The organism is Enterococcus silesiacus (genome assembly GCF_001886225.1).
Classification (GTDB): domain Bacteria; phylum Bacillota; class Bacilli; order Lactobacillales; family Enterococcaceae; genus Enterococcus_L; species Enterococcus_L silesiacus.
Genome location: NZ_JXLC01000024.1, coordinates 1 through 57,671 on the forward strand (window position 1 = coordinate 1; position 57,671 = coordinate 57,671).

General features: G+C 37.5%; 53 protein-coding genes (1 of these 53 running past the window's edge). 34 read left to right on the top strand and 19 right to left on the bottom strand.

The window, feature by feature from the left end:
- A partial coding sequence (locus RV15_RS14230) for an antirestriction protein ArdA (protein ID WP_245791387.1) occupies nt 1-338 on the top strand: 338 nt, incomplete at its 5' end.
- 174 nt (nt 339-512) lie between these two features.
- On the opposite strand, the gene RV15_RS14235 is transcribed toward RV15_RS14230, so the two are convergent.
- Both RV15_RS14235 and RV15_RS14240 read right to left on the bottom strand, forming a co-directional pair.
- Nucleotides 513-1,376: a helix-turn-helix domain-containing protein gene (locus RV15_RS14235; RefSeq protein WP_071878684.1), complete on the bottom strand. Its 864-nt coding sequence runs from the start codon at nt 1,374-1,376 to the stop codon at nt 513-515.
- 111 nt (nt 1,377-1,487) lie between these two features.
- The gene (locus tag RV15_RS14240) at nt 1,488-1,736 is read right to left on the bottom strand and encodes a helix-turn-helix domain-containing protein (RefSeq protein WP_083429197.1); all 249 of its coding nucleotides are present in this window, start codon (nt 1,734-1,736) and stop codon (nt 1,488-1,490) included.
- Between the two features lie 356 nt (nt 1,737-2,092).
- Between RV15_RS14240 and RV15_RS14245 the strand changes: the two genes are divergently transcribed.
- The 4 genes from RV15_RS14245 to RV15_RS14260 are packed head-to-tail and all read left to right on the top strand — an operon-like array spanning nt 2,093 to nt 4,657.
- A complete protein-coding gene (locus tag RV15_RS14245) occupies nt 2,093-2,482 on the top strand; it encodes a TIGR04197 family type VII secretion effector (RefSeq protein WP_071878685.1) in 390 nt (129 codons plus the stop codon).
- Complete coding sequence (locus tag RV15_RS14250; RefSeq protein ID WP_071878686.1) at nt 2,482-2,853, top strand: hypothetical protein; 372 nt, start codon at nt 2,482-2,484, stop codon at nt 2,851-2,853. Before RV15_RS14245 ends, RV15_RS14250 begins: the two co-directional genes overlap by 1 nt.
- Entirely contained in the window at nt 2,843-4,294 is a 1,452-nt protein-coding gene (locus RV15_RS14255; protein WP_071878687.1) for a T7SS effector LXG polymorphic toxin, read from the top strand. The genes RV15_RS14250 and RV15_RS14255 overlap by 11 nt, the downstream gene beginning before the upstream one ends.
- 15 nt (nt 4,295-4,309) lie before the next feature.
- A complete protein-coding gene (locus tag RV15_RS14260; RefSeq protein ID WP_071878688.1) occupies nt 4,310-4,657 on the top strand; it encodes a dihydroorotate dehydrogenase (quinone) in 348 nt (115 codons plus the stop codon).
- Between the two features lie 366 nt (nt 4,658-5,023).
- Here the strand turns inward: RV15_RS14260 and RV15_RS14265 are convergent, their stop codons facing one another.
- From RV15_RS14265 to RV15_RS14275, 3 genes are all read right to left on the bottom strand, one after another.
- Nucleotides 5,024-5,728, bottom strand: coding sequence for a hypothetical protein (locus RV15_RS14265; RefSeq protein ID WP_071878689.1), 705 nt, complete (start codon nt 5,726-5,728; stop codon nt 5,024-5,026).
- A gap of 62 nt (nt 5,729-5,790) precedes the next feature.
- Nucleotides 5,791-6,057: a hypothetical protein gene (locus RV15_RS14270; RefSeq protein ID WP_071878690.1), complete on the bottom strand. Its 267-nt coding sequence runs from the start codon at nt 6,055-6,057 to the stop codon at nt 5,791-5,793.
- 58 nt (nt 6,058-6,115) lie between these two features.
- Nucleotides 6,116-6,856 (bottom strand): hypothetical protein, encoded by a 741-nt coding sequence (locus RV15_RS14275; protein ID WP_071878691.1) that lies wholly within the window; start codon nt 6,854-6,856, stop codon nt 6,116-6,118.
- A gap of 154 nt (nt 6,857-7,010) precedes the next feature.
- On the opposite strand from RV15_RS14275, the gene RV15_RS14280 reads away from it, so the two are divergent.
- The 3 genes from RV15_RS14280 to RV15_RS14290 all read left to right on the top strand — a co-directional run bounded on the left by RV15_RS14280 (nt 7,011) and on the right by RV15_RS14290 (nt 9,628).
- Nucleotides 7,011-7,715, top strand: coding sequence for a hypothetical protein (locus tag RV15_RS14280; RefSeq protein WP_071878692.1), 705 nt, complete (start codon nt 7,011-7,013; stop codon nt 7,713-7,715).
- Nucleotides 7,716-8,177: 462 nt separating this feature from the next.
- The gene (locus tag RV15_RS14285; protein ID WP_071878693.1) at nt 8,178-8,408 is read left to right on the top strand and encodes a DUF3173 family protein; all 231 of its coding nucleotides are present in this window, start codon (nt 8,178-8,180) and stop codon (nt 8,406-8,408) included.
- Between the two features lie 5 nt (nt 8,409-8,413).
- A complete protein-coding gene (locus RV15_RS14290) occupies nt 8,414-9,628 on the top strand; it encodes a site-specific integrase (protein WP_071878694.1) in 1,215 nt (404 codons plus the stop codon).
- Between the two features lie 56 nt (nt 9,629-9,684).
- Here the strand turns inward: RV15_RS14290 and guaA are convergent, their stop codons facing one another.
- The 3 genes from guaA to RV15_RS14305 all read right to left on the bottom strand — a co-directional run bounded on the left by guaA (nt 9,685) and on the right by RV15_RS14305 (nt 13,592).
- Entirely contained in the window at nt 9,685-11,241 is a 1,557-nt protein-coding gene (guaA, locus tag RV15_RS14295; protein WP_071878695.1) for a glutamine-hydrolyzing GMP synthase, read from the bottom strand.
- Between the two features lie 235 nt (nt 11,242-11,476).
- Nucleotides 11,477-12,400, bottom strand: a complete 924-nt coding sequence (gene coaA, locus RV15_RS14300; RefSeq protein WP_071878696.1) for a type I pantothenate kinase — start codon at nt 12,398-12,400, stop codon at nt 11,477-11,479.
- A gap of 106 nt (nt 12,401-12,506) precedes the next feature.
- On the bottom strand, nt 12,507-13,592 hold the full coding sequence (locus RV15_RS14305) for a hypothetical protein (RefSeq protein ID WP_071878697.1): 1,086 nt from the start codon (nt 13,590-13,592) through the stop codon (nt 12,507-12,509).
- Between the two features lie 238 nt (nt 13,593-13,830).
- On the opposite strand from RV15_RS14305, the gene RV15_RS14310 reads away from it, so the two are divergent.
- Both RV15_RS14310 and RV15_RS14315 read left to right on the top strand, forming a co-directional pair.
- The gene (locus RV15_RS14310) at nt 13,831-14,421 is read left to right on the top strand and encodes a GDSL-type esterase/lipase family protein (protein ID WP_071878698.1); all 591 of its coding nucleotides are present in this window, start codon (nt 13,831-13,833) and stop codon (nt 14,419-14,421) included.
- A gap of 10 nt (nt 14,422-14,431) precedes the next feature.
- On the top strand, nt 14,432-15,034 hold the full coding sequence (locus RV15_RS14315; protein ID WP_071878699.1) for a class I SAM-dependent methyltransferase: 603 nt from the start codon (nt 14,432-14,434) through the stop codon (nt 15,032-15,034).
- A 63-nt stretch (nt 15,035-15,097) separates the two neighbouring features.
- Here the strand turns inward: RV15_RS14315 and RV15_RS14320 are convergent, their stop codons facing one another.
- From RV15_RS14320 to RV15_RS14355, 8 genes are read right to left on the bottom strand one after another with little or no spacing between them, the layout of a single operon-like run.
- Entirely contained in the window at nt 15,098-16,492 is a 1,395-nt protein-coding gene (locus RV15_RS14320; RefSeq protein WP_071878700.1) for a YfcC family protein, read from the bottom strand.
- 13 nt (nt 16,493-16,505) lie between these two features.
- Nucleotides 16,506-17,456, bottom strand: a complete 951-nt coding sequence (locus tag RV15_RS14325; protein ID WP_071878701.1) for a nucleoside hydrolase — start codon at nt 17,454-17,456, stop codon at nt 16,506-16,508.
- The gene (locus RV15_RS14330) at nt 17,453-18,502 is read right to left on the bottom strand and encodes a LacI family DNA-binding transcriptional regulator (RefSeq protein WP_071878702.1); all 1,050 of its coding nucleotides are present in this window, start codon (nt 18,500-18,502) and stop codon (nt 17,453-17,455) included. Before RV15_RS14330 ends, RV15_RS14325 begins: the two co-directional genes overlap by 4 nt.
- Nucleotides 18,487-19,428: a ribokinase gene (locus RV15_RS14335; protein ID WP_071878703.1), complete on the bottom strand. Its 942-nt coding sequence runs from the start codon at nt 19,426-19,428 to the stop codon at nt 18,487-18,489. The genes RV15_RS14330 and RV15_RS14335 overlap by 16 nt, the downstream gene beginning before the upstream one ends.
- Nucleotides 19,425-20,231 carry an energy-coupling factor ABC transporter ATP-binding protein gene (locus tag RV15_RS14340; RefSeq protein ID WP_071878704.1) on the bottom strand — a complete coding sequence of 269 codons (807 nt, stop codon included), beginning with the start codon at nt 20,229-20,231 and terminating at the stop codon, nt 19,425-19,427. The genes RV15_RS14335 and RV15_RS14340 overlap by 4 nt, the downstream gene beginning before the upstream one ends.
- A complete protein-coding gene (locus RV15_RS14345; RefSeq protein WP_071878705.1) occupies nt 20,191-21,084 on the bottom strand; it encodes an energy-coupling factor ABC transporter ATP-binding protein in 894 nt (297 codons plus the stop codon). Before RV15_RS14345 ends, RV15_RS14340 begins: the two co-directional genes overlap by 41 nt.
- The gene (locus tag RV15_RS14350; RefSeq protein ID WP_071878706.1) at nt 21,077-21,820 is read right to left on the bottom strand and encodes an energy-coupling factor transporter transmembrane component T; all 744 of its coding nucleotides are present in this window, start codon (nt 21,818-21,820) and stop codon (nt 21,077-21,079) included. Before RV15_RS14350 ends, RV15_RS14345 begins: the two co-directional genes overlap by 8 nt.
- The gene (locus tag RV15_RS14355; RefSeq protein WP_071878707.1) at nt 21,810-22,400 is read right to left on the bottom strand and encodes an ECF transporter S component; all 591 of its coding nucleotides are present in this window, start codon (nt 22,398-22,400) and stop codon (nt 21,810-21,812) included. The genes RV15_RS14350 and RV15_RS14355 overlap by 11 nt, the downstream gene beginning before the upstream one ends.
- Before the next feature lie 495 nt (nt 22,401-22,895).
- On the opposite strand from RV15_RS14355, the gene RV15_RS14360 reads away from it, so the two are divergent.
- From RV15_RS14360 to RV15_RS14385, 6 genes are all read left to right on the top strand, one after another.
- A complete protein-coding gene (locus RV15_RS14360; protein WP_071878708.1) occupies nt 22,896-23,843 on the top strand; it encodes an ABC transporter permease in 948 nt (315 codons plus the stop codon).
- Between the two features lie 15 nt (nt 23,844-23,858).
- A complete protein-coding gene (locus tag RV15_RS14365) occupies nt 23,859-24,779 on the top strand; it encodes a carbohydrate ABC transporter permease (RefSeq protein WP_071878709.1) in 921 nt (306 codons plus the stop codon).
- A gap of 26 nt (nt 24,780-24,805) precedes the next feature.
- On the top strand, nt 24,806-26,272 hold the full coding sequence (locus tag RV15_RS14370) for an ABC transporter substrate-binding protein (RefSeq protein ID WP_071878710.1): 1,467 nt from the start codon (nt 24,806-24,808) through the stop codon (nt 26,270-26,272).
- Nucleotides 26,273-26,446: 174 nt separating this feature from the next.
- Nucleotides 26,447-27,061, top strand: a complete 615-nt coding sequence (locus RV15_RS14375; RefSeq protein ID WP_071878711.1) for a YesL family protein — start codon at nt 26,447-26,449, stop codon at nt 27,059-27,061.
- 43 nt (nt 27,062-27,104) lie between these two features.
- Nucleotides 27,105-28,778 (top strand): sensor histidine kinase, encoded by a 1,674-nt coding sequence (locus RV15_RS14380; protein ID WP_245791388.1) that lies wholly within the window; start codon nt 27,105-27,107, stop codon nt 28,776-28,778.
- Nucleotides 28,779-28,886: 108 nt separating this feature from the next.
- The gene (locus tag RV15_RS14385; RefSeq protein ID WP_071878713.1) at nt 28,887-30,383 is read left to right on the top strand and encodes a response regulator transcription factor; all 1,497 of its coding nucleotides are present in this window, start codon (nt 28,887-28,889) and stop codon (nt 30,381-30,383) included.
- Between the two features lie 149 nt (nt 30,384-30,532).
- Here RV15_RS14385 and RV15_RS14390 read toward each other — a convergent pair whose 3' ends face one another.
- Both RV15_RS14390 and RV15_RS14395 read right to left on the bottom strand, forming a co-directional pair.
- Nucleotides 30,533-32,674 carry a GH92 family glycosyl hydrolase gene (locus tag RV15_RS14390; protein WP_071878714.1) on the bottom strand — a complete coding sequence of 714 codons (2,142 nt, stop codon included), beginning with the start codon at nt 32,672-32,674 and terminating at the stop codon, nt 30,533-30,535.
- Nucleotides 32,675-32,677: 3 nt separating this feature from the next.
- The gene (locus RV15_RS14395; protein ID WP_071878715.1) at nt 32,678-33,712 is read right to left on the bottom strand and encodes a GntR family transcriptional regulator; all 1,035 of its coding nucleotides are present in this window, start codon (nt 33,710-33,712) and stop codon (nt 32,678-32,680) included.
- Between the two features lie 160 nt (nt 33,713-33,872).
- Between RV15_RS14395 and RV15_RS14400 the strand changes: the two genes are divergently transcribed.
- From RV15_RS14400 to RV15_RS14420, 5 genes are all read left to right on the top strand, one after another.
- Nucleotides 33,873-35,162 (top strand): glycoside hydrolase family 125 protein, encoded by a 1,290-nt coding sequence (locus RV15_RS14400; RefSeq protein WP_071878716.1) that lies wholly within the window; start codon nt 33,873-33,875, stop codon nt 35,160-35,162.
- 25 nt (nt 35,163-35,187) lie between these two features.
- Nucleotides 35,188-37,878, top strand: a complete 2,691-nt coding sequence (locus RV15_RS14405; protein ID WP_071878717.1) for an alpha-mannosidase — start codon at nt 35,188-35,190, stop codon at nt 37,876-37,878.
- 18 nt (nt 37,879-37,896) lie between these two features.
- Nucleotides 37,897-38,766 carry an ROK family protein gene (locus RV15_RS14410; protein ID WP_071878718.1) on the top strand — a complete coding sequence of 290 codons (870 nt, stop codon included), beginning with the start codon at nt 37,897-37,899 and terminating at the stop codon, nt 38,764-38,766.
- Complete coding sequence (locus RV15_RS14415) at nt 38,763-40,061, top strand: family 20 glycosylhydrolase (protein ID WP_071878719.1); 1,299 nt, start codon at nt 38,763-38,765, stop codon at nt 40,059-40,061. The genes RV15_RS14410 and RV15_RS14415 overlap by 4 nt, the downstream gene beginning before the upstream one ends.
- Nucleotides 40,062-40,256: 195 nt before the next feature.
- Nucleotides 40,257-43,004, top strand: a complete 2,748-nt coding sequence (locus RV15_RS14420; RefSeq protein ID WP_071878720.1) for an endo-beta-N-acetylglucosaminidase — start codon at nt 40,257-40,259, stop codon at nt 43,002-43,004.
- 94 nt (nt 43,005-43,098) lie between these two features.
- Here the strand turns inward: RV15_RS14420 and add are convergent, their stop codons facing one another.
- The gene (add, locus tag RV15_RS14425) at nt 43,099-44,112 is read right to left on the bottom strand and encodes an adenosine deaminase (RefSeq protein ID WP_083429199.1); all 1,014 of its coding nucleotides are present in this window, start codon (nt 44,110-44,112) and stop codon (nt 43,099-43,101) included.
- Between the two features lie 191 nt (nt 44,113-44,303).
- Between add and RV15_RS14430 the strand changes: the two genes are divergently transcribed.
- The 13 genes from RV15_RS14430 to RV15_RS14490 form a co-directional block, all read left to right on the top strand.
- Nucleotides 44,304-44,789, top strand: a complete 486-nt coding sequence (locus tag RV15_RS14430) for an AmiS/UreI family transporter (protein ID WP_071878722.1) — start codon at nt 44,304-44,306, stop codon at nt 44,787-44,789.
- Between the two features lie 169 nt (nt 44,790-44,958).
- On the top strand, nt 44,959-45,987 hold the full coding sequence (locus RV15_RS14435) for a LacI family DNA-binding transcriptional regulator (protein WP_071878723.1): 1,029 nt from the start codon (nt 44,959-44,961) through the stop codon (nt 45,985-45,987).
- 123 nt (nt 45,988-46,110) lie between these two features.
- Entirely contained in the window at nt 46,111-47,412 is a 1,302-nt protein-coding gene (locus RV15_RS14440; RefSeq protein WP_071878724.1) for a pyrimidine-nucleoside phosphorylase, read from the top strand.
- 18 nt (nt 47,413-47,430) lie between these two features.
- Entirely contained in the window at nt 47,431-48,093 is a 663-nt protein-coding gene (deoC, locus tag RV15_RS14445) for a deoxyribose-phosphate aldolase (RefSeq protein ID WP_071878725.1), read from the top strand.
- 24 nt (nt 48,094-48,117) lie between these two features.
- Nucleotides 48,118-48,513, top strand: coding sequence for a cytidine deaminase (locus tag RV15_RS14450; RefSeq protein ID WP_071878726.1), 396 nt, complete (start codon nt 48,118-48,120; stop codon nt 48,511-48,513).
- 182 nt (nt 48,514-48,695) lie between these two features.
- A complete protein-coding gene (locus RV15_RS14455; RefSeq protein ID WP_071878727.1) occupies nt 48,696-49,793 on the top strand; it encodes a BMP family lipoprotein in 1,098 nt (365 codons plus the stop codon).
- Nucleotides 49,794-49,978: 185 nt separating this feature from the next.
- On the top strand, nt 49,979-51,544 hold the full coding sequence (locus RV15_RS14460) for an ABC transporter ATP-binding protein (protein WP_071878728.1): 1,566 nt from the start codon (nt 49,979-49,981) through the stop codon (nt 51,542-51,544).
- Nucleotides 51,537-52,670, top strand: coding sequence for an ABC transporter permease (locus RV15_RS14465; RefSeq protein WP_071878729.1), 1,134 nt, complete (start codon nt 51,537-51,539; stop codon nt 52,668-52,670). Before RV15_RS14460 ends, RV15_RS14465 begins: the two co-directional genes overlap by 8 nt.
- Entirely contained in the window at nt 52,670-53,632 is a 963-nt protein-coding gene (locus RV15_RS14470; protein ID WP_071878730.1) for an ABC transporter permease, read from the top strand. Before RV15_RS14465 ends, RV15_RS14470 begins: the two co-directional genes overlap by 1 nt.
- Nucleotides 53,633-53,726: 94 nt before the next feature.
- On the top strand, nt 53,727-54,893 hold the full coding sequence (deoB, locus tag RV15_RS14475; protein ID WP_071878731.1) for a phosphopentomutase: 1,167 nt from the start codon (nt 53,727-53,729) through the stop codon (nt 54,891-54,893).
- Between the two features lie 10 nt (nt 54,894-54,903).
- Complete coding sequence (locus RV15_RS14480; protein WP_071878732.1) at nt 54,904-55,722, top strand: purine-nucleoside phosphorylase; 819 nt, start codon at nt 54,904-54,906, stop codon at nt 55,720-55,722.
- Between the two features lie 26 nt (nt 55,723-55,748).
- On the top strand, nt 55,749-56,456 hold the full coding sequence (gene deoD, locus RV15_RS14485) for a purine-nucleoside phosphorylase (RefSeq protein WP_010766242.1): 708 nt from the start codon (nt 55,749-55,751) through the stop codon (nt 56,454-56,456).
- Between the two features lie 170 nt (nt 56,457-56,626).
- Nucleotides 56,627-57,671: the 5' portion of an iron-containing alcohol dehydrogenase gene (locus RV15_RS14490; RefSeq protein WP_071878733.1), read on the top strand. Its footprint extends 146 nt past the window's final position; 1,045 of the gene's 1,191 nt are visible here — the first part of the coding sequence; it begins with the start codon at nt 56,627-56,629; its stop codon lies off the right edge, out of view.

Here is a 57,671-nt window from a genome sequence, read left to right on the forward strand (position 1 = left end):
TAGTAAAAGTAACGGAAGAAATGATGATGGAACAAGACGGAAAAAGAGTTGGCGGAGATAGCGATCATTGGATATATCTCACTAATTTGAAAGCTTATAATGAAGGATTTTTGTTAGGTGTGTATTTACACTTTCCATTTGATGAGGAAGACTTGGCACAAGCGTATCAAACGATTTGTGTGGGAAATGAGTTTGTGGATGAATTTGGTTATTCGTATGAAGAGTATTTTATTACTGATTATGATGTGCCATTTTCTGTAGGAGAGTATGATTTTCCTCAATCTTTAGCAGAAAGGTTTATTAAAGCAGTCTATAAATTTGATTTAAACAGAAAATAAACTGAACCCCAAAATTCAAAGTAATCATCTTGAATTCTGGGGTTCAGCTTTAAGAGTTGATCTAATCATGAGTGTGAATATATTATACATTATCATTTTTACGTACAAATCTATGATAAGCTATTTGCATATCAACTTAGAGGTGAACATAGTATGAGTAAAAAAAAGATTAATTTAGGAATATGGCTGTTTGTAAAGATCTAAATAATCCTCATATTCTTTCTTGTAAAGAGTATAAAAATTATTATGCAATTTTTTGAAAATCAACAGAGCTTCTTCTACTAATTCTTTTCCTGAAAAATTTTTTGTTTGAATTTTATTTATGCCTTGATGATATTTTAAAACTGTTAAACTGAAAAAGTCTGTACTATTCTTGATTTGATTTTCAGCAAGCTCAATAAAACGATAAGCTAGATCAGTTTCAGCTCTGGTGTGGAAAACATTTATTAAATTTAACAGAAAAAATACATAGTCTTTATTCGTTTCCTCAAATGCTTCAAACTTTAAGAATTTTTCTAAGATGTTGTTAGATAGTATTACCAAGATATCTGAATCAAAAAGATAGGCAAAATTTGTAAACATCTTTATTTCATATAATCCATAATTATCCACTTTGAAAAAATAGTTTATAAGTATGTCTATCTCTTGCTTCGTTAGTTGTAGATTATTTGTCATGGTTGAGATCAAAATAGAATGGTGTTGGTAATACACATCATCTGTTTTTTTAAATAACTCGATGCATTTTTCTTGGAGTTCTTGCAACTCTTCTTGTGTGTTTTGACCAGAATAATATAAGTTGATTGCAGTATCACCTACTAATTTTTTTGAATTATTTTTATAATCATTTGCGATAAATAAGAACTCGTCGAAGGTTACATTTAACCTTGAAAGAATTTTAATGCACTTATCAACAGAAAGATTGTTCTCATTTTTTTCAACCTTGTAATAGTGATTAACAGACATAATTCCTTTGACTAAATTTTGACGTGTGATATTTTTCCCAGTTCGTAGATTTTTTAGAGTAGTACCAATTTTCATTAATGTTCTCCTTATGTTAATTCATTTGGAAAGGGGGGTTGTATATGTATACTTGGATTGAGTTATTTGTGCATCATTTTATCAAAGTTTAAAAGTTGTCAGCCTTGTATTTTATGCAAGGCATTTTTTGTATAGTGAATCAAGATCACATTTTAACACCTGAGCTATAACTGGAAGATGAATAGCATTTAATGTGCTATCTCCATTTTCCAATTTGTAGTAAGAACTTGAATTTTGATACCCTAAATAACTAGCTAAATCAACTTGAGTTAAACCTAATTCCATCCTTCTTTCTCGTATAAAAGACAAATCAACTTCGTATCTTTCAATTTGTATACTGTAAATATTAATATTTTCCATTGTTGTCACTCCTTCTAAGTTAGTAGTTTCATTTTAGATGCTAAGTATTTAAAAGAGTGAAAACTCTTCAAAAATGATTAGTTTTTTTGTTTGATGCATACTGCAGCTAGTAGCAAAGTATCCCCTTCTTCTCTATTATATTTTATTATCCTTCTCTTAAAGCTGAATGTGTAATATATTCACTGCTGTTACTTTAAAAAAATTATACTTTTTTGATGCTGAACGAAAAATACGGATATAAATTCAGATAAAGACATGCTTATTTTTCGATTTTTATCAATTGGTTCGAAAAAAATATTGAATTGTCATGTTTTTGTGTAGTAAGATTATATGTATAGAATAATGGAGGTGTTTATTTGGAAAATGAAATTAAGATTAATATACCAGAGGCAAAAAAATACGCTCACAAACTAAACGAAAATCATCAACTATTATCTTTTGACGTTCCTTTAAGCCTAACCAGTGCTTATTCAGATTTAGGTTCTACTAGCCAGATGAAGCAGGTTGTGAGTCAATTGGAAGGTGTTATTTCAGATATGAAAGACGCTTTGTCTAAGGAATGTGTTTCTTTTACAAGCACAACAGAAGAATTCGAGACATTGGATCAAGTGTTGGGTAGGCTTTTAGGAATTGATAAATTTATTGCATCAACCGTAAATGATCCGTTAGCAAAAACTGAAAGTTCACTTTTAGATGGACTTAATCTTAAAGATCCAATGCAAGTGAAAAGTGCAGGGAGAAATTAATGGATAATTATAAATTCGATCAAGAAGTTTATCAAACTAAACAGCGAATTGAAAGACTTGAACAAGATCATGATGAATTAGCTAAAATACAAAGAAAAATCGAAAACGGTGCTATTATTATGGAAGAAATGACACCATTAAAACGAGAAATTGAATCTTTAATTTCAGATGGTTGGCATGGAAATGAAGCTAATCAGTTCATTGGAAATATGACAGAGGATTGGCGACATGAAGAACGGAATTTCTTTAAACAATACGAAGAATCTTCTGATTCAATTAAAAGGGAAAAGGCTAATATTCAGGAACAAATAACCGAAACAGAACGGGTTTTGAAAAAACTATACAGCAAGGAGAATAATGATGAAAGTTGACTCTGCCGAAATAAAATCAATCGCTGTTCTGTTTGGAAATAAAGTACCTGAAACTACTGGGCAACTGGAAAGTATAGCAAATGTTTTTAAAGAAATAATTATTGACCCAGAAATGGAAGGAAAAGCTTTAAAGACTGCTAAAAAGTATTATGAACAAGTGTATATTCCTGTCATTGAAAATTTATCTTGTGTAATTGAGGATGCAAATCAAGAGATGATTCGGTATCAGTTGGATTTCTCTGAGCAGGTAACAAGCAGTGTTGGCGAACAAATTGACACAGATCAGTTGGAGACCGCAGAAAATAGAATTGAGCAAGAGATACAGCGCTACATAGAAATAATTGATGAATTTAAGAAGGCACCACTAGCAGATATGCAACAAATGACTAATACAGTTAGAGGTGCTGAATCTAGAAAAAATGAATTGAAGGCTAAGAGAGAAAAAGTAGAATCATTTGAAGGTGCACATTCTAATCACTTTTCTAATATTATCACTGAAATACAACACATTCAAACAATGATTAATAGTTTTAAAAATGGTATTCCTTTCAATTCAGATGGTAGTGCTTATGTGCTGACTAGCGGTCAAAAAGCTAGTATGAACTATCTTTCAGAATGTACTGAACAACGAAAAGAGAAGGAAAATGAGTCAGCACCACCAGATATAGGTGATCGAGTTTGGATGGAAATTAATGAAGGTAGTTATAGAGAGTGGGTGCTAGTCGAAAAAGGTACTTATTATGCAACCCAAGCTGATTTAATAGTTACTAAAAAGTATAAGGAATGGGCGCTTAAATATGGTAAAGTAGAGGTAATGAAAGAATATAGCACAGCCGAATTTGATTACCATTTGGCAATCATTAATACTGGAATTGATCCAAATACAGGGTTTCCAGTAGAAGATTGGGAGAAATGGCGAAGTTGGGGATTTGTGTTAAGTACCGTTTCCACTGTTGCTATTAGTGTTTATGGCACTTATAAGATGTATAAAGGCGCTGTTACAGCCCCCTCTTCTTCTAAGAAAGCCAGTGGGTCTGAAGTTCCAAAACTCTCTACTTTAACTGAGGCAGAGCGATTAAGGTTAGCCAATCAATATAAGAAAAAATCTCCAATAAATATTCCAGAAGATGCAAATATAAAAGCTCAATCTAAAAATGGATATGAACAAATATCTTATAAGTGGAAAGAAAATGGAGAGACAATTGAAGTGCGTTGGCATACTAGAACACCAGGAGCACCAGAAGGACAAGGAAATACATTTGTTGTTGAGAAAACTATTCCAGGAACAGCCGATGGTCAACGACGTTCACAACAAATATTAGTAGGAAAAGATAAATGGGTTAGTAAAAATGATTGGCAAAAAGCGATAACAGATAGAAAAAATGGTGTTAGTACACCTGAACAAGATAAAATGTTAACAGAAGGTCACTGGAAAGAATAGAAAGGAATGTCATGTATGGATAATTATTATGAAGGATTTGAGGGAAACCCTGAAATTGATATTTATATTTTTTTAGAAAATGAAAAAGTGGGTATCAAAATGTGGGATGGATATTTTGATGAAATAATGAGAGCGATACAACCAGTAAATGGCGAGTGGAAGTCTTTAGCATATTATTATAATTTGTATGAAGGTTGGTATGATGAAAGCCCTTGGGAAATTCCTAATAATCAAGAAGCATTAAAACAATTTGAGTCAATTGATAAATTAACTTTAGGCAAAGTCTCTCAAGAGATATTGATAAAAATAATAGAATTATTAAAAAATAATTCAAGTAACAGTATTTTTATAGAATACACATAAAATAAAAAGGGCACTTTACTATCAGATTGGAGTCGGATAGTAAAGCCTTGATTAGTAAGCTGACAATCGCTAAATTAGAAGATTATGAAAATGATTCTATTAATTTTTATTTTAAGGACTTAGAAATTACCTCTATAACTTAAATAAAAATGAACTTGATTACAAGGATAGTAATCAAGTTAAAGGGAAACAAGATAAGCACATTAAGTAGATTCATAGTAGCTAGTGCTCCACTTGTTTTATTATTTTAAGAAAACACGTATGCATGCTTAAAATTTCAAATAGTGATTTTATGAGACTTATTAAATATAAGTCTAAAGAAAAGTAGTGAGGGATTAAGATTCCCCACTACTTTTTTGAGTATTTTTACAGAGTATCATCTAATACTCCCGTATTAAGATATGATTTACTAAATAAGTTGCCATCAGGTAGATTGGGTTCTAGGTTTCTGTAAATTGACATAATATGGCAATCAAAAATAAAAGTATAAAACATTTCATCAAAAATTGAAGAGAAAATAGCTTGATTAAGCATTGGATCATTCGTCCTTAATAGTATCACAGGAATTTTTTCATGCGTTTTAACCCATTCTGTCACTCTGTGGTTGCCATCAATTACTAAATACGTATGGAACCCTGATTTAAATGGAACCGCAAGAATAGGACTCTCGCTTAATGGAAAGATTGAATCTTCTGTTTTAGTCCATAAAAATTGTGCATTATCATCAGAAAAATCTGATACCTCATAACTATGAACTGTAGCTTGCGAATAATTAATTTCATTAGCTATCAATTCAGCGTTGAAATGAATTTTTATTTTTTGTCCGTCGTAGTTGATATCTTGATGAAATATTCTAAACGTTTCGACAATTTGGTAGTGTTGTGTATTGGTTAAAATTTGTTCAATTGAAAGACTCTCACATTCCTGTAATAACTTAATCCATGAGTCTAAATAAGTTTCAAGATTATGATCAAAGTGAAATATGTTTTCTTTTGCCTGATCTATGAGAGTCTTTTTTATTTTAGAATAATCAATTTTATATTCTTTTCCTTCTGTAAATGCATATGCCATATCCCTATCCTCCATTTTTTATTTTAGTGTAAATATTGAGTCAAAATTCGAGTGGCTAAACGTTAATTATGATGACTCTGAACCCAACGTTTACTAATTTCTTTTGAATCAAAATCCATACTGAACATTTTTCTGAACAATTCAAAGTTGAATGGATTTGAATTTATCCACTCTTGTACTTCCTTTGGCGCTATTGGCAACATGTGATATGTAATCAACGAAAGAGGAACTTCTTTTTTCTTCTGGTCAGCACACCAAACTATTACACTGGTTGGAACTAAATATTTTGAACCTTTTATTGTTACTGTGCTTTCATTAAAATGTTCCAATTAAATATTCCCTTTTCCCTTCTGGATAAAATCCTTCTCTGATCCTTATTGAGAGCAACTAGACATTAAATCCAATATATCTGTCGGAAACAATGGTAGGCATTCCTACATAAAGTCCCTTTGGTACACCATCAATAAAATTCATTATTTGATTAACTTTTATTATTTCTAATGAACTAACATTAAATAAAATAATATACTCTATTTTTTCCTTATAATTATATAACCACTCCAATAATTCTTTATCCGTATTCATTCTGTAGGAATCATAAACCTCAGAAATTTGATTACCTATGATCTCAGCTGTTTCCATTGCAAAAGTATCTGCGTACTCTATCAAAAAAATCCCGTGCTCTTTAATACCTTCATATTTTTCTAAACTATCAACATGTTTGTTCCAATTCTTTTTAATTGAATTTACGATATTTTCATGTGAGTGACCAGCATACGTCTTATTAGAAAAATGTTTGACAGTTTCACCTTTTTCTTTCTCATTAATTGCTTTGGAAAATTTGTCAAAATTCCCTTTCTCAAATCTAGTCATTTCAGCTTTATGTTTTGAACCTTTTCTATTTTCAGAAGAAGATGTAACAGCAAAATGTTCTATAAAACCTCCTTCAAATATGAAGTCTGGAAAAGCATTGCTGTTTTCGTTAGGTACAGCACTTCCCAACCATATTTTTAATTGTTCGTATTCATTATCAGACACACCAAAACACATTTCTTTTGTTAAAGAATTTCTGACAGCATTTAGACAGAGTTGTTCTATCTTATTTTGCTCATTTAAATTATCACTCATGACTAACACCTTTCTTTCTGGTCATTTTTTGTTTACAGATAATTTGATTATACATTAAAACTACGAATGAAAGATATTTATCTTCTTAAAAGATGAAAATATCTTCCATTAATGATTTTATTCGATATAATATGTTAAAGAAGGAGAGTGATTTATGAGTGCATATTATGAAGAGGTAAAAAAATTAATTTTAGCAAAATATGGTTTTTTTGGTTGGGGAGAGCGATTCTTCTACTATTTGGCTTGGTTCTTTTGTTTAGCCATTTTTTGGAATTTTTATAAGCTGACTACTAAAGATTTAATACTGGATTGGGGATCAGTTATTTTATTGTTTTTAGGCATCGGGTGCTTCGCTTATACAAAATGGCAAAAAAATAGAATGCTATACATTAGGAAAGAAGCATGTGGAAAAATGATATCTGACGGTCGTATTGTAGAGACCAGTGTAAACAGTCTAATCTCAGAAATTAAGTATTCCTTGAACAATATTCGTGTCTTCTCTCAATGGACAGTTGGTATTCTAACAACTTTGATTGTTTTGACTGCTACAATTTTCGGCAACACTTTTTTTAAAGTTATTGATTTTGTTATTAAGGCATTGACAGAGGAAGAAATGAAAGAATTGAACTCTTTAATGATGTCCTCCTTCAACTCTAGTCAGAAAGATATTGTTAGTTTGATATATGAAAATGCATTTGGCGTACTATTGCTTCTTGCGTTCCCTTTAATATTAACTTATTCACTTCAAGCTATGTACACTTTTAATAGAAGGCAGGTTCTTTCTATCCTTATTGACTGTAAATACCTTTTTGAATTAGATGAAAATAATCGTGATTCAAAATCTTCTGAAACTGAATAAAAACGTGTAGTGATAGAGATAAAATTCTATTGCTACTTTTTTTGTTCTAGTAATTTTGAACGAATGGTTTCATATTTTTGTTAAAAAGCTTATTTATATAGTGAGAAGTAAAATGATCTTTGAAAATTGAATATCAAATACTAAGTACGTTTTTTACACAAGAAGCCTGTGAGATTGAGTGCGCCATAATATAAGCGATAACCATTCAATTTCACATTAAATCAAAGTTAGGTTTAAGTGCCATGACTTGTGTGAATGATAATGATACTTCCCGTTAAGGCTCGCTCATACATGGAGGGAGAAGCTGAAATGCTTATGTGATTGTGAACTGCAATCAGCTTAGTATTAAAGAGAACTTTTGCACAAAAAAATCCCCGAAAAGCCAATAAAACCAACGTTTTTATGGTATAATTATAGGTAACTAAGTCATGATTGAGTAGTTAATCTATAGAGAGGAGGCTTATGCTTACACTAACAAAAAAAGACCTTATTGAGTTAGGGTATGGACCAACTCACTCAGCCAAAATCATTAAGGAAGCAAAAAACTTAATGATTGCTAAAGGACATACTTATTATCTATCAAGAAAGTTAGATAGAGTTCCCTGTGAGGCTGTTGAGAAAGTTTTGGGTATAAAGCTTAACAATCAAAATACCATGTCTAATATGCACTCTAGCGTAAATCGCAAGGAGTAGATATTATGACAAAAAATAAAAATGAAATAAAAAAAGCCAAAGATGGTACCTATTATTTTAGAGTTTTCTTGGGTAAGAACTCTTTGACTGGAAAAAGAATACAAAAATATCGTAGTGGCTTTAAAACTCAAAAAGAAGCGAAGGAAGCTCTTTCTGCATTAAGAGTTGAAAAAAGCTCGTTTCTTGAATCTTCTATTGATGAAGAAAAAGAATTGAAGATAATGTTTTCCGATTTTATCGAAGATATCTTCTTACCATACTACAAAACAAGGGTCAAACTTAGAACCTATGAAAACAGAGCCCAAACTATTAGAAAACATTTTCAATATTTCTATCATCTTGCTGTATCAGATATTGAGCCTTTACATGTTCAAGCTTGGCAAATTGAGCTATCTAAAAATTTAAGTCGTTCCTATATAAGGAATGTACAAGGAATATTCTCAGTGGCTATGGATAGAGCAGTGGTGTTGAATTTGACAGAAAAAAATCCTTCTAAAATTGTTGGTAATGTTAAAAAACAAAAAACTAAAGTTGAATTTTGGACAAAAGAAGAGTTTGAGAGAGTGATCTCATTCATATATACAGAAGACTATTATCAGCATTTTCTTTTTGTTTCTCTTTGGCTTTTGTTTATGACAGGAATGCGTTCTGGTGAAGCAACTGCATTGTATTGGAAGGATATTGATTTTGAGACAGGAACTTTAAACATTACTAAAACGTTGTTTTACAAGAATCAGCGTGAATACTACCCAGTAGAACCAAAAACTAGGGCAAGTATTCGTCAGATTGTTTTAGATGATGTCACACTAGAGTTTCTAAAGAAATGGAAGCAAGTACAAAAGGAAGTCATAACTACAGACTTTGTACTATCCTATAATGGAATTCCGACTCAAAAACATACTCTTGCTCGTGCAATCGAACGTTTTTCAAAGCTTGCAGGTGTTCATAGAATCAAACTTCATGCTTTACGACATTCTCATGCCTCTCTTTTAATTAGTATGGGAGAGAATGCGATCCTTATTAAGGATCGCTTAGGACATGAAGATATTGAAACGACTCTTGGAACTTACGGTCATTTGTATCCCAATAGTAACTTTGGAGTAGCCACTAGGTTAAGTGGTATAGTTAATTACCAACCAAGTCAAACGAATAATGACATGTCCCCATCAAATGGATTTACAGTTAAGTATAGAGAAAAAGTTGCAATGGAGTTGCAATGACAGCAACAAAAAAGCCTCAACCCCTTGGTATACAAGGGGTTGAGACTCGCCGGTAACTATTCCCACTCAACAGTAGCAGGTGGCTTACTCGTAATATCATAAACAATCCGATTCACATGATCCACTTCATTCACTATCCTCACAGAAATCTTCTGCAACACATCCCAAGGAATTCTCGCAAAATCAGCCGTCATTCCATCAATCGAAGTCACTGCACGAATGCCCACAGTATAATCATACGTACGACCATCACCCATAACACCCACACTACGGATGCCAGGTAACACAGTAAAGTACTGCCAAATATCACGATCTAAACCAGCATTGGCAATCTCTTCACGTAAAATCGCATCAGAATCACGCACGATTTCTAATTTTTCTTCAGTAATTTCACCAAGCACACGAATCCCTAAACCAGGACCAGGGAATGGTTGGCGCCAAACTAGTGCTTCGGGCATGCCTAATTCGATTCCTAAAGCACGAACTTCATCTTTAAATAAAGTATTCAACGGTTCAATCAATTCAAATTGCATATCTTCCGGCAATCCGCCCACGTTATGGTGAGATTTGATCGTTTGCGCTGTTTCAGTTCCACTTTCTACGATATCTGTATAAAGGGTACCTTGTGCTAGGAAGTCGATGCCATCAAGTTTTGTCGCTTCATCATCGAAAAGATAAACGAATTCATTCCCAATGATTTTACGTTTTTTCTCTGGATCAGAAACGCCAGCTAATTTATCTAAGAAACGTTCTTTCGCATCTACTTTAATAATGTTTAAGCCAAATTTTCCGCCTAAACTATCCATAACTTGTTCTGCTTCACCTTTGCGCAATAAACCATGATCTACAAAGATACAAGTCAATTGATCGCCGATGGCTTTTTGTAAAAGCACACCAACAACGCTTGAATCCACGCCGCCTGAAAGGCCAAGAAGGACTTTTTTATCGCCGACTTGTTCGCGGATTTTGTTGATTTCCATTTCGATGAAGTTGCCCATTGTCCAGTCGCCTTCGCAATGACAAATATCAAACGTAAAGTGACGTAATAAGTCGTTACCATATTCAGAATGACGTACTTCTGGATGGAATTGCACACCGTAAAGGTTGCGGTCTGTATTTTGAACTGCTGCAAACGGACAATCTGCACTAGTTGCCACCGTTTCAAAGCTATCAGGGATGGCAGCGACAAGGTCACCATGACTCATCCAAGCGATTTGTTTTTCAGGTGTTCCTTTAAAAATAGGTGAATCAGGAATCAAAAGTGATAGCTCTGACTTACCATATTCACGGTTGCCAGCAGGTTCAACTTTTCCACCTAAATTATGCATCATTAGTTGCATACCGTAACAAATCCCTAGAATTGGAATGCCTAATTCATAAATTTCAGGATCGATACTAAACGCATTTTCATCATAAACACTATTTGGGCCACCAGAGAAAATAATTCCCTTTGGTGCCATGGCACGGATTTCATCCGCTGTGATTCGGTGGCTCAATAACTCTGAGAACACGCCAAATTCACGAATACGTCGAGTAATCAATTGGTTATATTGACTACCAAAGTCTAAAACAATAATTTTTTCGACAGTTGTCAAATCGGCAACATTGGTCACATTTATTACCCCTATCCATTTAGATTTATCTAAAAAGAGGTTGTAAAAAAAGCGTTTAGGTTCGAGCAGAAAAGGAACAACACGCAAAGGTTGCGTCTTGTACTTTTCAACATCAAATCGCTAAGCTCTTTGTGTTTCAAAGCAAAGAACCTGCTTTTTTTACACCGTTTATGGAGAATTTTCCGTTAGGAAAATTCTGACCCCTTTAGAATCAAGTTAAGTGTTACATGTTTCTTTAGTATTTCCGCATAAATATCTCATCAATTATATGATTTTCAGTCTTATGAAGTATAATATCCGCTCTGCCTCGAGTTGGCAAGATATATTCCTCTAAGTTTTTCAAATTCACTGTTTTCCAAACTTCTTTAGCCATCGCAAAGGCATCTTCACGATTGCCGATCGCATATTGATAATAGTAATTATCTGGATCAAGAAAGGCCGTATCGAGTAAGGCGCCAAATCGTTCAAGGTACCATTTTTCGATCAGCTTCGGTTCTGCATCTACAAAGACCGAAAAGTCAAAGAAGTCGCTGACGTAAATTTGCTGATTGGCAGGCAATTGGAGTGTGTTGATTCCTTCAACGATCAGAATATCTGGTTGTTGGATCACTTCATATTCGCCTTCGATAATATCATATACACTATGAGAATAAAGTGGTGCTTTGATTTCTTCTTGGCTATTTTTGACTTGGTTTAAAAAGTCGATCAACTTTTCCATGTCATAGCTCTCTGGAAATCCTTTCCGATCCATAATGCCCTTTTTTTCCAATACTTTATTTGGATACAAAAAGCCGTCCGTCGTAATCAGTTGGACATTGCGGCGTTTAAAGGTTCTGGATAAAATCAGCTGCAGTAAACGAGCGGTGGTACTTTTTCCAACAGCTACACTACCAGCAATCCCGATGATGAAAGGCGGAACAGGTACATATTCATGCAAAAATAGCCCTTTGCTAACAGTTAAAGACTCAAATTCTTTCATATATAAATGAATCAGATGGGTCAGTGGCACGTAAATGTCCTGCACATCCTGCAATGAAATTTGATCATTGAAGCCTTTGATATCTTCTAATTCTTCTTCTGTCAGCGGCGCTTTGCCGTTATGATAGAAGCCCTGCCATTCCTTCCGTGAAATGGGGTAATAATTCATTTTATCGTCCATCGGTTCCTCCACCAAAGCCAACATTTATTTCTGTGCTTATTATAGCATCTTTCATAAAACAACAAAACCCTACTGAGTGGTTAAAGTAGAGTTTTATTGTGTATTCTTATTTATTCATAATCAAAGCACTTGTATCTTCAAAGTCATAGGCTGACAAGTCTAGTTTGATCGGTGTATTTGTTTTAGGATCATATTTGGTGAGTTGATCATCGAACATAAAATAGTAATAACCACTATCCTGAGTGAAAAATGGAGGATTTATATGTTTTTCTTGTTCCAACTTTTCGTATTCAGGGAAATGAATGAACGATTCTGATTGGTCTTTCAAGTTGTAAACGGACCATGTATAGCTTTTTACATAGAGCTCATAGTGACGAATGATTAGGTTTTCGTTTGGCTCGTCTACATATATTTCCATCGGATAAGGATAAGTCAAAGTGAGATACGCTTTATTTTTTGTTGCTAGGTCATATACAAGTACACGATTTGCTTCTCCTGGTTCACCAGTTGCACTCATGCCAGTATTGGCTTCTGTAATATAAAGTTTATTTTGAAAATGAACCATTCTCATGTATGCACTTGTTTCATCACCTAAATTTGTTTCTTCGATCACTTCAAATTCCTTTGTCATTTTCACTAACATATTTTTGCTTGATCCGTCATCAGGGTTAGTGTAGCCACATAAAACGTAGAGATACTCTCCTAGAGGGATCAATTGATTGGTTAGGATACTTTCTTTTTTGCGGAGTTCCTTTTTCAACTGTAGTTTCAAGTTCTTATCATATTTATAAAATTCTGTTCGATCACTAAAACAGGCGGTAGTATAAAAAAATTCCCCGTCTACATTTGAAGTATAGGCATCATTTCCTTCTGCTTTGACAAGATCAATGGCTAAGTCACGACCAATTTTTGCTAAGGAAACTTCAAGTTTGGGATTTTCAGAGGTTTTTGTGTAGTAATGATTATCCATTGTCCAAAAATTATTGCGCCAAAAATTTAGATTTCCATCTGTTCGTTTAAGTTGTTCCACTTTTTCTAGTTTATCGTCTTTTTCAAGAAAGGTTGTGATGTTTTTTGAATCAATAATAGCTAGATCGTACTCTTCTGTTTTTAGTGCAGTTGTCTTTTGGCATCCGCCAAGCGTAATTAAAAATAATAACGAGGCTAGGCCGAGTATTCTTCTTTTATTCATACATTTGTTTTCCTATCTTATTTTGTTTAACTTTATTGTATAATGGAAGAATTACTGTTTCAATATGATTATGACAATTAGTCAATTTTTAAGGATATTAGTTAAATTTAAATCCTATGATTGGATAGGAGGAGGGGCGGTTTTATTTTTACTGCTAAAATAATTCTTTGCCTCGGCAAAACAGCCTTTTCAATGGTATGATAAATAAAGAAAACAAGTTGAGAAAGGAAAATACCTAATGAAAAAAATTGTTTTATTTGGAGATAGTATCACAGCTGGATATGGCGAAGAAGCTATCACGCCGATTTTACAAAATCTGATCACAGAAGATCTGGCGGCTCAACATTATGAAGAAGTGATGATCGTAAATGCTGGGATGCCAGGAGATACCACGCAAGACGCAATGAAACGTTTAGAAAAAGAAGTCTTAGTAGAAAAAGCTGATATCGTAACGATCTTTTTTGGTGCCAATGATACGAATAGTGACAACCTAGTTCCTTTAGAAAAATACGCAGAAAATATCGAAACAATGATCACTAAAATCGGCAAAGAAAAAGTCGTGTTACTCACACCGCCATACGTAGATTGCGCTAGAAAACCAACACGTGCTGATGATCGGATTCGTGAATATGTCGAACGAGTAAAAGTGATTGGTGCTAAATATGAGATTCCTGTCATCGATTTATACAAAGCAATGGTGGTTTACCCTGGCACAGATGAATTTTTACAAGCAGACGGACTCCATTTTTCTAAAACAGGTTATGACTTACTCGCTGCCTTGATTGTTCGCGAAATAAAAGGTAGACTGGTGACAAAAGAAAATAGTTAGGAAGAAGAAAATGAATAATCATTATTATACAGAGAATCCGGATCTAGCTCATGATTTAGAGCAGTGGTCGTTTGAATTAAGAGGAAAGAAATTCCAGTTTTTAACAGATAGTGGTGTGTTTTCTCGTAATACAGTGGACTTTGGTTCCCGCGTGTTGATCGATGCTTTTGAGTGGGAAGAGTTGCCAGAAGGAAAGCTTCTTGATGTCGGCTGTGGCTATGGTCCAATTGGCTTAACGCTTGCAACACTTAGTGGTAGAACGGTGGAAATGATCGATGTTAATCAGCGTGCGGTGGCTTTAGCGCAAGAGAATGCGAAGAAAAACCATGTGGAAAATGTCGATATCCACACCTCAAATATCTACGCGGAGACTCATGAACAACAATATGCTGCAATCATCAGTAATCCACCGATCCGAGCGGGGAAAAGAGTAGTTCATGAAATTTTAAGTGAAGCACATCCCAGACTTTTAGTTGGTGGAACGTTGACCATCGTGATTCAGAAGAAACAAGGCGCACCGAGTGCTGAGAAAAAAATGGAAGCAGTCTTTGGAAATGTAGAAATTGTTACAAAAGATAAAGGTTATTATATTTTGAGAAGTATCAAAGAATAGAAAATGAATCTAAATTACAGCCGAGAAAAACTTGATTTGTTTTTCTCGGCTGTTTAATTATGTTTAATAACCTGTCAATACAGCAATAATGATGAAAATCCAACAAACAATGACTACAGGAACTGCCATTTTCCAGCCTTCTTTTAACCATTTACCATAAGGAACACGAGCCATTCCAGCCATGGCCATCGTTGAGCCTAATGTCGGGATGATCATATTTAAAACAGAGCCACCGACTTGGAAGGCTAAAACGGTAGCTTGTAAAGAAAGTCCAGCCATCACGCCTAATGGTGCAATAATCGGCATCATTGCCACAGATAAGCCACTACCAGAGGTGATAAAAATGTGGACAAAGCCAACCACGATTGAAATGAAAATTCCCGCTACGATCGGATTTAAACTAGACAATGGTCCAGATAATGATTGAATAATCGTATCCAAAATATTGCCGTTAGTCAAAATAATTTGAATTGCTCGGGCAATCCCAATTAAAAGTGCTGTACCTGCAACTGATGCACCACCTTCAACGAATCCGCTGATGATTTCTTTGACTGGCAAACGATAGATCAATCCGGCAATCACGCCGCCGACAAGGAAGATTCCACCGATTTCGTTTAAATACCACCCAAATTTTAATGAGCCAACAACAGTAAAGACAAACATCAAAACAAATGTAATCAAAACGCCAATTTGTCTTGGATTAAGTGAGTAAGAAGAAATTTCTTTTGATAAAGACAAGCCTTGTGTATCCACATCACTAACCGCACTTTTCTCGGGATTTTTCTTGACTTTATTCCCATAAATCGTGAACATGATCGCAATCACGCAAGTATTCACGAACCACATCGCCACACGTAAGCCCATTCCTGAGAAAATCGGTAATCCGATGATTGATTGTGGTGTACCAACAACAGCCGCATTGATCGGCGACATGGCAAAACCGATTCCGCTACCAGCTAAAACTAAAGCGAGTCCTAAAATTAAATCATAACCAAGACCTAGAGAAATGGAGACCGCAACCATCGTAAATGGAATCAACGCATCAGGTCCACTGACAAATCCTAGAATCGAAAATAGGAAGGTCAAAAGCCAAATAACGACAGAAGAGGGGACGTGTGCTTTTTGAATTTTTTGAATCATCACACCGATACCGCCTTCGATAGCACCTGTTTTATTAAAGACGACAAATGCACCAGCAGATAAAAAGACTAGAAAAATAATAGCAGATGATTCGCCCATTCCTTGAGAAATGGAGCCGAGTAGCAGTCCAAGTGTTACAGGCGTACTGTCGATTCGTTTATAGGTTCCAGGAACAACAACTGGGTTTGCGATGCCCTCCACTGTTTCACGATCAAATGAACCAGCAGGAATTAAAAACGTCATTAAGCATGCAATAAATAAAAAGCTGAGCAGTAAAACGTAGGGATTGGGAAATTTGAACTTAAATTTGGTTTTCATTTATCTCTCTCCTTTAAAATTTTGACAAAGAATCAATAATTAACTCGACAAATTTGGTTCGATCAAGATCGAATCCGACTAAAGCATTTTCTTTACGGCCTGTTTTTTTATTGTAATCAACAATTGTTGAAGCGTAATTAAGCCCTTCAGCCGTATTGACAGCAACGTTTAATGGCACCATCTTGAACAGTGACGGGTCAACGATATAAGCTGCAGCACAAGCGTCGTGTAAGTGTTGACCTTCGATGTGATCGCTTGGTGCTAGAAACGGCTGTGCTATTTTTGTGCTGAAAAATTCTAAGATACCGACAAAGTTTCTGCCGACAGGAGTATTGATTTGACGAACACGATCGATGTCTTCATTCATAAATTGTGCTTTTAAGGTCACATCTAAACCAAACATTGCGATTGGCACACCAGATTTTAAAACAATATCCGCAGCATCAGGGTCTACGTAAATATTAAATTCAGCATTCGGACTCCAATTTCCACCAAAACAAGCCCCGCCCATAAAGGAAATCAATTCAATTTTTTCGTGAAGCTCTGGATAGGCTAATAAAAAGATCGCAACGTTCGTCATAGGTCCAGTGGCAACGATCGTAACTTTTTCATCTTGTTCTTGAATCACTCGGGCCATTAATTCAATGGCCTTTTCTTTGGGTTCTTCTATCGGAATATCTGGTAAGATCGCACCATCGATGCCAGATTCGCCATGGATATTCGCCGCGATGGTTAGTTCATGTTTGATTGGCTTGCGAAACCCTTTTGCTACCGGAATATCTTCACGTCCTGCAAGTGCTAAAAGCTTTTTCGCATTACCATAAGTCTTTTCTTGTGTTTGGTTTCCAGAGGCAGTTGTCACGGCAATCAGATCGATATTTTCAGCAGCTAATAGAAGGTACAAAGCAAAGGCATCATCATGTCCTGGATCACAGTCTAGAATTACTTTTTTGTTCTTAGTCATTTTTTCACCATTCCTTTTTTATTTATTACACTATCTCTTTCAATAAGAGTAAGAGGTAGTAAAATAGCTGTTTCTTTGGTAGCAGTACCATTGATTATGGTAATCAATCGTTTGATGGATTCCTTACCAATCTCTTCGATGGGTTGACGGATAGTCGTCAATCTTGGATTGAAGATTTGGGTCATCGGAATATCATCAAAACCTGCCACAGAGACATCCTCTGGGATACGTATACCTAAATCCAACAATTCACGGATCAAATATAATCCAATCAGATCATTGGCTGCAAAAACTGCTGAACGTTTATCAGCAATGATATAACCTGCAGCGATTTTTGCAGCATTGACTTCATCTTGGCCTTCATAGATGGGGATATTAGTGGTAGCAATTCCTGAGCTGCCAAGTTTGGAGATGAAGCCCTTCATTCGTTTAAGTGCTTTATTTCCAAGGTTCTTTGAAACAATTCCACAAATAGAGTCGTGTGCATTCTGGAGAAATAAATCAGCGATCATTGCCCCGCCTTGTTCGTCATCAACGCCAATCGATAATTGTTCATGATCATCACCTTGGCGATCCAAAAACAAGGTTGGCATGGTAAGTGTTAATTGCTGTTTTTCTAATTGTTGAGGATTGGTCGAAGTTAAAATCAAGCCATCAACATTTTGTTCCATAAAGCTTTGAATATGCTTTTTCTCTTGCTCAAAATCGTTATAAGAATTAGCAATAAAAATATTATAGCCATAAGAAATAGCATAGTCGCCTAAAGATTTAGCTAATTCCGAGAAAAAGGGATTGGAAATATCTGGTACGATCACCCCGATATTCATCGTTTTTGAGGTGACGAGACTACTGGCATTTTGATTTTTTCGATAGCCTAGTTCTTGGGCGATTTGTTTGATTTTCTCTCTGGTTTGAGTATTGATTCGTGCTTTTTTATCATTGATAGCAATTGAAACAGTAGCTGGTGAGACACCGGCAATTTTGGCAATGTCTTTGATGGTAACAGCATTTTTTTTCTTTCCAGACTTCTCTATTTGTCTAACCAATAGTTCGTCACCTCTTTGAGCGTTGGCAAAGAATCTTGGGCACCGTTTTTTTGAACCGTCAAAGCAGCTACTTTATTGCCGAATTCGGCAGCGTGTACCACTTGTTCAAACGTTGGCATAGCTTCTTTTGTTGTGACTAATTGTGAGACAAGTCCGCCAATAAAAGAATCGCCAGCGGCTGTTGTATCAATTGCAGCTACTTTTTTAGCTGAGATAAATCGTTGGTCTTCTGGACTAGTCACCAGCACACCAGCGCCACCCATGGTCACGATCAAATAACTCGGACCTTCGTTTAGGATTTGCGGACTTAGTTGTAAGATGTCTTCTTGTGATAACTGTTTATTTGGTAAATTAGTCATTGAAATAAATTCTGATTCGTTTGGCACTAGAATATCTGTGTTTTTCAACAACATCTTATAAGATGCTTTAAACGGTGCTGGATTTAAGACGGTTATTTTGTTCAATTTTTTCGCGATTGAAAAGATTGTGTTGGTGATGGCAATCGGTACCTCTAATTGTGAAACAATAATATCGACATCAGCGATTTTGTCGCGAATGTTATCCAAGTCGGTTTGATCAATTGAGCCATTGGCGCCAGGCAATATACAAATATTATTTTGACCTGCCTCATCAACCACAATGAAGGCTAAACCGGTTTTTTCTGGCCCTTGGGAGATATAGGTTGTGTTGATTCCTTGGCCTTGCAAATGGTGAAGATATTTTTCTCCCAACGCATCTTTACCAACTTTTCCAAATGCAATGGTGTCAACGCCTAGACGATGAATGCCTAGTAATTGATTGGCTCCTTTCCCACCAAAATTTTCAATCAAATCAGAAGCGACGACGGTTTCACCGATTTCTGGAATTTTCGTTGTTTTAATTGTGTAATCAACATTTAAACTAGTTAAAACCATTACTTTACTCATTGCTGTATCCTCCCATTTTTAAGACGGTGGCGAAATGCTTCCACTGTCGTAATATCCTGCTGGAATAAAAATTCTTCAACGACAGACATCAGATAAGGTTGTTCAATATTTGCTTTTTCCATTAGTGGTTTATTGTAAAAGGTTTCTTTTGCCCCGCTATCTGAAAGAATTTGCCCATTGGCCATGACAAGTATTCGATCGAAGTTCCTAGCAACAAACTCCATATCATGTGTAACGACAATGATCGTTGTATCGCTTAGGGTATGAATCATTTTTTCCAGTTGTTGAATTCCTGCCTTATCTTGTCCAGCGGTAGGCTCATCTAAGATGATAATCTCTGGTTCCATTGCGATGACGGACGCTAAAGTGACAAATTTTCTTTGCGAGAAAGGTAAATTATATGGCGGTGTATCCAAAAGTTCTGTTAAACCGCTTAACCTAATAGCATTATCGATAGCTTGTTTTGCATGCTGGGTGTCAAAACGTAGGTTTTCAGGTCCAAAAGCAATTTCTTTTTTGACGGTGTCATGAAAAATTTGATCATCTGGATTTTGAAAGGAGTAACCAACATGTTTAGAAATAACGGAAGTACTTTTGTCACAGATATCGTCTCCAAATAGAGTAATACTTCCTTGATCTGGTCTTAGTAAGCCGTTCAATAACTTGGATAAAGTTGTTTTTCCAGCACCATTTTGACCAATGATCGCCACCTTTTCTCCTTTTTCAAATGCCACGGAAATGTCTTTTAAGACTACCGTTTGATCATAAGAGAATGTCATGTTTCGGACGCTTAGAATGGTCATTCATCTCCACCTCTTTTCTTAAATAGTCTAAAGCGCTCTTTCTAGTTACCGGCAGCTGAGGAGCATCTGGAATGATCGAATGGTCAACCAAATCCTTTAAAAGATAGAGCGGCTGAGGACAATCAACGGCTAAAGAGCTGTGAATGATTTGATTGAACACTTCTACAGGAGTACCGCTAGTGTAAATTTGACCAGAATCTAATACATATAGTCGATCAGCGAATTCTGCGAGTAGATCCATTTTGTGTTCCACCAAAAAGACGCATTTATTTTTTTGCTTCAAGCCTTGAATCATTTTAATTATTTCTTTGGATGAAAGTGGATCCAACTGTGATGTAGGTTCATCAATGATAAAAATTTCCGGGTCCATCGCAATCACAGCAGCTAAAGCGACTTTTTGCTTTTGCCCGCCAGATAAATGCAACGGGTTTTTTTCAGCGATCTGACCAAGATCAAACTGCTCAATAATTCGTTCAACTGTGACTGTGATCTGCTCAAGCGGAATCCCTAAATTTTCCAGTCCAAAAGCAATCTCTTCGAAAACTGTTTCAGTTGCACCAGTAATTTGGACAAAAGGATTTTGCGAGACGAAACCAATTGTTTTACTTAATTCCTCTCTAGAGAAGTCTTGCAGCTTTTTATTGTCGATAAGAATCTCTCCGGTTAGTTCGCCTTTGTAAAAATCAGGTGCAAACCGCCTTAAAACATTACATAGAGTGGTCTTTCCGTGCCCATTATTGCCAATAATACCAATGATTTCACCAGCGGTCGCTTCCAGTGACACTTGGTGAAGTGCCCAACTATGTTCTAAAGGATAGCGGTAAGAAACATTTGTTACTTGAACTTTAGGCATAACATAACCTCCAAACAAGAATAATCAGTAGATAAAGAAGCATCAAACTGTAAATAACAATATCTTTTTTCGTTTTTAAAGGTTGATACAAACGCGCCTTTTTACCTGGAATAGAAATACCGCGTGCCTCTAACACTAACGATTTTTCTTCCGTACTGTAAAATGAAGAAAGAATTAATGGCAACATAGTTGGAATCATCTTTCGAAATCGAGTAAAGGCATTACCGCTAAAATCCATTCCGCGGCTTTTTTGCGCCTCGATGATCACGTTCATTTGCTTTTTCATTTCAGGTACCATTTGTATCGCTGATTTTACAACGAAAACACCAACTGGACCAAAGCCTAAATTAGTTAGGATAAAACTAAGCTCTGCGGATGAAGTGATTTTAAAGAAAAGTAAGAAACCGCCACACAAAACAGAAATTCTAGCAATCAATAAACAAGCACGGTCGATCCCTTCTTGGTAAACATCAAAGACGAAAAAACTAGTGATCAAATCAGTGCCTTTTGTTGTGATAGAGATCATTAAAAACATGAAAAGTCCTAGAACAGCCAACGTTTTAAATAGTGTTTTGCTGTATTCCTTAAAAATGGACGCAGCGGATGCAAGTCCGAGAAACAAAAGTAGGATCAATAGATAAAAGAGGATGTTATTAACGATCAGTGCCGAAAGGCAAAGCGAAAACAAAATGATTAATTTTGAACCAGGATACAGTCGTAGGAGATTAGTTTTCATTTAGATAACCTCCGCCATTCTCAAATTTAATCAAAAATCGATCTGGTAGCGATTTCAAAACAGTATAAACCATTAAAAGTGAAAGACTTTTATCGATCAATTCCTGAATTAATTGAGCTGATAAAACACTAGTTAAAAGTTTTTGGCCCAAAGCAAGTAAAGAGGCTGTTAGCAGCGAACCCGTTCCGCCAGTTGCTCCGCCGAATAAATAGAAAGTAACGATACCAGAACAAAGTGTAGTTAAAATGGAAAGAAGTAAAGCTGAAACGATCACTCTGGGAATAGTGCTTAATAGATGCTGTTTAGATAAGAGGCCGGCCGCTAGCCCAATGATCATGGACGTTCCAATGTAAGCAAAAACGATTGGATTGATAATTCCGTTGATACAAGTAGTCAAAGCACCAGTTAAAATTCCAATGATCGGGCCACATAATGCACCAGCTAAAATGGTACCGATTGAGTCTAATAAAATAGGTAACCGTAAAATTTGAGATAATTGGTAACCAACGACATTAATGGAAACAGCGACAGGAATAATCAAATAATTTAAAATGGCAATATTCGTTAAAATTTTTCGCATGTTGTACCCTCCAATCAACTGATAAAACGCTTTATCAAAAGTATAAAAAAATAGGCTAAAACGTTTTAGCAAAACAATAAAGAAATCGTTTTCAATTACAACTGTTATTGTACAATTCTTAAAAAAATTGTCAAGGGTATTTTCTGCTTTTTTTCAGTAGAAGGCTGATGTAGTCCACTTTTTAAGAACTGTTTTTGTCATGTGATGATTTTTTTGTAAGACTAAGAGTTCATTATTTTGATGTTGATGTTTTAAAAACTATTCTACAAAAAAATAGCTGATGTTTTATAAAATAATACAAAGAAAATTGATTATTATCTATGCTGCAGATAAGAAAACGGTCTATGACAGAGAATTGTTGGAGATGAGAATTGTACGGTTCATTTGCCCAACATCTATATTTTCTATAAGAATATCTATATTTTGTTTATTTTTATTCTTTTTTGAAAGCGCTACAATTCTATTGTAGACAATTTGATGAAAGGAGTTGGGGAAATGAAGAAAAAGTCAAAGAGCTCGCTTTTCTTTACGAATGTATGGCGGTATAAGGCGTTGATCTTAATGGCGATCCCAGCAATGATTTGGATGATTTTTTTCTTTTATATTCCAGTCTTGACCAATGTAGTAGCTTTTAAGGATTTCCATATTTCGCCAGATGGGTTTATCGCTAGTCTGAAAGAGAGTCCTTGGGTTGGCTTGGAGAATTTCAAGTTTTTATTTTCTTCTAATGATGCCTTTTTGATTACGAAAAATACAGTGTTGTACAACGTGACGTTTATTATTTTGAACCTTGTCATTTCTGTATTTTTTGCAATCGTGATGAGTGAGCTACGGAATAAGCGTTTGGTAAAAGTCTATCAAACGATGTCTCTTTTGCCGTACTTCTTATCCTGGGTTATTATTGGGTATTTTGTATATGCCTTTTTAAGTCCAGATAAAGGGATTTTCAATCAATGGATTGTAGGTCAAGGGGGAACGCCGATCAATTGGTACAGTGAGCCGAAATTTTGGCCGTTCATTTTAGTTTTTATTGGAACGTGGAAAGGGATCGGCTATAATAGTATCATTTATTTTGCCTCTGTTATGGGGATCGATCCGACTTATTATGAGGCTGCAATGGTGGATGGTGCCAGCAAGTGGCAGCAGATCAAGAATGTCACGATCCCTCAATTATTACCATTGATGACGATTATGACGATTTTAGCAGTGGGCAATATTTTTAGAGCGGATTTTGGTTTATTCTATAACGTTCCGAGAAATTCTGGTTCTTTGTATCAGGTCACGTCAGTTTTGGATACGTACATCTTTAACGGATTGACTGCGACAGGAGATATCGGCATGACAGCAGCTGCTGGATTGTATCAGTCAACGGTCGGTTTTATCTTGTTGATGGTCACAAATGGGATCGTTCGTCGCTTCGACAATGATTCGGCATTATTCTAAGGAGGAGTGGAAATATTGAGGAAAAAGCCAGTTTCAAAAGTAGCAATTCGCTCATTTAATAGACCTGTCAATTTATTTTTTAATGTGTTGATTGCCGTTTTCGCTCTCTCTTGTGTCTTGCCGTTTTTATTTGTTGTGGCAATCTCACTTACTAAAGAGACAGCATTAGCGGCTCATGGGTATAGTTTTTGGCCTCAGGAATTTAGTTTCTTTGGTTATACGTACTTATTTGATCAGATGCAAGAGAAAATTTTTCAAGCGTTGTTTGTGACGGTGATAGTCACAGTAGTGGGGACGTTGATCAATAGTACAGCGACATCACTCTATGCTTATGTTATTTCAAGATCTAATTTTCCATTTCGGAGGTTCTTTACAGTATTTTGTTTGATCACGATGTTATTTTCTCCAGGAATGGTTGCGAATTATATTGTGACAGCGAATTTACTGCAATTAAAAGATACGATTTGGGCGTTGATTTTGCCAATGGCGGTCAGTCCGTTTAATATTATTGTGATGCGGACTTTTTTCAAACGTTCAGTGTCTGATTCGATCATTGAGTCAGCTCGGATCGATGGGGCTTCTGAGATGCGGATTTTTATTCAAATCGTGTTGCCACTAGCAGTACCAGGTATCGCAACGATCAGCTTATTTGCTGCTTTAGGCTATTGGAATGATTGGTTTAACGCATTGTTATATATTCAAAAAGATAGTTTAGTGCCACTGCAATATTTATTGATGAAGATTCAAAATAACATTCAATATCTGACTCAAAATGCCGGAGCAAGTAGTCAATTATCTGGCGGGATGGCAGCAATACCGGGAGAATCTGCTCGAATGGCGATCGTGGTTATTTCGACATTGCCGATTGCGATCAGTTATCCATTTTTCCAAAAGTATTTTGTTAAAGGGTTAACAATTGGCGGAGTTAAGGAATAAAATATAGGAAATGAGGATGAAGAGAAATGAAGACGTGGAAAAAAGTAATCGGTTTAAGTACAGCTGTTGTTCTTTTAGGTGCGTTAACAGCATGTGGTGGAGGCAGTAAAGAAAAAACTGATGGAAGCAGTAAGAAAGCGGATGAGAATACGTTGATGATGTATCAAATTGGGGATAAACCTGACAATTATGATGCACTGATGGAAGTTGCAAACAAGAGGATCGAAGAGAAAACAGGTGTGAAACTAAATATTCAATATATTGGTTGGGGCGATTACGAGAAAAAAATGAGTGTGATTGTCTCTTCTGGTGAAAATTATGATATTGCCTTTGCAGATAATTATGTACCGAATGCGCAAAAAGGTGCGTATGCTGACTTAACTGAACTGGCACCGAAGTTCGCTAAAGATGCCTATGATCAGTTGGATGAAGCCTATATCAAAGGGAATTTAGTGGATGGTAAGTTATACGCATTCCCTGTGAATGGTAATGTATATTCTCAACAGGTGTTGACATTCAATAAACAATATTTAGATAAATACAAATTATCGATCGATAATATCAAGACATATAAAGATGCAGAAAGTATCCTGAAAACGTTCCATGAAAAAGAACCAACTATCGCAGCATTTGCGATCGGTCAAGGCTTCAAAGCACAAGGTGATTTTGACTTTCCAATTGGAAATGGTTATCCATTTGCTGTCGACTTAAACGGTGATACAAAAAAAATCATCAACCAATACGAAAACAAAGATTTTATGGATGTTTTAAAAACGATGCATAAATGGTACCAAGCAGGCTACATTCCATCAGATGCATCCACAAGTAATACAGAGTTTCCACTAGAGGGAAATACATGGTTCGTTCGCCAAGAAACACAAGGTCCTTACGATTATGGTGATACGATTTTAAGCAACGCTGCAGGTCAAGAATTAGTGTCTAAAGCATTTACTACACCGTTGAAATCAAGTGATCAAGCCCGAATGGCTAACTTTGTTGTCTCAAATACATCTAAAAACAAAGAAAAAGCTGTAGAAGTATTAGGTCAGATCAATAGTGATCCAGAATTATTGAATGGATTAGTTTGGGGAATCGAAGGCGAAGCTTGGGAAAAAATTTCTGGTAAAGAGGATAAAATCAAGTTATTAGATGGCTACAAACCAAATACTCACTTACCTGCTTGGAATACTGGGAACAATAAAATTTTGTATACACAAGATAGCATCACAGAGGACATGATCAAAGAGCGTGATGAATCAATTGCTAAAGCAGAGACATCTCCGATTCTAGGCTTCAATTTTGTCACGTCGAATGTGAAAACGGAAATGAGTAATATAGCAAACGTGATGAGTCAATATTTGGATGGTTTAAATACAGGAACTGTTGATCCTGAAGAAACTGTCCCTAAATTAAAAGAAGCACTCGTTAATGCGGGTTACGATAAAGTCATGACTGAGATGCAAAAACAATACGATGAATTCTTGAAAAAATAAAACAGGTATAGTCCGTAGAACCAAGTGATTCGATGCTGCATCGTCTTTACTTGGTTCTTTTAAAAAATATTTGGCTTAAACTGCGTAATATTATTTTAGGCAGCAGTTTTTTTATTTGGAATATCCTGAATAGTTATCTATTATACTAATAGAGATGCAGAAAGGAAGAGTTAGATGGTTGGAAAGGCGTTAGAAGCGTTATTCATTAAAGTCTGGGTCATTGTAAAATTAAATTTGTTTTTTTTGTTATTTAGCTGTTGTGGGTTACTTGTAGCAGGTATTGGTCCAGCCTTGAAAACGGTTAATGAACTATTTATCAGTCACGAATTTAATTATAAAGAAATTACGTTAAAAGAAGGTTGGAATAGTTTTAAGCAGAATTTTATCAGAGGGAATATGCTCTTTTATGGAACTGTTTTATTGTTAGCAGTTTTAGCATACAATTTGTTTTTATCAGTTCAAATCCAAGGCTTGGTCTTTTTAATGATTGATTTTCTTTTGGTTTTTGCAATGATTTATGCAGTTGTTACTTTTCAGTACACATTATTATTAGACAGCTATTATGAGATCGGTTTAAACAATTTATTGAAGCTAGCATTTATTTCAACGTTAGCTAATTTTACTAATCTCTTGAAAATTGCGATCGGCCTTTGCGTGATTCTATTCATTACATGGAAGTTCAAAGGACTGATTTTATTTGGAACGTTTTCAATGATGCAAATTTGGAGCTTCACTGCGACAAAATCATGGCGACAAACAATCGATCAACGATTGGAACTCCATGCGTAAACGAAAACCTTCTTTCCTTAATGAAAAAACGTTACTGAACCGATTGCTGAAAAATTATGCGTTGATCCTTGTGTCCTTAATTTTAGTCGGCATGGTCAGTATTGGTATGAATACCTATTGGCAATCGATGGGAAGAGGGGAGATCACGGCGCAAGAAGCTGTCGATACGATTAGCCGTTCGATTAATGATAAGAATCTACAAGGAAAAACCATGCTAAATGGTTTGAGAGACAATCAAGAGAAGATCAATAGCTTAAATCGTTATATGGATATGTCGATTTCAGATTATTTGACGTATTCATATGATCAACAATTAGAAACAGATAACTACTTGTTTTTGCCAGGTCAAGTGAAAAACTTTTATACCATGTATGATAATATCGAATCGATTATCATCGTATTGAACAATTATAATGATTACTACCTTTCTACTGCAGGAGATAAGAGTGGTAAGAAAATCAGTGGGACACCGCGTCTAAATAATAAGTTTTATTTGGCGTATCCAATCACGAATCCAGTAACATTAGAAGTGTTAGGAAGTTTTTATATTGAGTTCTCTCAAAAAGATATTCTCGATAGTTTGACTCATTTAACGACATTTGATGGATTATCAGCATATGTATTTTCAAGCACAGGGTACCAACTATTGACGTATACGGAAAAAGATAACACCTTAGAGCAACAATTGATTCAACAAAAAATGAAAGAGACCTCCGCGTTACCGCTTCAAAAATTGAGGGAAGATAATATATTGGAACACCTGCAAACAACAAGTGGTTTTGATATTTTAGTGACGATCTCTAAAGAAAAAATTTTGACGCATGTTCTGTTTGATTTACGTATTTTGATGTTGGGTGGCTTGGTGCTGATTTTATTGCTGTTGTATCTACTTTATCGCACATTTACTAAGTATTCTCAGCAAGTTGATATTATTATGGGGTCGATGGCACTCGTTTCTGAAGGAGATTTGAATACACGCATCAATGAACAAGAAACTCAGTTTGAGTTAAAAGAGCTCTCAATCGGGATCAATACGATGCTGGATAATATTGAGCAATATATTGCAGACATTTATAAACTAGAAATCAAGCAGCAAGATGCACATATGAGAGCGTTGCAATCACAAATTAGTCCGCATTTTTTGTATAACACTCTAGAGTATATTCGTATGTATGCCTTAAGTGAGGGGAGTGAGGAGCTAGCGGATGTTGTGTATGCCTTCTCGACCTTGTTGCGAAATAATACTGATCAGGCTAAAACGACAACATTAGAAAAAGAACTGAGTTTTTGTGAAAAGTATGTCTACTTATATCAAATGAGGTATCCAGATCGAATTGCCTATCACTTTGAGATCGACATGGCATTAAAGGGACTTGTGTTGCCAAAATTTTCGATTCAGCCTTTGATTGAAAATTATTTTGTTCACGGGATCGATTTTTCTAGGAATGACAATGCAATCAGTGTAAAAGCCAGTTTAGTTGATGGGCAAGTGAAGGTTTTGATTCGTGATAATGGCAAAGGCATCTCATTACAAAAACTTGCCTTGATTCAAACAAAATTGCAGAGTAAACAAATCGAGCTGCACGATTCGATTGGATTGCAAAATGTAAATGAACGTTTGCGAGCTTATTTTGGGCCATCATTTTTGATGACGATTACGCCAAACGAAACCAAAGGTATTGCAATTATGCTAACTTTCGATGAGCCACATTCTTAAAAACTGTTGATTATAACGAAGATCAGGAAATGATCACTTCAAAAAAGTCATCGTATGTCACCGCAAAATCATTTGTAATGAGTCGTTGCAGAGTAAAGGAGCAATAAAATGAATTATAACGTTTTACTAGTTGATGATGAATATATGATCGTAAATGGACTGAAAAAAATTATTTCTTGGGAAGCAGAAGGATTTTCTATCAAAGGGACGGCACGAAACGCCAAAGAAGCATTAACGCTAATGGAGACAGTGGCAATCGATTTAGTGATCACTGATATCACGATGCCAGAAATGACAGGACTAGAATTTATTGAAGCAGCTCAAAAAGAGGCCAGAGACTTTGAGTTTATGATTCTCTCTGGCTATCAAAAATTCGACTTTTTAAAAGGTGGCCTGCAGCTGGGGGCGATCAATTATTTGATGAAACCTGTCGATAAGGTCGAGCTTTTAAAAAGTGTCAAAAAGGCAAGAAAACGTTTGGATGATCGCAATCAGCAAGAAACAAGAAACGGCTTGTATAGTGAAATTTTATTGTCTAAGTGGGTGAATGGTGAAATCGATAAGGATAGTTATGAAGAGTTGGATCGATTAGTCAATACTACAGAGCAATCGGCATGGACAGTTTTGTTGATAGAGGTTAATCGCGAGAAAAAAGACAAGGTCATTGATTGGTTGGAAAACCAGTTGCAAACGTTGCTGTTTACTCGGAATTTAGGGGACAAAACTCTGATTGTACATATATTTAAAGGTGGTAAGTATCAATTGAATCAATTGCTAACAGCAAATCCCTTAACAGCCAAGGAAGATGATAGTTGGTTGATCAGTGTAGGCGAGACAGTCAGTGACTGGGAAGATGTGCCGGATAGTTATGAAAAAGCAAACCAGACATTACAGCGCTACAAGTTTTATGAAGCAAGCGGCAGCAATGTGTTATATTCTGTTTTTTCAGATGACTTTGACCTTTCAGCAGATATTATCAATTTTAACAAAACATTGATGGTTGGAGATTTTACCACGATCGAAACTACAATAGCTGAAATTTTTGCTAAAACGCAAAAAATCGGTGCCCGTCCAGAAGATGTTCGCCATATTACGTTTATGTTGTTTATGGATATCTATCGTCGTTTTAATCATTTGGATGAAGGCGAGTATCAGCAAGTTTTAGATGATATCAATCACTCATCGAATGTGGATAAACTACATGATATTCTCTCTATCACAGTGACGCAAATCGCGCGAGAAAAAATAGCGTATGATTATTCAGAAAATGTTCAAAAAGTGATTGATAAGATTCGTTCAGAGTACACAAATGAATTAACGTTGAAATGTGTAGCTCAATCATTGCATCTTAATGTGATGTACTTAGGGCAGTTGTTTAAGAAAGAAACAAAGAAGAGTTTTTCGCAATATTTGAACCAATATCGTATGAAAAAAGCACAAAATCTGTTGCTTCATACGGAGGATAACGTAAATGAGATCGCTGATAAAATAGGTTTTAACAACAGCACATACTTCTCACAAATTTTTAAAAAGATGAATGATCTAACGCCAAAAGAATTTCGAGAAAAATATAAGCACCATTATGATTCAGTAGGGGAAGAATAGTATTTTGTATCTGAAAATCAACAGGTTGGGACAGAAGTACTTATTTCCGAAAGAGTTGCTTCTGCTCCCACCGTTTATCCAGATTCAATGTGGCTAGGATGTGACTCGCAGAGTTGTGTTCCGGCCTCTTTTTTATAAATAAAACATTATTAAATACTAAATGGCAGTTGATCTTCTTTATACTGTTTCGGTCTAGGCACGATTCCTAAAGTAAAATCGACCGTACCGCCATTCATCAATGTGTCATGATCAAAAACTAAACGCTCATGTAAAGAATCATTATAACGAATATGATCCACAAACTGTTGCTGCTCATTATTGGGACTAGTCGAAATGGTCAAAGTCTCACCATTAGATAAATGAATAACGGCTTTATCAAATAACGGCATTCCAATCACATACTCACCTGAACCAGGACAAACAGGATAAAATCCTAATGAACTAAAAATATACCAACTCGCCATACTCCCGTTATCTTCGTCACCAGGGAAACCAGTAGGACTATCGTTGAACTCTTGAATCATCAGTTGTTTCAGTAACGGCTGAGCAAACTCTGGTTTACCAAGATAACTAAATAAATAGGGGAAGTGAAAACTTGGCTGATTAGAAATTGCCAATTGACCAAACTCTGTGGCGGCCATTTCACTCATTTCATGAATTTCAAACCCATATCCATCAACGTTAAAGACAGGCGCTTGATTACATAAATCAAGCAGTTTTTCTTGGAATTTATCTTGACCACCATAGGCTGCAATCAACCCTTTGAAATCATGATAGACAGCAAAGCTACTCTGCCAAGCGCTACCTTCAGCGTAATCTTCGCCCCAACGGTGACTGTTGAAGGGTTCTTTGAACGTGCCATCGGGCTGTTTCGCCCGCATAAAGCCAGTTTTAGGATCGAAAATAGACAGATAATTCTTCGCTTGTTTTTCATAATGTTCAGCAGTTGTATGCTCTTCCAAAGATTTAGCAACTTGGCTAATGCAAAAGTCACTGTAACAATAATCCAAGGTATGGTTTACTGACTCGTGATAGTTAGCAGGAACATATCCATACATTAAATAATCATTGGTTCCTTGTCTGCCGTAATTTGGATTCTTGCTTTGAATCGTTGCACCTTTGATCATGGCTTCTAAAAACTCAGGCATCAAATCAGGGCGGATATGTTTCACTGCGGCATCAGCTACTACTGCATCGATCAAGGTTCCTGGCATCAAGCCACGTTCATCAGGTGAAAGCCATTTAGGCAAATAACCGCTTTCTCGATAACTATTTAAAAAACCTTCCAGCATTTCTACATATTTATCTTGAGCAATCAATGAATAGAGAGGGTAAACCGTTTTATAAGTATCCCAAAATCCGTTATTTGTGTAAAGAAACCCTGGTTTAACTTCTTTGGCTAATGTATCATAATGAATAATTTTTTCGTTAGCTTCTTTTTCATAAAAGGTTTGTGGGAATAAAAAAGCCCGATATAAATTATGATAAAAGGTCGATCGGCGTTGTTGATTTTTGTCTTGAATATCGATTTTATTCAAGTAATTTGTCCATTGTTTTTCAGAGTTTGTAAGATAGTCTGCTGGTTGCCAATGCGCTTCACGGGACAAGTTCAACTTCGCTTGTTCTAAACTGATAAATGACGTACCGAATTGCACGACTTGCTCTTCGATATTTCCAAATGAAAAAGTAATGCATTCATTTTCACCTGTTTGTTTCAGCGTTTTTTCAAAAGTTAACGCTTGTTCAAAATGCAAAGTAAAATAAAAAGAAAAATGCTGATCCTCACAACCTGCGTAGTTAATTATAGAGCCGGAAACGGTATGCGCATTCTCGATAGTCAGTTGATATTTTCCAGGTAATGAAAGTAAAAATCCAGCATCTGGCTGTGTGTAACTTGTTGTTAAGACACCACCATACATACTAGGGATCAGTCGAGTTGTCAATAGATAGCGCTGTGCAGTCAATTCTAAATAACTAGGACTAAAAACGCTTTCATCTGGTCGGTAAGAAGACTGAGCATAAAAGACAGTCGATTCTTTTAGCTGGCCATTGAAAGGCAGCATAACCAGATAACTAAAATCCCCCATCCAAGGACTAGGCTGATGAGTCAAACGAAAGCCTTGAAAAACTCGGTCGCGAGGATTGAACCACCAGCTACCGTTATCTCCGTTGGTCTGAGGCGCAAAATAATTCATGCCAAAAGGCACACCAGTATAAGGTAAGCAATTACCGTTTGAAAAAGAATGTTGATTATCGGTGCCATGTCTAGTATCGATAAGTGTTGGTTTCATACATTAATTCTCCTTTGTTGAGTGTCGAATAATTTGTTTTACTGGAACTTGCTGATCTGTTGGAATTACTTGTTTTTCGATCCAGTCTATCAGCATTGTGCCAGCAAGTTTGCCCATTCCTTTAAAATCCTGAGCAATTGTGGTTAAAGAAGGATCGATCAATGAGGCGGCTTGAATATTATCAAAACCGATAACAGATAACTGAGTTGGTATATCAATGTTGGCCCGCTTAGCTTGGTTCATTAAAGAAATTGCCACTAGGTCATTTTCACAGACAACACCGGTAATTGCATTTTCTAGAAGGTAGGTAATGACATCAGAGTGTAGGAATACTTGTTTATCCGTCAAAGCTGTGTGAAAAGACAAGTGCTGTTCTTTTGTTGCATGAATGTAGCCTAAATAACGCTGGCGCACGGATTGAGGCAATGTTTCCTCACCAAAAATATAAGCGATCCGTTGATGCCCTTTGCTCGCTAAGTAAGTTGTCGCCATTGCACCGCCTGAAAAGTTATCAGATTGAACAGTGGGATAAGGCAGATCATGGATTTTTTTATCTAAGATGATGACTGGAAATTGCTGAATAGACAACTCAAATAACGTATCTAGAAAATCTTCAGTATTATGTGCATAGTAGATCATTCCGTCAAAGTCTTCAATGATATCTGCTGCTTGCTTATTGATCAAAAATTCCGAAGAAGACATGATCACTTCATAGTGATGTTCACTCGTGATCGGGGCTAATCCGTCATTGAAGTTACCGAGAGAAAGGTCATTCACGAAGGGGATCAAAAATAAGATCCGTGAAACTTTTTTCTTCATAGGTTTTCGTTTTTGAACATAGCTGCCTTTTCCTTGAATCCGATAAATCAGCCCTTGGTTTTCAAGTTCTGTCAGTGCTCTTTTAGAAGTGATCCGGCTGACATTATACATTTGAGAGAGTTCCTTTTCTGTTGGAAGTTGTGCGTTTTCTGGTAATTTTCCAGTTTCGATTGCTTGCAATAAGTCATCAGTGATTTTTTTATATAATGGTTTTGACATAGTCGTTCTCCTAATTGTGAAATGATATATCATTGTTGTTAGTTTAACATAGAAAGAAAAAGACTTCAATTTAAAAATATTAATAAAAACACTAGACAAAACGCTTTCATTGACATATACTTTCGTTGTGAAATGATATATCAACTATTGGGAGGTACGTATGACTTATAAAAAAATACCAAGTTCAGTTCAAGCTTTTATGGATAAAATCACTCAATTGTGTGGTGAAGAACATGCTGGCTGGGCAGAAAACTTCAATGCGGCGTTTGCCAACACGTTGACTACGACGGTTAAGAAACAATCAGATGGGACTACATTTTTACTCACTGGAGATATTCCTGCAATGTGGCTGAGAGATTCTACGGCTCAAGTCCGTCCTTACTTAGTTATCGCCAAAGAAGATGAAGAATTGAGAGACATGATTTGCGGCTTGGTTCAACGTCAATTTTTTTACATCACGATCGATCCATATGCCAATGCCTTCAATGAAGAAGCGAATGGCGCTGGACATCAGACCGATCACACGACAATGAACCCGTGGATCTGGGAGCGGAAATATGAAATCGATTCACTCTGTTACCCCGTTCAGCTAGCCTACTTGCTATTTAAAAATACGGGCTACAAGAAGCAGTTTGATGAGAATTTTGTAGCAGGTGTGAAAAAGATTTTGACTGTCTTTAAAACAGAACAAGAACATCAAAATTCAACTTATACATTTGAACGAGAGACTACGCGCTTAGAAGACACACTTCCAAATGAAGGTCGAGGCAGTGAGGTCGGTAAAACAGGAATGACCTGGTCTGGATTTCGTCCGAGTGATGACGCATGCCGGTACGGTTATTTAGTGCCATCCAATATGTTTGCAGTGGTTATCTTAGGCTACATTGAAGAGATTTTTTCCGAAATCTTATCTGATCCAGAAGTCGCAAAACAAGCGTCTTCTCTTAGAAAAGAAATCAATGCTGGGATTCAAGAATTTGGGAAAACGGACAATCGATCTGGAGAAGCTATCTACGCATACGAAGTTGATGGTCTAGGCAATGCTAGTATTATGGATGATAGCAATATTCCTAATTTACTTGCGGCACCTTATCTAGGGTATACAAGCGTTGATGATTCAACCTATCAAGCAACGCGCAAAACAATTTTAAGTAAGGAAAATCCTTATTTTTATGAAGGGAAATACGCTAAAGGAATCGGCAGTTCACATACGCCGGAAAACTATATTTGGCCGATAGCGCTGGCGATGGAAGGCATGACGTCAAAAAATAAGTCAGACAAAGAACAAATCTTAAATTCTTTAGTAGCTAACGATGGTGGAACCCACTTAATGCATGAAGGATTTGATGTAGATAATCCAGAAAATTATACACGTGAATGGTTCTCTTGGGCCAATATGATGTTTTGTGAACTAGTGATGGATTATTTTGATATTCGCGTTGAACGATAAAAAGAATGAAATGGAGCATAAAATCATGAAGAAAAAAGTGTATATCATCTCGCATTCTCATTGGGATCGTGAATGGTACATGCCGTATGAGCAACATCATATGCGCGTAGTTGAGCTGATGGATGATGTGTTAGAACTGATTGAGACAGATCCTGCTTTTGATAGTTTTCATTTAGATGGTCAAACGATTATTTTAGACGATTACCTACAGGTTAGGCCAGAACAGAAAACTGCCGTTCAAAAGGCAATCACGGATGGAAAACTGCGAATTGGGCCCTTTTATATCTTGCAAGATGATTTTTTGATCAGCTCTGAATCGAATGTGCGAAACATGTTGATCGGTAAAAAAGAAAGTGAAAAGTGGGGTCCAGAAGTTAAGTTAGGTTATTTCCCAGATACGTTTGGTAACATGGGGCAAACGCCACAAATGATGAAACAAGCTGATTTAGATGCAGCAGCCTTCGGTCGAGGGGTGAAACCTGTTGGCTTTAACAATGAAGTATTAGAGGATGAGAATTATACATCACAGTATTCAGAAATGTGGTGGCAAGGGCCAGATGGTAGTACTATTCTAGGGTTATTATTTGCTAATTGGTACAGTAATGGCAACGAAATACCTGCTGAAAAAGTAGCGGCTTTAGCCTTTTGGCACCAAAAACTAGCTGAAGCTGAAAAATTTGCTTCTACGAATCACTTACTAATGATGAATGGTGTCGATCATCAACCTGTTCAAAAAGACATTACAAAAGCAATTGCTTTGGCAAATGAGTTGTTTCCTGACTATGAGTTTATTCATTCGAACTTTGATGACTACTTAAAACAGCTGCGTCAAGATTTACCAGCTAAAGTTGGCACGGTTCAAGGTGAATTGACGAGCCAAGAGACGGATGGTTGGTTTACTCTAGCGAATACAGCATCAGCGAGAGTTTATTTAAAACAATGGAACACAACTGTGGAGCGTCAATTGGAAAATGTGACAGAACCATTAGCTGCAATGGCATATGAACTCACACAAAACTACCCGCACGATCAGCTGGATTATGCCTGGAAATTGTTGTTACAAAATCATCCTCATGATAGTATTTGCGGCTGTTCAGTTGATGAAGTCCATCGTGAAATGATTCCACGGTTTGAAAAAGCAAATGAAGTCGGGAAATTTTTGGCTGAAGAAGCGTTGACTCAGCTAGTTGAGGCAGTTGATACAACACAATTCGCTGATACGAGTTATCCGTTTGTTGTCTTTAATACGTCTGGATATCAAAAATCAGAAATCACAAAAGTAAAAGTAGAAATCGAGAGAAAACCTTTTAAAGAAGGGATTCCTCATGAATTATGGGAAGAGCTTGCTAAAAGTCAGATACCAGCATTTGAAGTCGTTGATTCTGAAGGCCAAGTAGTACCAGCCTTGATTTCAAATCCTGAAGTTAGCTTTGGCTATGATCTGCCGAAAGATCGTTTCAGAGTACCTTACATGGCTAAGTATGTGGAAATAGAGCTGCCGATAAATAACATGCCAGCTTTTTCATGGCACTCTTTTGCGCTGCAAGAAACAAAAACACCAATGGAAACATCAAGCTCGATGATCGCCAATCCAGAAAATGATGTGTTGGAAAATAATTGCTTAAAAGTAACGATCAATGGGGATGGAACATTAGAGGTACTGGATAAAGCGTCGGGTAGAAAATACACTAAATTACTAACGATCGAAGATACAGGCGACATTGGCAATGAATATATTTTTAAACAACCCGAAGACACAACACCACTTTTATCTAGCGGGCTTCCAGCAGAAATTTCTATAGTGAAAGATGAACCTTTCATGGCACAAGTCAAGATCGTCCAACGTATGATGATCCCTGAATCTGCAGAAGACTTATTGGAACAAGAGCAAAAAGCTGTAGTCGATTTTCGTTATAGAAACGCTAAGCGTTCATCAGAATTAAAAGAATTGACGATTGAAACAGTGGTAACGATGGAAAAAGATTCTCCTCGTTTGTCTTTTGAAACAACTTTAAATAACCAAATGAAAGACCATCGCTTGCGCATGCTATTTCCAACTGGAATAAAAACAGATACACATGAAGCAGACAGTATTTATGAAGTTGTTACACGTCCGAATCGCGTGAGTAAGAGTTGGGAGAATCCGACCAACCCTCAACATCAACATGCCTTTGTCAATATCCATGATGAGCAGGCTGGGATGACTGTTTCAAATTTTGGATTGAATGAATATGAGATTTTACCTGAAACCAATACAATTGCGTTAACGCTTCTAAGGGCCGTTGGTGAAATGGGCGACTGGGGTTACTTCCCGACACCAGAAGCGCAATGTATAGGACAACATACGTTTAAATATGGCGTTGATTTTCATGGAGAAGCAGCTGATCGCTATACTACGTACAAACGAGCATACGCAGCCCAAATTCCTTTTAGTGTAAAACAAACAATGAAACATACGGGGCAATTAAAGGCAAAAGATGTTTATGTAACGGTGGAAGGCGCAACGTTTGCAGTAACGGCAATGAAAAATAGTGAAGAGAATCAAGCGCTTGTGGTGAGAGGGTTCAATATGAGCGATAAATCAGATAAAGTTGAGATAGCAAAAAGCACTGGCGAAAGTTCTTATTTATTAAACTTGCTAGAAGTGAAACAACCTGAAAAAGTGACAAACAGTCTAAATGCTTATGAAATTCGTACAATTGGATTTGACCGATAAGAAAGAGAGATGATTTTGATGGAGTATTATGGATCGATCGAAGCTGGTGGAACAAAATTTGTCTGTGCCGTAGCGGATGAAAACTTGCAGATCATTGAAAGAATCAGTCTGCCTACGACATTGCCGGAAGAAACATTAAATCAAGTCATTGATTTTTTTGATAGCTATCAATTAAAAGCGCTCGGAGTAGGATCGTTTGGACCGATCGATGTCAATCGTGACTCAAGTACGTATGGTTATATTACCTCTACACCTAAAATAGGTTGGACCAATATGGATCTTTTAGGAGCACTAAAAGCGCATTTTAATATCCCAATTGCTTGGACCACGGACGTAAATGCAGCGGCCTACGGTGAAATTCATTTGGGGGCAGGAAAAGGAACGCAAAGCTGTATCTATTTGACTGTCGGAACAGGCATTGGCGGTGGCGCTGTTGTAAATGGGGCCGTGTTACAAGGGGTTAGCCATCCAGAAATGGGACATATTACTGTTCAGCGCTATCCAAATGATACATTGGAATGTGTGTGTCCCTATCATGATAATTGTTTAGAAGGCTTGGCTGCGGGACCAGCCTTAGAAAAAAGGACAGGAATCAAAGGACAACTGTTAGAAGAGGATCACGATGCCTGGGAGATTGAGGCTTTTTATCTAGCACAGGCTTTGATGAATTACACATTAGTCCTTTCGCCAGAAAAAATTATTTTAGGTGGTGGGGTGATGAAACAAACGCACCTTTTCCCGAAAATACGTGAATCGTTAGAAAGACAAGTAGGCGGTTATGTTTCATTACCTGCTTTGGATGAGTATATTGTTGGCTGTGATTTAGGTGATAATAGCGGTACTATGGGGTGCTTATTGTTGGCAAAGGAACAAAGAGGTTTAGTGTGAAGCGAACTAGAGTGACTAATTTATTCGATTTGCAAAATATCTATTTTTATATGGATCAAAGTTTTGGAGCAGAACGAGAGAGAATCGCTTATTTATACGTACGTTTACTCAACAAAAGAATCAATTTTGTAAAGATCATTGAGAGAGCGGATGTTATCGTCAGTTGTTCATCAGAGTTAAAGAATACTTTTGTGCTAGAGGTGGCTGAATCGATAGTGATTCAAGCAGGTAGCCGCTTGACTGCTTTTCGTGGTGTTATGTATCTAGCAAAGCTATTAAAGACAGGAGCTGAAATCCCAACAGGAAAATTTAGTGAGGCAGTAAAAGAACGAATCGTTATGTTGGATATTGGCAGAAAATATTTTTCGCCTGTAGGGCTACACCGCATCTTAGAAGAAATGGCTCTGTATGGCTGTAACTTTCTTCAACTGCATTTTTCTGAGAATAGTGGTTTTCGAATTGAATCAATAAACTATCCTCAACTTGTTTCAGATGAATTTCTGTCGATCGATGAGGTGAAAGAACTAATTCGTTACGCCGCCTACTTATCAATCGAAATTATTCCTGATATTGATACGCCAGGTCATATGGAACATTTGTTGAAAACATATCCAGATTGGCAATTGTCAATACAAGAGGAAGCGAGCGACGCTAGGAAAGTTCCTGCCGCCTTAGATATTACGAATCAACAAGCAGTGTCATTTGTACTCTCGCTATATCAAGAGTATTTGCAGTTGTTTTCTGATAGTCGCTATTTTCATATCGGCGGAGACGAGTTTGTTGAGTTCGACCAAATGGAGCAGTATCCTGCGTTGAAAGATGAAGGCGTAAATACATTTGAAAACTATGTCAATACCATAGCTAATTTTGTTGGGAATCACGGATTTATTCCCAGAGTTTGGAATGATGCATTTTTTAGAAATGGACAAAGTTCTAGACTGACAAAAAATGTTGAAATTACGTATTGGACGAAATGGCAAAAAGAAATGGCGCCTGTTCAAACGTTTTTGGATGAAGGGTATACTGTTATTAATTTCAATGATAATTACCTTTATTACGTACTTGGTGAGAATGCGGGGGATACGTATCCCACAGCAGAAAAAATAAAAGAACATTGGCAACCTGATTTATTTGCGTCACAGCAACTAATTTCCCCAAAGGCAAGGCAGCGAGTCAAAGGCGCTGCTCTAGCCGTCTGGTGTGATAAACCAAAAGTGAAAGAGGAAGATGAAATCATAACCGATCTTATAAAATTGCTGGAAGGATTCTCTTGTCATTTCTACAAAATCAACTAATTGCGGCAGCTGAGAGGGAGAGTGTAAAACTCGACGTTTCAGCTGTTTTTAACGATTTAACATAATACACACCTATGCTTTTTGATATAAATACTATAGTTTATCTATTTATAAAATCGAAAGAAAGCGTTAACATTTTTGTGTGAGAATGAATAATGCTGAAATTGGGGTAACTAACTTAAGGAGGTTCATTCAGTGAAAAGAAAAGCGTGGAAAAGTGTGTGTTATTGTTCAGCTGTTATGCTTGCTCTTGTGACAGGAGCGCATCTGGCGCTTGCGTCAACTACCTATGCAGAGTCATCTGAATTGGGAAGTACTCAGGAAAGTGGTATCCCGGTGTTTGACCAAATGCCGGAATCAACAGCCTTATTTCCAGAGACGTTGTTAAATTGGAGTCCTAAAAGTGAGCCAGATGCGCCGTTTAACGTATCCAAAGTTCCTCTGGCTGCTCGAGCTCAAGGAAAAAAATCAAACGTGGATCAAAGTACAGAAGCGAAAGTACTATCAATCGCAATCGTGAATCGGCATACGAAAGGAACGCCGTCACAAGGCGGAACGGATAAAGCGGTCTATAATTTTACGAATTGGCAATATGTAGACACATTAGTGGCATGGGCTGGTTCATCTGGTGAAGGGATCATCGTTCCGCCCAGTGGTGATGTGACCGATTCGGCGCATAGAAATGGTGTGCCTGTAGTGGGAACGGTATTTTTCCCGCCAGAAGCTTATGGTGGAAAGAGTGAATGGGTAGCACAATTTGTTCAAAAGGATCAAAAAGGCAGATTTCCGATGGCGGATAAGTTGTTGGAAATGTCCCAAGCATATGGCTTTGATGGGTGGTTTATTAATCAAGAAACCAACGTTGATGCACAAACAGCTACTGGGATGAAAGAATTTATGAGTTATTTACAAGCACGAAAACCAAAGAATCAGCAAATTATTTGGTATGATTCTATGATCCCAAGCGGTGCTGTAGCGTGGCAAGGCGCACTTAATGAGACGAATCAAGGATACTTCCAAGAGGGGAAAAAGCGGGTTTCAGATAAAATGTTCATCGATTTCCGCTGGCAAGACCTTAAGTCATCCAGTGAAAAAGCAACTCAATTGAAGCGCAGTCCCTACGATCTTTTTGCTGGAATCGATGTGCAGGCAAATGGGATAAATACCAGACGTAAACCAAGCAGTATTTTAGGTGAAGACGGAAAACCACTAGTTTCTTTAGGGTTGTATTGCCCAGATTGGACATTACGAGATGGTGGTCAGTATGATATCAATCAGTATTGGGAAAATGAAAAACTACTATGGATAAATCCACAAGGAGATCCTCGTGCCGTAGCAAGCCCTAAGAATGAATGGCAAGGAGTTTCACGTTATTATGTAGAAAAAACGCCCGTTACAAAATTACCATTTTTAACGAATTTTAACGTGGGAAATGGTGATGCTTTTTATCAAAATGGTACAAAGGTCAAAGAAGGAACCTTTAATAACCGAAGTATTCAAGATGTAATGCCGACATATCGTTGGGTCATTGATAATGAAGAAGGCAACCAATTAAACGCCACAATTAGTTATGAAGATGCATTTAACGGCGGTTCTTCTGTTAAATTAACAGGACCAATGACAGCAGATAAGAAAACATTTATCAAATTGTATGCGGCTAAAGTGAAAGCGAGTGCTTCAGATACAGCATCAATCGTAACAAAAGGTGCAAGTGCAACCTCCTTAGTGCTCGAATTACAAGGGAAAGAAAAACCTTTGATTATTCCAGGGATACAGCAACCTTTAGAAAACGGCTGGGTACAAACGACATATTCACTCAAACCAGCAGTTTGCCAAACGATTACAGCAATTGGTTTGAATGTGCAAAATGCTCAGACTGAAACGGCTTCGATTTCTTTAGGTCAATTAAAAATAGGAAAAGAAAAGGCAAAACCAGTCAGTACGCTAAGCAATCTGACGTTTTCTGGGAAAACGATTGTGGACGATTTGACTGAAAGTATTCGAATGAACTGGGAGACGAAAGGGAAAAATACCGCATCTTACCGTATTTACCGAGAAGTTGCGGGGCAATTGCAGTTTGAAGGTGAGACAGCCAATACGTCTTATACGTTATTGAATCAAGAACGAACTGGTGACACGGTCAACTATCAAGTGATACCAGTCGATCAGTACGGGCGCGAAGACCAAAACAAAGGGACTACAGCAGTTTATACATTTGAAGCGTTGAAAAAACCTGAAATAACGATCAATGCTAGCAGTACCTTGTTATCAGTTGGCGAAACGTTAACGTTATCAGCTGATGCTTCTAAATCGACGGAAATGGTCAATTGGGAAGTGATCGGTGCAACGCCGCAAACCGCTTCTGGTAAAGAAGCGACATTCTCTTTTGCAAAATCTGGTGTCTACACAGTCAAAGCCGTTGCGGTGAATGCTTCAGGTGAAACGGAGGTTGTCAAAGAAGATTATCTCTATGTTTATGATCAAAATGCTGGAATCAACATAGAAAATTTGGCTACCTTACCAGCAACAAGTGCTACTCAAGGTTCTGGCTACACGAACGAGCGTGAAAGTTATCGTTTTGCACTGGACGGAGATTTAAAAACAAAATGGTGTGATAATGGAAGTGATAAGCCGTGGATGATCGCAGATTTGGGCGCAGAGAAGACAATTTCTGGATTTGAGCTTTTCCATGCTGGTGCAGGCGGTGAAAGTCCAGAGTGGAATACGAGAGAGTATGACATTTCTGTGAGTCAGGATGGAAGCAATTGGACAACTGTTGTTCAACATCGAGGAAATACAGCAGACAATAGCAAAGATGCCATCAGTTTAGTTGAAGCGAGATATGTCAAACTATCTTTAGAAAAAGCGGAACAAAATGGCAAGACAGCTAGAATTTATGATTGGCAGATCATTGGAGTGGATCAAACTGGCATCGTCAAATAATAAATTTTAACGGTTAACTGATTGAATTGAAACAGAATAAGGCAAAATGAACGATTCGAACATCATTTTGCCTTTTTTGAGTTGGGTTATTGAATTAAAGTTGATAGCTAATGGTTAATTGCTCATGAAGAACTTGTTTTTCACTTTCAGGAATAAAGGCGCCGTTAACGGCGTTATGATTTAATTTCTCCATATCTGCATAAGTGATGCCGTACCATTCATGGAGCTTCATATATTCATCCGTTAACGTTGTATTAGACACCGTGCGATTGTCAGTATTGATACAGACATTGATGCCAGCCTCAAGAAATGTTTGGAAAGGATAATCGGCTAATTTGGTGACGGTCTTAGTTTGAAAATTACTAGTAGGGCACATCTCAATTAAAATATTTTTATCTCGCAATAAAGAAAAATATTCGGGCGTATCTTTTACAGCGATGCCATGTCCAATGCGTTTAGCGCCTAAATAAATTGCGTCAGCAACGTTTTTCCCGCAACCGCATTCGCCTGCGTGAAGTGTTAAAGGGATCGTCAATTGATTGACTAACCCAAGTGTCTCTTCAAAAGTATATGGCGGGAAGTTCAGTTCATTTCCAGCAAGATCAAAGCCTACGATGCCATCTTTTTTGAATGCATCAGCCAATTGCACAATTTTTTCGATAGCTGTGGCTTCTTCGTGCCGCATGCCGCATAATAACGCATTGCTTTTTACACCGAAACGTTGTTGTCCTTGCTCTAGACCTGCTAACACAGCCTGTACTACTTTAGGCAAAGATAGTCCTTTTTCAGTATGGAGAGAAGGCGCAAAACGGACTTCGATGTACTGGATATGTTCTTCTGCCGCTTGACTGATAACATCGAATGCAGCCGCTGTTAAGGCTGCTTCTGTTTGCAGACAGGATAACACTAAATCAAAACGCTTTAAGTAGTCATTTAAGTTTTGGCAATCAATAGGCGCAACTAATAGTTCTTTTAACTGCTCATTATCAGCGGGTAAAAAGATGCCTTGAGGTTCTGCTATTTTCCGTAAGGTTTCTGGGCGTATAGAACCATCTAAATGACAATGTAGCTCTATTTTTGGTAGTTTCTTGACTTGCTCTCGTCTCACGATATCATCCTCTCTTTTCTGTTAACGCGATCGGTCTCATTGATAAGTATTTTGAAGACTTTAACATGCTAAGTGAGCTCTGTCAATAAGTGAGGGATCAAGCTGAGATTAAGAGTAGTTTTTTTAGCCGATTTAAAGTAAAATAGTCCAGTAGAAAAGTAGTTTTTTGATCAGTTATGGGAGGGTTTATTTTGTTAGGAGTAGGACTATTATTTGTAGCGATCACGCTGATCAGCAATGGTTATTGTGGGCTAGCAGGAGTGGATAAAAAATCTACAGGATTGATTAATTTACTCACAGGAAGCCTGTCTTTTATCATTAATACGATTTATTTGTTTAGAGGCGCTTATTATGATGCTGGTATTGGGTATTTGTTTGCTTTTACCTATTTGATGGTTGGCTTGATTTATGTGTTTGAGTTAGATATGCGTATTTATGGAATATTCGCCTTGTTCGTAGCAATCAATACGATTCCAGCAGCCTATATTTCGTTTACGGTAGATGGTGATTGGCGTTTTGCCTTGATTTGGCTATCTTGGGGAATTTTATGGATGACAGGTTTTATTGAATATGTCCTGAAAAAAGAAATTGGGAAACCTGTCTTGTATTTTGCGATTTTCGAAGGAATTGTTACGTGTTGGATTCCTGGATTGTTGATGCTAACGAACAACTGGTAAAAAGCGGTCTGTGAAATTGAAGTAGCAGACTGTTTTTGTGCTGAATGTTGTGAAATTTTTGCTTAAGCTATTTTATTCTAGTGAATTCTGATAAACTAGGATCATTCGATACGTATTTTGAAAACGTTGACATGGTTGGTAGGTCTTGTCAATAAAGGGAGAATAAAATATGAAATTGACTATTAAAGAAATTGCAGATATGGCTGGTGTATCTGTCACGACAGTATCTCAAATCATTAATAACAAAGGCAGTCGCTTTAGTGAGAAAACTAGAAATAAAGTGCTGGCTGTAGTGGAGGAATTTGATTACAAACCGGATTATTTTGCTTCCAACATCATCACTCGTCATTCGAAAACGATCGGGATGGTCGTACCGGACGTGACAGATTTTTTCTTTGCTAAAGTTATCGAAGGGGTAGAAACGTATTTAAATTCGTTAGGCTATATGATCTTGTTGTGTAATTCGAAACACGATGAGGAAAAAGCCACGCAATATGTCACTGAACTGATTCATCGCTCGGTTGATGGCATTATTTTTGCGACACCGAATATTTTACCAGTGGATCATATCTTGAAGAATAAAAGCAAACGGAAAGTGCCGGTGATTCTAGTCGATCGTGGCATCAATCCGCGGGAAAATGGTCGTTTGATCGTGAAAGAATATGAGGGCGCTTACCGAGCAGTTTGTTCCTTGGTTGAGCAAGGGCATAGACACATTGCGATGCTGACAGAAAATGATGGTTATTATCAGCTGACAGAAAGAGTAACAGCTTATCAGCACGCACTAAAAGATCATGGAATCCCGGTGAGAGCAGAATATATGAGCAGTGGTGACTTAAATTTAGGTGGCGGGTATATGGCAGCTAAAAATGTACTGAAGAATCCACAAATCACGGCTATTTTTTGTGGAAATGATGAGATGGCAATGGGGGCTTATCAAGCAATTGAAGAATCTGGCAAGAAAATTCCAGATGATATCTCTATTATTGGGTTTGATGGATTAGAAATTTCGGAATATTTAGTGCCTGGACTAACAACCGTTTATCAGCCGAGTTTTGATATTGGTTTTTATGCTGCGCAATTTTTAGTGGAATCGATCAATGATCCTGATAAAAAAATTCCAAATAAGATTTTCGATACAACATTTATTTTAAGAAATAGCACGAAATCGATTGACAATCTGGCGGATTTGATTTAATGTTCGTGTTATAAGCGTTTTCAAATTATGTAAGCGTTAGTAAACTGTTTTACTAAAAGGTTTTAACCTGAATGGTTTTAGTGTATAATACATCCTTGGGGATTGATTCGGAGGAAGAAAAGCATGAGAATGGTAGATTTGATCGAGAAAAAACGTGATGGACAGGTCTTAACAGAAGCAGAAATTCAATTTATTGTTTCAGGGTATACAAGAGGCGATATTCCGGATTATCAGATGAGTGCCTTTTTGATGACTGTGTTTTACAAAGATATGACAGACGAAGAAATTACGACATTAACATTAGCGATGGCTAATTCAGGTGAAATGATCGACCTTTCATCGATTCAAGGCATTAAAGTCGATAAACATTCTACAGGCGGTGTTGGCGATACGACAACCTTGATTTTAGCGCCACTTGTTGCAAGTGTAGGTGCTAGTGTGGCTAAAATGTCCGGTAGAGGGCTTGGTTATACAGGCGGTACACTTGATAAATTAGAAGCAATACCAGGATTTCATGTAGAAATACCAGATGAAGAGTTTATCCGTTTGGTAAACGAAAGTCATGTAGCGGTGATTGGTCAGTCTGGTGATTTAGCACCAGCTGATAAAAAATTATACGCATTACGTGATGTTACAGCTACAGTCAATTCTATTCCGTTGATTGCAAGCTCGATCATGAGTAAAAAAATCGCAGCAGGTGCGGATGCGATCGTGCTGGATGTAACGACTGGCGAAGGTGCTTTTATGAAAAATATCGAGGAAGCACGTCGCTTAGCAGAAACGATGGTTCGGATCGGTCGTTTAGCGAATCGCCAGACGATGGCGGTAATTTCCGATATGTCCCAACCATTAGGTGAGGCGATCGGTAATAGCTTAGAAGTCGTTGAAGCAATCGAAACACTGCAAGGTAAAGGACCAGAGGATTTGCTGGAAATGTGCTATATCTTAGGTAGTCAGATGGTCGTTCTAGCGAAAAAAGCCGATACATTAGACGAAGCTCGTGCATTACTAAAAGAGGCCTTGGAATCAGGTAAAGCATTGGATAAATTCCGAGAAATGATTCGTAACCAAGGTGGAGATGACAGCATCATCGATCATCCAGAGCGTTTACTAACAGCCAAATATCAAATAGAATTACCAGCTAAAACATCTGGCGTTGTTCAAAAGCTCGTGGCAAATGAAATTGGTATCGCAGCGATGCTGTTAGGTGCAGGTCGAGCAACTAAAGAAGACGAAGTTGATCATGCGGTAGGAATCAAGCTGCATAAAAAAGTCGGTATGCCAGTGGAATCTGGTGAGTCGCTGCTAACTATTTATTCCAATTCAGAATCAATCGAGAACGTAAAAGAACTTTTATATAAAAATATCGAAATCGGCAGTTCTGGGACTGAACCTGAGCTGATTCATGATATAATAACAGCATAAAGGATGTGTAAAAAAATAATGGAATTAAATCAAATGATTGACCACACTATTTTAAAAGCAGATGCAAAGGAAGAGGACGTTTTACGAATTATTGAAGAAGCTAAAAAATATGAATTCTTCTCAGTTTGTATCAATCCATGTTGGGTTGCTTTGGCAAAAGAACACTTAGCTGGAACCTCTGTTGACGTTTGTACAGTAATTGGTTTTCCTTTAGGGGCTAATACATCAGAAGTAAAAGCCTACGAAGCAACAGATGCAATCAATAATGGTGCAACCGAAGTCGATATGGTCATTAATGTCGGCGCTCTTAAATCTCAGCAATACAAAAAAGTCTTGAAGGATATTCAAGCCGTTGTCGATGCAGCGAAAGGCAAAGCCTTAGTGAAAGTGATCATTGAGACAGCGTCACTGACTGACGAAGAGAAAATCAAAGTCTGTGAACTTGCGAAAGAAGCAGGAGCTGATTTTGTTAAAACCTCAACTGGTTTTTCAACTGGTGGAGCAACTGTAGCTGATGTTAAATTGATGCGTGAAACAGTAGGTCCAGACATGGGTGTCAAAGCTTCTGGTGGTATTCATAACGAAGCAGAAGCACAAGCGATGATCGAGGCAGGTGCGACACGTATCGGAACAAGTGCTGGTGTTGCGATCATGGAAGGTTCGACTGGAGCAGGCTATTAATCTAAAGAAGAAAGCGGCGGGCAAATGACAGCAAAACAAGAATGGTTAGCTATCGCAGATGATGCGTTAACAAAAGCGTATGTACCGTATTCTCACTTTCCAGTGGGGGCGTGCCTGATTACCAAAGAAGGAAAAACCTATCAAGGAGTCAATATCGAAAATGCTTCATATGGATTGACCAATTGTGCAGAACGGACAGCAATCTTCAAAGCTGTTTCTGAAGGCGAACGAGCATTTCAACATTTAGTGATTGCAGGAAATACACCTGAGCCAATCTCTCCGTGCGGTGCATGCCGCCAAGTGATGGCTGAATTTTGCGCGCCTGAAATGCCGGTTACTTTAGTTGGCGAGCATGGCGTGATTAAAGAAATGACTGTGGGCGAGTTGTTGCCTTATGCGTTTACAGAAAAAGATTTATAAGATCTTGCTACATGAACCAAACCTCTCAACAAATAGATACATCATCTTGAGACACGACAGAACTTTGATTTTATGTTGAAAAGTACAAGACGACCGAAGAGAGAGTTGTTTCACTATTATCTTGTTTCATTCAGTCATCCGGCTGTTGAAAATATAAAACTATTTTAGGGGGCTTTACAGAGATGAAAAAAGCAAAATTATTTGGTTTTGGCTTGACTGCACTGGCATTAACACTTGCGTTAGCGGCATGTGGCGGGGGTAAAAAAGATTCAACAGATGGAAAATCAGCAGGTGGGAACGCAGATCATAGCGTTGTTATCGTTACTGATATCGGCGGGGTAGATGACCGCTCGTTCAACCAATCAGCTTGGGAAGGTTTGCAAGCTTGGGGTAAAGAACATGATTTGAAAAAAGGAGCAGATGGATTTGATTATATTCAATCAAACGACGCTTCAGAATACGTAACAAATATTGATACAGCTGTTTCTAACGGATTTAAAACAGTCTTTGGGATTGGCTATTTATTAGCGGATTCAATCGGTACTGCAGCTGATGCAAATGCAGATACACAATTTGGTATCATTGATAGTGTCATTGAAGGAAAAGATAACGTAGTATCTGCGACATTTAAAGACCAAGAAGCTTCATACTTAGCTGGTGTAGCAGCTGCATATACAACAAAAACAAACACTGTCGGCTTTATCGGTGGTGAAGAAGGCGCGGTTATTGACCGTTTTGAAGCTGGATTCCATCAAGGTGTCATCGACACAGCGAAAAAATTGAATAAAGACATCAAAGTTGAAATCGAATATGCTGCTTCATTTGGAGACCCTGCTAAAGGGAAAGCATTAGCTGCTTCTATGTATCAAAAAGGTGCAGACATTATTTTCCACGCTTCAGGCGGTACAGGACAAGGTGTCTTCCAAGAAGCAAAAGACTTGAATGAAACGGGTTCAAAAGACAAAGTTTGGGTTATCGGTGTAGATAGTGACCAAGACAAAGAAGGTAAATACAAAACGAAAGATGGTAAAGAAGACAACTTCACTTTAACATCAACACTTAAAGGTGTAGGCGCTGCAGTACAAGATATCTCTAATCGTGCATTAGAAGATAAATTCCCTGGCGGCGAACACTTAGTTTACGGTTTGAAAGATGGCGGCGTTGATTTGACAAAAGGCTATTTATCAGACGAAGCACAAAAAGCAGTTGAGGCAGCGAAAGAAGAAATCATCGCTGAAAAAATCACTGTTCCAGAAGTACCAAAAGATGTAAAAGAGTAGGTCTTTCTGCTTAGCGCTGCGTTTGTAGCAGCGCTAAGAGTTTATTAAGCCTTTAAAGAAAGAAAATGAATGGTCAAACAACTCATTTTCTTTCTTTAAGAGCCTAAAAGCTACTTTATTTTTTAGAAGTACCGTATTAATAGATGAAATAAGTTTTGCGATTAAATCGTTAGGATGTGAAAAATGTGGCTCAGGAAAACTTTGTAATTGAGATGCGCAATATCACTAAGCAGTTTGGGACGTTTAAAGCCAATGACAATATCAACTTAACTGTCCGGCCTGGAGAAATCCATGCGTTGCTTGGAGAAAATGGTGCAGGAAAATCTACCTTGATGAATATATTATCTGGTTTGTTAGAACCGACATCAGGTGAAATCTTTATGAATGGTTCAAAAGTATCAATCAATGGACCAACTGCAGCAAATCGTTTAGGAATTGGAATGGTCCATCAGCACTTTATGCTGGTAGATGCTTTTACTGTAACAGAGAACATTATTCTTGGAAGTGAACCAACGAATGTGGGCGTATTAGATCGCAAAAAAGCTACAGCAGAAATCAAACGGGTTTCTGAGCAATATGGCTTATCAGTAGATCCGAGTGCATATATTCGTGATATCTCTGTTGGTGCGCAACAACGAGTGGAAATTTTGAAAACGTTGTATCGTGGTGCAGATGTTCTGATTTTTGATGAACCGACAGCGGTTTTAACGCCTCAAGAAATCGATGAGTTGATCGAAATCATGCGTGGACTTGTTCAAGAAGGCAAATCAATCATTTTGATCACGCATAAATTAGATGAAATCAAAAAAGTAGCAGATCGTTGTACCGTTATTCGTCGTGGTCAAAGTATTGATACTGTGAATGTTAAAGATGTTTCTTCACAACAATTGGCAGATATGATGGTAGGGCGCTCGGTTTCGTTTAAAACAGAAAAGAAAGCAGCTACCCCTAAGGAAGTGGTCCTTTCAATCAAAGATTTAGTTGTTAAAGAAAGCCGTGGATTAGAAGCTGTGAAAGGTCTTAGTTTAGATGTTCGCGCAGGTGAAGTAGTTGGAATTGCTGGGATCGATGGTAATGGTCAAACAGAATTGATTCAAGCGCTAACTGGATTACGTAAAGCGGAAAGTGGATCCGTTGAACTTAGAGGAGAAGCAATTACGAATAAAAAACCTCGGACAATCACAGAAGCAGGTGTAGGCCATGTGCCAGAAGACCGTCATAAATATGGCTTGATTCTGGATATGACCTTGGCTGAAAATATTGCATTACAAACTTACTATAAAAAGCCATTAAGTAACACAGGTGTGTTGAATTACAACCAAATCAATTCATATGCACGTAGATTAATAGAAGAATACGATGTACGAACAGTAAATGAACTAGTTCCAGCTAAAGCATTATCAGGCGGAAATCAGCAAAAAGCAATCATTGCGCGAGAAATCGATCGTGATCCTGATTTGTTGATTGTCTCTCAACCAACTCGTGGACTGGATGTTGGCGCTATCGAATACATTCATAAACGCCTGATCGAACAACGAGATAAAGATAAAGCAGTCTTAGTTGTTAGTTTTGAATTAGATGAAATTTTAAATGTTTCTGACCGCATCGCAGTGATTCATGCTGGGAAAATTGTTGGAATCGTTGATCCGAAAGAAACAAGCGAAAATGAATTAGGCTTACTGATGGCGGGTTACTCATTGGAAGAAGCTAGAAGAGAATTAAGTCAAGAGGCAGGTGAGGCAGTTGAATAATCGATCAGAAAGACTACGGAATATTTTAGTTCCTATTTTATCAGTGTTGATGGGTTTTATTCTTGGTGCAATTATTATGCTGATTTCAGGTCAAGATCCAATCGCTGGCTATCAAGCGATGCTTAAGACTGCTTTTCAAAGTCCCAAAAGCATCGGTGAAATTTTTGTAACAGCAGGACCGTTGATTTTTACCGCTCTAGGATTTGCGGTAGCGAATTCAGCTGGATTCTTTAATATCGGTCTTTCAGGCCAAGCATTATGCGGTTGGGTGACAAGTATTTGGGTAGCACTTTCTATGCCCGATGCGCCTCGGATGGTTGTTCTACCTGTAGCAGTACTTGCAGGGGCATTAGCCGGAGCGATGGCAGCTGCGATTCCAGGACTGCTACGTGCCTTCTTTGGTACAAGTGAAGTAATCGTGACGATCATGCTCAACTATGTTTTTCTTTATACAAGTACGCATATTGTGAATAATGTAATGTCAAAAGATTTAATGACCAATAAAGGTGTTACAAAAGTAATTGGCGAAAATGCCAGTTTACGTACAGGCTTCTTGAAAGAATTGAGTAGCGGTTCGCGTTTGAATATTGGTATTTTTATGGCAGTTATTTTCTTAGTGTTGATTTGGTTCCTTATGAAGAAAACGACGTTAGGGTATGAGATTCGTTCAGTTGGGTTGAATCCTTTTGCTTCAGAGTATGCTGGAATGAGCAGTAAGCGGACGATTGTGATGTCGATGGTTATTTCAGGAACACTCGCTGGTCTGGGTGGGGTTGTTCTTGGGTTAGGGACGTTTGGAAACTTCTTTGTTCAAGGCTCTTCTTTGAGTATTGGATTTGACGGAATGGCGATTTCCTTATTAGGAGCAGGAAGTTCGGTCGGAATATTCTTATCGGCGATTCTCTTCAGTGTACTGAAGTTGGGTGGACAAGGAATGCCACTTCGTGCAGGTGTTCCCATCGAATTAGTAGATGTCGTTATTGCGGCAATCATTTTCTTTGTGGCAATCAGCTACTTGATTCGTTTCTTGTTGGCAAAAGCTTCAGGTAGCAAAAAAGAAGTAGCCGTAGTTGAAGAATTAGTTGGTAAATCAGATCCGACCAGTCAAGAAGGAGGAAAAATCTAATGAATATTGCATTAATCGCTGTATTAGCGCCGATTATTACACAAACTTTGGTTTATTCCACTCCTTTGGTCTTCACGGCTTTGGGCGGGACATTTTCTGAGCGTAGTGGTATTGTTAACGTGGGACTTGAAGGAATCATGGTTATGGGTGCCTTTAGTTCAGTCGTATTTAATTTAACCTTTGCTGAAACCTTTGGTGCAGCGACTCCTTGGCTTGCTTGTTTAGTCGGTGGTGTGGTCGGAATGTTGTTCTCGCTACTTCATGCCGTTGCGACAATCAATTTAAGAGCGGATCATATCATTAGTGGTACCGTGGTCAATTTAATGGCGCCAGCTTTAGGGATTTTCTTGATCAAAGTTATTTATGGAAAAGGCCAAACAGATACGATCACAGAATCATTTGGTTACTTTTCATTTCCGATTTTGAAGGATATTCCAATTTTAGGAGACCTGTTCTTCAAGCAAACCACTTTGCCAGCATTTGTGGCGATTTTAGTTGCAATCCTATCGTGGTTCGTGCTGTTCAAAACTCGTTTTGGCTTACGTCTTCGTGCAGTAGGTGAAAATCCTCAAGCGGCAGATACACTGGGCATCAATGTTTATGTAATGCGTTATGCTGGTGTTTTGATCTCAGGATTTTTAGGTGGGATTGGCGGCGCTGTATTTGCTCAAACAATCGCTGGTCGTTTTGCGGTGACAACGATTGCCGGACAAGGATTTATTTCGATGGCAGCGATGATTTTTGGTAAATGGAATCCACTAGGTGCGATGGGAGCGGCTTTATTCTTCGGGTTTGCTCAAAATATCAGTATTGCTGGTTCGAGTCTACCAGTCATTTCATCAATACCAGCTGTTTATTTACAAGCAGCACCATATGTATTGACCATTATCGTTTTAGTCGTTTTCTTAGGAAAAGCTTCTGGACCAAAAGCGATCGGGAAAAATTATATCAAATCAAAATAAATATTTTAAGTATAAAAGGGCGGGCTATGGGAAGTTATCTAAAGTCATGCCCTTTTTATCAAATAGTAAGTAAAAATAAGAAAGAAGGATGGTTATGTTTAAACGTGTGCATTTAGTTGTAATGGATTCAGTCGGGATCGGGGAAGCGCCTGATGCTGAAAAATTTGGCGATGTAGGTAGTGATACATTAGGTCATATCGCAAAAGAAGCGGGTTTGACGATTCCTAATTTAGAAAATCTTGGTCTAGGAACAATTGCCCCCCTTCATAATGTTGAAGCCGTAGCTGATCACAAAGGTTATGCAACGAAATTAGAAGAAGTTTCTGTAGGGAAAGACACGATGACTGGACACTGGGAAATCATGGGCTTAAATATTCAAAAACCTTTCCGGGTTTTTCCTGATGGATTTCCAGAAGAATTATTAAAACAAATCGAAGAATTTTCAGGACGTAAGATCGTTTGTAATAAACCATACAGTGGCACCGCAGTTATTGATGATTATGGCCAACATCAGATGGAAACAGGGGACTTGATCGTTTACACATCTGCTGATCCAGTATTACAGATCGCAGCTCATGAAGAAATCATTCCTTTAGAAGAACTATACCGGATTTGTCAGTATGTCCGTGATATTACCAAAGATGAACCGTATATGATTGGTCGAATCATTGCTCGACCATATGTTGGTGAACCAGGTAATTTTACTCGAACAAGTAATCGTCACGATTATGCATTAGATCCATTTGGTCATACGGTTCTTGATTCGTTAAAAGAAAATGGTAAAGAAGTCATTGCAGTTGGGAAAATCAACGATATTTTCAATGGTCAAGGAATCACAGATTCTGTTCGTACGAAGAGCAATATGGATGGTGTAGATCAATTACTTAACGTGATGAAACGAGACTTTGAAGGTTTGAGTTTCACTAACCTGGTTGATTTTGATGCGTTATATGGTCACCGTCGTGATGTTGTTGGTTATGCACATGCAATCGAAGCCTTTGACTTAAGACTTCCGGAGATCATCGATGCCATGGAAGAGGATGATCTGCTAATGATTACAGCGGACCACGGAAATGACCCGACTTTCCCAGGAACTGACCATACAAGAGAATATGTTCCATTATTAGTTTACAGTAAAAAAATGAGCGGCCAAGGTAGCTTGCCGCAAGGTCATTATGCAGATATCTCAGCAACTGTGGCTGAAAACTTTGCGGTTCCAAAAACAGAAAATGGCGAAAGCTTCTTAAATAAACTAGTCTAGGAGAGAAACGATGACAAAACTTAGTGAGATGTTAAAAGAGACAACGAGCTTTTTAAAAGAAAAAGGTATTGGAGAAGTAGAGTTCGGCTTGATTTTAGGTTCAGGCTTAGGTGAACTAGCCGATGAGATAGAGGGAGCCATTGCTATTCCATTCTCTGAAATTCCTCATTTCGCTGTGTCTGCTGTAGTGGGGCATGCCGGTAAACTTGTTTACGGTACTTTATCAGGGAAAAAAGTGTTGGCAATGCAAGGACGCTTCCACTATTATGAAGGGCATTCAATGCAAACTGTGACGTATCCAGTCCGTATGATGGCAGCAATTGGAGCACATTCTATTATTGTAACTAACGCTGCTGGCGGAGTGAATGAAAACTTTACCCCAGGAAATTTGATGCTGATCACAGATCATATCAACTTCACTTTCGATAATCCGTTGATTGGTGAAAATGATGATGAAATGGGGCCACGTTTCCCAGATATGAGTCATACTTATACACCAAAATATGCTGACGTAGCAAGAAAAGTAGCTAAAGCACAAAATGTACCATTGCAAGAAGGTGTTTACATGGGCTTTTCTGGACCAACCTACGAAACACCAGCTGAAATCCGTATGTCTCGTGTAATGGGAGCGGATGCTGTGGGAATGTCGACTGTTTCAGAAGTCATCGTTGCAGCTCATAGCGGTCTAAACGTTTTAGGAATCTCATGTATTACCAATCTAGCTGCGGGTATGCAAAGCAGTTTGAATCATGCTGAAGTTGTGGAAACAACAGAGCGCGTGAAAGGACAATTTAAAGAGTTAGTCAAAGCAATATTAGCTGAACTATAAAAGTTTCATTATAAAGGAGAAAAAATATGAGCGTTCATATAGAAGCAAAACCAGGTGAAATCGCAGATAAAATTTTATTACCAGGAGATCCCTTACGGGCGAAATACATTGCGGAAACATTTTTAGAAAATCCAGTGTGCTATAACCAAGTAAGAGGAATGTTAGGGTATACAGGTACGTATAAAGGCGAACGTGTTTCTGTTCAAGGAACAGGAATGGGGATGCCTTCTGCAACGATTTATGCCCATGAATTGATCAACTCTTATGATGTGAAAAAATTGATTCGTGTGGGGACTTGTGGATCGATTTCTGAGAAAGTCCATGTAAGAGATTTAGTAATCGCGCAAGCAGCAGCCACACCATCATCAATGATCCGCAATGATTTTCCTAAATATGATTTCCCGCAAATCGCTGATTTTGATTTGCTATTGAAATCATATACAACTGCAAAAGAAAAAGGCTTTGTTACCCATGTTGGAAACGTCTTATCTGATGATGTCTTTTATAAAGACAGCATGGATGGTGTTTTTGAACTTGGTAAATTAGGCGTCTTAGCGATCGAGATGGAAGCTGCGGCATTATATTATTTAGCCGCTAAATTTGATGTGCAAGCGTTGGCGATCATGACCGTTAGTGATAGTTTAGTAACAGGTGAAGAAACAACTGCTGAAGAACGTCAAACAACATTCAATGATATGATCGAAGTAGGATTGGAAACTGCAATAAATAGTTAAAAGCCAAAGAGATTGAAGTGGAAAACCTTCAATCTCTTTTATTATAAATCACAGCGATTGCTTGCAGAGCTGATGATGCACAATACTTGGCAAGAGCAAAACAAGAGACGTTTTAGAGAACTTGTTCTATCATAGACTATGGAACCTAAATTGAATGGAGGAAGAAAAAATTGGATAATTTTAGATTTTACGTACCGACAGATATTCGCTTTGGGAAAGATCGTTTAGCAACTGAATTGACAGATGTGTTAAATGCATATGGTAAAAATGTCCTGCTAGTTTATGGCGGAGGTAGTATTAAGAAAAATGGCTTGTATGATCAAGTAATTGATCTGCTAGAAAAAAATCAAAATACAGTTGTCGAATTGAGCGGTGTAGAACCTAATCCCCGTATTGAAACGGTTCGTCGTGGTGTAGCGTTGTGTCGTGAAAATGACGTGGACTTGATTTTGGCGGTTGGCGGTGGCTCAACGATTGATTGTTCTAAAGTGATCGCGGCAGGCTTTTACAGTGACGAAGACCCGTGGGAAGTTATAAAAGGACGCAAAGGTTTCCAAGGTGAGGCCTTGCCGATTGTTACGATTTTAACTTTAGCAGCAACGGGCAGTGAAATGAATGGTGGAGCTGTGATCACAAATTTAGCAACAAACCAAAAATTAGGCGTTGGTGGACCCGCAATGATGCCAAAAGTGTCATTTTTAGATCCGACCACGACATTTACGGTACCAGCTTATCAAACAGCTGCAGGTTCTGCCGATATCTTAAGCCACTTAGTTGAAAGCTATTTTAATATAACCGAAGGAACTGATGTACAAGACTTTGTCTCAGAAGGTCTGATGCGTGCGGTCATTAAAAATTGTCCAATTGCACTTGTTACCCCCGATGATTATGATGCTCGTGCTAATTTGATGTGGTCAAGTAGTTTAGCGTTGAATGGATTGACAAGAAACGGTAAACATGGCGTTTGGTCATGTCATGCGATGGAACATGAATTAAGTGCCTTTTATGATATTACTCATGGAATTGGGTTAGCCATCTTAACTCCACGTTGGATGAATTATGTGCTTTCAGAACAAACGGTCAGCAAATTTGCCCAGTTTGCTCAAAATGTGTGGGGAATCGATGAAGAAGAGCCAATGCTTGCAGCGAAAAAAGGGATTCAAGCGACATATGATTTCTTCAAAGCTTGTGACATTCCGATGACTTTACCAGCTG

Excerpts from the sequence above, each read along its gene's own strand:
- RV15_RS14280 (WP_071878692.1), top strand. The coding sequence starts at position 7,011 with ATGAGTGCATATTATGAAGAGGTAAAAAAATTAATTTTAGCAAAATAT.
- RV15_RS14435 (WP_071878723.1), top strand. The coding sequence starts at position 44,959 with ATGAAATTGACTATTAAAGAAATTGCAGATATGGCTGGTGTATCTGTC.
- RV15_RS14305 (WP_071878697.1), bottom strand. The coding sequence starts at position 13,592 with ATGAATAAAAGAAGAATACTCGGCCTAGCCTCGTTATTATTTTTAATT.
- RV15_RS14320 (WP_071878700.1), bottom strand. The coding sequence starts at position 16,492 with ATGAAAACCAAATTTAAGTTCAAATTTCCCAATCCCTACGTTTTACTG.
- RV15_RS14345 (WP_071878705.1), bottom strand. The coding sequence starts at position 21,084 with ATGCCTAAAGTTCAAGTAACAAATGTTTCTTACCGCTATCCTTTAGAA.
- deoB (WP_071878731.1), top strand. The coding sequence starts at position 53,727 with ATGTTTAAACGTGTGCATTTAGTTGTAATGGATTCAGTCGGGATCGGG.
- coaA (WP_071878696.1), bottom strand. The coding sequence starts at position 12,400 with ATGGACGATAAAATGAATTATTACCCCATTTCACGGAAGGAATGGCAG.
- RV15_RS14440 (WP_071878724.1), top strand. The coding sequence starts at position 46,111 with ATGAGAATGGTAGATTTGATCGAGAAAAAACGTGATGGACAGGTCTTA.
- RV15_RS14455 (WP_071878727.1), top strand. The coding sequence starts at position 48,696 with ATGAAAAAAGCAAAATTATTTGGTTTTGGCTTGACTGCACTGGCATTA.
- RV15_RS14385 (WP_071878713.1), top strand. The coding sequence starts at position 28,887 with ATGAATTATAACGTTTTACTAGTTGATGATGAATATATGATCGTAAAT.
- RV15_RS14335 (WP_071878703.1), bottom strand. The coding sequence starts at position 19,428 with ATGAGTAAAGTAATGGTTTTAACTAGTTTAAATGTTGATTACACAATT.
- RV15_RS14325 (WP_071878701.1), bottom strand. The coding sequence starts at position 17,456 with ATGACTAAGAACAAAAAAGTAATTCTAGACTGTGATCCAGGACATGAT.
- RV15_RS14240 (WP_083429197.1), bottom strand. The coding sequence starts at position 1,736 with ATGGAAAATATTAATATTTACAGTATACAAATTGAAAGATACGAAGTT.
- RV15_RS14370 (WP_071878710.1), top strand. The coding sequence starts at position 24,806 with ATGAAGACGTGGAAAAAAGTAATCGGTTTAAGTACAGCTGTTGTTCTT.
- RV15_RS14480 (WP_071878732.1), top strand. The coding sequence starts at position 54,904 with ATGACAAAACTTAGTGAGATGTTAAAAGAGACAACGAGCTTTTTAAAA.
- RV15_RS14400 (WP_071878716.1), top strand. The coding sequence starts at position 33,873 with ATGACTTATAAAAAAATACCAAGTTCAGTTCAAGCTTTTATGGATAAA.
- RV15_RS14310 (WP_071878698.1), top strand. The coding sequence starts at position 13,831 with ATGAAAAAAATTGTTTTATTTGGAGATAGTATCACAGCTGGATATGGC.
- deoD (WP_010766242.1), top strand. The coding sequence starts at position 55,749 with ATGAGCGTTCATATAGAAGCAAAACCAGGTGAAATCGCAGATAAAATT.
- RV15_RS14405 (WP_071878717.1), top strand. The coding sequence starts at position 35,188 with ATGAAGAAAAAAGTGTATATCATCTCGCATTCTCATTGGGATCGTGAA.
- RV15_RS14290 (WP_071878694.1), top strand. The coding sequence starts at position 8,414 with ATGACAAAAAATAAAAATGAAATAAAAAAAGCCAAAGATGGTACCTAT.
- RV15_RS14390 (WP_071878714.1), bottom strand. The coding sequence starts at position 32,674 with ATGAAACCAACACTTATCGATACTAGACATGGCACCGATAATCAACAT.
- RV15_RS14315 (WP_071878699.1), top strand. The coding sequence starts at position 14,432 with ATGAATAATCATTATTATACAGAGAATCCGGATCTAGCTCATGATTTA.
- RV15_RS14275 (WP_071878691.1), bottom strand. The coding sequence starts at position 6,856 with ATGAGTGATAATTTAAATGAGCAAAATAAGATAGAACAACTCTGTCTA.
- RV15_RS14375 (WP_071878711.1), top strand. The coding sequence starts at position 26,447 with ATGGTTGGAAAGGCGTTAGAAGCGTTATTCATTAAAGTCTGGGTCATT.
- RV15_RS14265 (WP_071878689.1), bottom strand. The coding sequence starts at position 5,728 with ATGGCATATGCATTTACAGAAGGAAAAGAATATAAAATTGATTATTCT.
- RV15_RS14350 (WP_071878706.1), bottom strand. The coding sequence starts at position 21,820 with ATGAAAACTAATCTCCTACGACTGTATCCTGGTTCAAAATTAATCATT.
- deoC (WP_071878725.1), top strand. The coding sequence starts at position 47,431 with ATGGAATTAAATCAAATGATTGACCACACTATTTTAAAAGCAGATGCA.
- RV15_RS14470 (WP_071878730.1), top strand. The coding sequence starts at position 52,670 with ATGAATATTGCATTAATCGCTGTATTAGCGCCGATTATTACACAAACT.
- RV15_RS14410 (WP_071878718.1), top strand. The coding sequence starts at position 37,897 with ATGGAGTATTATGGATCGATCGAAGCTGGTGGAACAAAATTTGTCTGT.
- RV15_RS14450 (WP_071878726.1), top strand. The coding sequence starts at position 48,118 with ATGACAGCAAAACAAGAATGGTTAGCTATCGCAGATGATGCGTTAACA.
- RV15_RS14255 (WP_071878687.1), top strand. The coding sequence starts at position 2,843 with ATGAAAGTTGACTCTGCCGAAATAAAATCAATCGCTGTTCTGTTTGGA.
- RV15_RS14250 (WP_071878686.1), top strand. The coding sequence starts at position 2,482 with ATGGATAATTATAAATTCGATCAAGAAGTTTATCAAACTAAACAGCGA.
- RV15_RS14235 (WP_071878684.1), bottom strand. The coding sequence starts at position 1,376 with ATGAAAATTGGTACTACTCTAAAAAATCTACGAACTGGGAAAAATATC.
- RV15_RS14395 (WP_071878715.1), bottom strand. The coding sequence starts at position 33,712 with ATGTCAAAACCATTATATAAAAAAATCACTGATGACTTATTGCAAGCA.
- RV15_RS14340 (WP_071878704.1), bottom strand. The coding sequence starts at position 20,231 with ATGACCATTCTAAGCGTCCGAAACATGACATTCTCTTATGATCAAACG.
- RV15_RS14260 (WP_071878688.1), top strand. The coding sequence starts at position 4,310 with ATGGATAATTATTATGAAGGATTTGAGGGAAACCCTGAAATTGATATT.
- RV15_RS14355 (WP_071878707.1), bottom strand. The coding sequence starts at position 22,400 with ATGCGAAAAATTTTAACGAATATTGCCATTTTAAATTATTTGATTATT.
- RV15_RS14360 (WP_071878708.1), top strand. The coding sequence starts at position 22,896 with ATGAAGAAAAAGTCAAAGAGCTCGCTTTTCTTTACGAATGTATGGCGG.
- RV15_RS14285 (WP_071878693.1), top strand. The coding sequence starts at position 8,178 with ATGCTTACACTAACAAAAAAAGACCTTATTGAGTTAGGGTATGGACCA.